The organism is Aminicella lysinilytica (assembly GCF_004362975.1).
Taxonomy (GTDB): domain Bacteria; phylum Bacillota; class Clostridia; order Peptostreptococcales; family Anaerovoracaceae; genus Aminicella; species Aminicella lysinilytica.
Map to the genome: position 1 here is coordinate 1 of NZ_SNXO01000004.1, position 57,671 is coordinate 57,671.

General features: G+C 46.4%; 47 protein-coding genes, 2 tRNA genes and 1 riboswitch (1 of these 50 running past the window's edge). Of the genes, 9 read left to right on the top strand and 40 right to left on the bottom strand.

What is annotated here, in order from left to right; genetic code table 11:
• Positions 1-142: 142 nt before the first annotated feature.
• On the bottom strand, positions 143-1,297 hold the full coding sequence (locus EV211_RS01565) for a hypothetical protein (RefSeq protein ID WP_133527676.1): 1,155 nt from the start codon (positions 1,295-1,297) through the stop codon (positions 143-145).
• 80 nt (positions 1,298-1,377) lie between these two features.
• Entirely contained in the window at positions 1,378-2,256 is an 879-nt protein-coding gene (locus tag EV211_RS01570; protein WP_133527677.1) for a hypothetical protein, read from the bottom strand.
• Between the two features lie 149 nt (positions 2,257-2,405).
• Here EV211_RS01570 and EV211_RS01575 point away from each other — a divergent pair, with 149 nt between their 5' ends.
• Both EV211_RS01575 and EV211_RS01580 read left to right on the top strand, forming a co-directional pair.
• Positions 2,406-3,014 (top strand): lysoplasmalogenase family protein, encoded by a 609-nt coding sequence (locus EV211_RS01575; RefSeq protein WP_166635331.1) that lies wholly within the window; start codon positions 2,406-2,408, stop codon positions 3,012-3,014.
• A gap of 25 nt (positions 3,015-3,039) precedes the next feature.
• Positions 3,040-3,699, top strand: a complete 660-nt coding sequence (locus tag EV211_RS01580; protein ID WP_133527679.1) for a Crp/Fnr family transcriptional regulator — start codon at positions 3,040-3,042, stop codon at positions 3,697-3,699.
• Here EV211_RS01580 and EV211_RS01585 read toward each other — a convergent pair.
• Positions 3,696-6,164 (bottom strand): DsrE/DsrF/DrsH-like family protein, encoded by a 2,469-nt coding sequence (locus EV211_RS01585; RefSeq protein WP_133527680.1) that lies wholly within the window; start codon positions 6,162-6,164, stop codon positions 3,696-3,698. The two genes, EV211_RS01580 and EV211_RS01585, sit on opposite strands and share 4 nt — an antisense overlap.
• Positions 6,165-6,285: 121 nt before the next feature.
• Entirely contained in the window at positions 6,286-6,693 is a 408-nt protein-coding gene (mscL, locus tag EV211_RS01590; protein ID WP_133527681.1) for a large conductance mechanosensitive channel protein MscL, read from the bottom strand.
• A gap of 202 nt (positions 6,694-6,895) precedes the next feature.
• Between mscL and EV211_RS01595 the strand changes: the two genes are divergently transcribed.
• The gene (locus EV211_RS01595) at positions 6,896-8,128 is read left to right on the top strand and encodes an MFS transporter (protein WP_133527682.1); all 1,233 of its coding nucleotides are present in this window, start codon (positions 6,896-6,898) and stop codon (positions 8,126-8,128) included.
• 3 nt (positions 8,129-8,131) lie between these two features.
• On the opposite strand, the gene EV211_RS01600 is transcribed toward EV211_RS01595, so the two are convergent.
• The 8 genes from EV211_RS01600 to thrC all read right to left on the bottom strand — a co-directional run bounded on the left by EV211_RS01600 (position 8,132) and on the right by thrC (position 13,738).
• On the bottom strand, positions 8,132-8,653 hold the full coding sequence (locus EV211_RS01600) for a GNAT family N-acetyltransferase (protein WP_133527683.1): 522 nt from the start codon (positions 8,651-8,653) through the stop codon (positions 8,132-8,134).
• A gap of 17 nt (positions 8,654-8,670) precedes the next feature.
• Positions 8,671-9,369 carry a DNA alkylation repair protein gene (locus EV211_RS01605; protein WP_133527684.1) on the bottom strand — a complete coding sequence of 233 codons (699 nt, stop codon included), beginning with the start codon at positions 9,367-9,369 and terminating at the stop codon, positions 8,671-8,673.
• 19 nt (positions 9,370-9,388) lie between these two features.
• Positions 9,389-10,417, bottom strand: a complete 1,029-nt coding sequence (locus EV211_RS01610) for a hypothetical protein (RefSeq protein WP_133527685.1) — start codon at positions 10,415-10,417, stop codon at positions 9,389-9,391.
• Positions 10,404-10,910 (bottom strand): RNA polymerase sigma factor, encoded by a 507-nt coding sequence (locus EV211_RS01615; RefSeq protein WP_133527686.1) that lies wholly within the window; start codon positions 10,908-10,910, stop codon positions 10,404-10,406. Before EV211_RS01615 ends, EV211_RS01610 begins: the two co-directional genes overlap by 14 nt.
• Positions 10,911-11,006: 96 nt before the next feature.
• A complete protein-coding gene (bcp, locus tag EV211_RS01620) occupies positions 11,007-11,468 on the bottom strand; it encodes a thioredoxin-dependent thiol peroxidase (RefSeq protein ID WP_133527687.1) in 462 nt (153 codons plus the stop codon).
• A gap of 84 nt (positions 11,469-11,552) precedes the next feature.
• Positions 11,553-11,774: a hypothetical protein gene (locus EV211_RS01625; RefSeq protein WP_133527688.1), complete on the bottom strand. Its 222-nt coding sequence runs from the start codon at positions 11,772-11,774 to the stop codon at positions 11,553-11,555.
• Positions 11,775-12,095: 321 nt separating this feature from the next.
• Positions 12,096-12,183, bottom strand: a tRNA-Ser gene (locus EV211_RS01630).
• Between the two features lie 76 nt (positions 12,184-12,259).
• Complete coding sequence (thrC, locus tag EV211_RS01635) at positions 12,260-13,738, bottom strand: threonine synthase (RefSeq protein WP_133527689.1); 1,479 nt, start codon at positions 13,736-13,738, stop codon at positions 12,260-12,262.
• 107 nt (positions 13,739-13,845) lie between these two features.
• On the opposite strand from thrC, the gene EV211_RS01640 reads away from it, so the two are divergent.
• From EV211_RS01640 to EV211_RS01650, 3 genes are all read left to right on the top strand, one after another.
• Positions 13,846-13,920, top strand: a tRNA-Glu gene (locus EV211_RS01640).
• A 536-nt stretch (positions 13,921-14,456) separates the two neighbouring features.
• Positions 14,457-17,174 carry an ABC transporter substrate binding protein gene (locus tag EV211_RS01645; RefSeq protein ID WP_133527690.1) on the top strand — a complete coding sequence of 906 codons (2,718 nt, stop codon included), beginning with the start codon at positions 14,457-14,459 and terminating at the stop codon, positions 17,172-17,174.
• Positions 17,175-17,353: 179 nt separating this feature from the next.
• Complete coding sequence (locus EV211_RS01650; RefSeq protein WP_133527691.1) at positions 17,354-18,694, top strand: Na+/H+ antiporter NhaC family protein; 1,341 nt, start codon at positions 17,354-17,356, stop codon at positions 18,692-18,694.
• 141 nt (positions 18,695-18,835) lie between these two features.
• Here the strand turns inward: EV211_RS01650 and EV211_RS01655 are convergent, their stop codons facing one another.
• Positions 18,836-20,230 carry an alanine/glycine:cation symporter family protein gene (locus EV211_RS01655; protein ID WP_133527692.1) on the bottom strand — a complete coding sequence of 465 codons (1,395 nt, stop codon included), beginning with the start codon at positions 20,228-20,230 and terminating at the stop codon, positions 18,836-18,838.
• 288 nt (positions 20,231-20,518) lie between these two features.
• Between EV211_RS01655 and EV211_RS01660 the strand changes: the two genes are divergently transcribed.
• Positions 20,519-21,892, top strand: coding sequence for an MFS transporter (locus tag EV211_RS01660; protein WP_166635332.1), 1,374 nt, complete (start codon positions 20,519-20,521; stop codon positions 21,890-21,892).
• Between the two features lie 321 nt (positions 21,893-22,213).
• Here EV211_RS01660 and EV211_RS01665 read toward each other — a convergent pair whose 3' ends face one another.
• The 15 genes from EV211_RS01665 to EV211_RS01735 form a co-directional block, all read right to left on the bottom strand.
• Positions 22,214-23,437 carry an MFS transporter gene (locus tag EV211_RS01665; protein ID WP_133527694.1) on the bottom strand — a complete coding sequence of 408 codons (1,224 nt, stop codon included), beginning with the start codon at positions 23,435-23,437 and terminating at the stop codon, positions 22,214-22,216.
• 38 nt (positions 23,438-23,475) lie between these two features.
• Complete coding sequence (gene buk / locus EV211_RS01670) at positions 23,476-24,555, bottom strand: butyrate kinase (protein ID WP_133527695.1); 1,080 nt, start codon at positions 24,553-24,555, stop codon at positions 23,476-23,478.
• Positions 24,556-24,583: 28 nt separating this feature from the next.
• Positions 24,584-25,492 carry a phosphate acyltransferase gene (locus EV211_RS01675; RefSeq protein ID WP_133527696.1) on the bottom strand — a complete coding sequence of 303 codons (909 nt, stop codon included), beginning with the start codon at positions 25,490-25,492 and terminating at the stop codon, positions 24,584-24,586.
• A 17-nt stretch (positions 25,493-25,509) separates the two neighbouring features.
• A complete protein-coding gene (locus tag EV211_RS01680) occupies positions 25,510-26,082 on the bottom strand; it encodes an indolepyruvate oxidoreductase subunit beta (RefSeq protein WP_133527697.1) in 573 nt (190 codons plus the stop codon).
• 17 nt (positions 26,083-26,099) lie between these two features.
• Positions 26,100-27,869 carry a thiamine pyrophosphate-dependent enzyme gene (locus EV211_RS01685; RefSeq protein WP_133527698.1) on the bottom strand — a complete coding sequence of 590 codons (1,770 nt, stop codon included), beginning with the start codon at positions 27,867-27,869 and terminating at the stop codon, positions 26,100-26,102.
• 43 nt (positions 27,870-27,912) lie between these two features.
• Positions 27,913-28,548, bottom strand: a complete 636-nt coding sequence (locus tag EV211_RS01690) for a hypothetical protein (RefSeq protein ID WP_133527699.1) — start codon at positions 28,546-28,548, stop codon at positions 27,913-27,915.
• 142 nt (positions 28,549-28,690) lie between these two features.
• Positions 28,691-29,569 carry a LysR family transcriptional regulator gene (locus EV211_RS01695; RefSeq protein ID WP_133527700.1) on the bottom strand — a complete coding sequence of 293 codons (879 nt, stop codon included), beginning with the start codon at positions 29,567-29,569 and terminating at the stop codon, positions 28,691-28,693.
• Positions 29,570-29,738: 169 nt separating this feature from the next.
• Entirely contained in the window at positions 29,739-31,445 is a 1,707-nt protein-coding gene (locus EV211_RS01700) for a C69 family dipeptidase (protein WP_133527701.1), read from the bottom strand.
• A gap of 490 nt (positions 31,446-31,935) precedes the next feature.
• The gene (locus tag EV211_RS01705; protein ID WP_133527702.1) at positions 31,936-35,379 is read right to left on the bottom strand and encodes a pyruvate carboxylase; all 3,444 of its coding nucleotides are present in this window, start codon (positions 35,377-35,379) and stop codon (positions 31,936-31,938) included.
• Positions 35,380-35,430: 51 nt separating this feature from the next.
• On the bottom strand, positions 35,431-36,234 hold the full coding sequence (locus tag EV211_RS01710; RefSeq protein WP_133527703.1) for a mechanosensitive ion channel family protein: 804 nt from the start codon (positions 36,232-36,234) through the stop codon (positions 35,431-35,433).
• Positions 36,235-36,244: 10 nt separating this feature from the next.
• On the bottom strand, positions 36,245-38,116 hold the full coding sequence (gene typA, locus EV211_RS01715; RefSeq protein WP_133527704.1) for a translational GTPase TypA: 1,872 nt from the start codon (positions 38,114-38,116) through the stop codon (positions 36,245-36,247).
• 78 nt (positions 38,117-38,194) lie between these two features.
• Positions 38,195-38,578, bottom strand: coding sequence for a metallopeptidase family protein (locus tag EV211_RS01720; RefSeq protein ID WP_133527705.1), 384 nt, complete (start codon positions 38,576-38,578; stop codon positions 38,195-38,197).
• A complete protein-coding gene (locus tag EV211_RS01725) occupies positions 38,578-40,479 on the bottom strand; it encodes a DUF2207 domain-containing protein (protein ID WP_133527706.1) in 1,902 nt (633 codons plus the stop codon). Before EV211_RS01725 ends, EV211_RS01720 begins: the two co-directional genes overlap by 1 nt.
• The gene (locus EV211_RS01730; RefSeq protein WP_133527707.1) at positions 40,472-41,032 is read right to left on the bottom strand and encodes a LemA family protein; all 561 of its coding nucleotides are present in this window, start codon (positions 41,030-41,032) and stop codon (positions 40,472-40,474) included. The genes EV211_RS01725 and EV211_RS01730 overlap by 8 nt, the downstream gene beginning before the upstream one ends.
• Positions 41,033-41,037: 5 nt before the next feature.
• Entirely contained in the window at positions 41,038-41,712 is a 675-nt protein-coding gene (locus EV211_RS01735; RefSeq protein WP_133527708.1) for a uracil-DNA glycosylase, read from the bottom strand.
• Positions 41,713-41,896: 184 nt separating this feature from the next.
• Between EV211_RS01735 and EV211_RS01740 the strand changes: the two genes are divergently transcribed.
• Positions 41,897-43,231: an acetyl-CoA hydrolase/transferase family protein gene (locus tag EV211_RS01740; protein ID WP_133527709.1), complete on the top strand. Its 1,335-nt coding sequence runs from the start codon at positions 41,897-41,899 to the stop codon at positions 43,229-43,231.
• 609 nt (positions 43,232-43,840) lie between these two features.
• On the opposite strand, the gene EV211_RS01745 is transcribed toward EV211_RS01740, so the two are convergent.
• The 10 genes from EV211_RS01745 to argH all read right to left on the bottom strand — a co-directional run bounded on the left by EV211_RS01745 (position 43,841) and on the right by argH (position 55,510).
• Positions 43,841-44,860 (bottom strand): aldo/keto reductase, encoded by a 1,020-nt coding sequence (locus tag EV211_RS01745; protein ID WP_133527710.1) that lies wholly within the window; start codon positions 44,858-44,860, stop codon positions 43,841-43,843.
• Between the two features lie 9 nt (positions 44,861-44,869).
• Positions 44,870-46,228: a PFL family protein gene (locus tag EV211_RS01750; RefSeq protein ID WP_133527711.1), complete on the bottom strand. Its 1,359-nt coding sequence runs from the start codon at positions 46,226-46,228 to the stop codon at positions 44,870-44,872.
• 14 nt (positions 46,229-46,242) lie between these two features.
• Positions 46,243-46,518: an ACT domain-containing protein gene (locus EV211_RS01755; protein ID WP_133527712.1), complete on the bottom strand. Its 276-nt coding sequence runs from the start codon at positions 46,516-46,518 to the stop codon at positions 46,243-46,245.
• 4 nt (positions 46,519-46,522) lie between these two features.
• Positions 46,523-47,611, bottom strand: coding sequence for an elongator complex protein 3 (locus tag EV211_RS01760; RefSeq protein ID WP_133527713.1), 1,089 nt, complete (start codon positions 47,609-47,611; stop codon positions 46,523-46,525).
• A complete protein-coding gene (locus EV211_RS01765) occupies positions 47,608-48,264 on the bottom strand; it encodes a DUF6873 family GME fold protein (RefSeq protein WP_166635333.1) in 657 nt (218 codons plus the stop codon). Before EV211_RS01765 ends, EV211_RS01760 begins: the two co-directional genes overlap by 4 nt.
• 84 nt (positions 48,265-48,348) lie before the next feature.
• On the bottom strand, positions 48,349-49,437 hold the full coding sequence (locus EV211_RS01770; protein WP_133527715.1) for a fibronectin type III domain-containing protein: 1,089 nt from the start codon (positions 49,435-49,437) through the stop codon (positions 48,349-48,351).
• A 24-nt stretch (positions 49,438-49,461) separates the two neighbouring features.
• Entirely contained in the window at positions 49,462-51,237 is a 1,776-nt protein-coding gene (locus EV211_RS01775) for an outer membrane protein assembly factor BamB family protein (RefSeq protein WP_133527716.1), read from the bottom strand.
• An 89-nt stretch (positions 51,238-51,326) separates the two neighbouring features.
• Positions 51,327-51,524: riboswitch (cobalamin riboswitch) on the bottom strand.
• A 41-nt stretch (positions 51,525-51,565) separates the two neighbouring features.
• Positions 51,566-52,933, bottom strand: coding sequence for a class II fumarate hydratase (fumC, locus tag EV211_RS01780; RefSeq protein WP_133527717.1), 1,368 nt, complete (start codon positions 52,931-52,933; stop codon positions 51,566-51,568).
• Between the two features lie 25 nt (positions 52,934-52,958).
• On the bottom strand, positions 52,959-54,116 hold the full coding sequence (locus EV211_RS01785; RefSeq protein ID WP_133527718.1) for an NAD(P)-dependent malic enzyme: 1,158 nt from the start codon (positions 54,114-54,116) through the stop codon (positions 52,959-52,961).
• 5 nt (positions 54,117-54,121) lie between these two features.
• On the bottom strand, positions 54,122-55,510 hold the full coding sequence (argH, locus tag EV211_RS01790; protein WP_133527719.1) for an argininosuccinate lyase: 1,389 nt from the start codon (positions 55,508-55,510) through the stop codon (positions 54,122-54,124).
• Positions 55,511-55,662: 152 nt separating this feature from the next.
• Here argH and EV211_RS01795 point away from each other — a divergent pair, with 152 nt between their 5' ends.
• On the top strand, positions 55,663-56,688 hold the full coding sequence (locus EV211_RS01795) for a 1-aminocyclopropane-1-carboxylate deaminase/D-cysteine desulfhydrase (protein WP_133527720.1): 1,026 nt from the start codon (positions 55,663-55,665) through the stop codon (positions 56,686-56,688).
• On the opposite strand, the gene EV211_RS01800 is transcribed toward EV211_RS01795, so the two are convergent.
• Both EV211_RS01800 and EV211_RS01805 read right to left on the bottom strand, forming a co-directional pair.
• The gene (locus EV211_RS01800) at positions 56,685-57,293 is read right to left on the bottom strand and encodes a J domain-containing protein (protein WP_133527721.1); all 609 of its coding nucleotides are present in this window, start codon (positions 57,291-57,293) and stop codon (positions 56,685-56,687) included. The two genes, EV211_RS01795 and EV211_RS01800, sit on opposite strands and share 4 nt — an antisense overlap.
• Positions 57,274-57,671 carry the final stretch of a DUF5685 family protein gene (locus tag EV211_RS01805; protein ID WP_133527722.1) on the bottom strand. It continues 469 nt past the right edge of the window, so 398 of the gene's 867 nt are visible here — the last part of the coding sequence; its start codon lies beyond the right edge, outside the window; its stop codon occupies positions 57,274-57,276. The genes EV211_RS01800 and EV211_RS01805 overlap by 20 nt, the downstream gene beginning before the upstream one ends.

The following is a 57,671-nucleotide window of genomic DNA, read 5'->3' on the forward strand; positions in this document are numbered from 1 at the left end:
ACGATGTGAAACTTGCAAATCGCTTTTGGGGTTCGTCGGCAACTACGCCCCACATGGACTTTCACCACAGATTGACGGCATGCCCGTCATACTAAGAAAACAGCCACCGCGTATAATGTGATGGCTGTTTTTTATGTTCTGTCTAGAATGCTTCGATTCCTGCTGTTCCGCTATAGGTCGAAGATGATCTGGAAAACTTGATATAATATGTACCCTTCTTCAGAGTCCTTTTGGTGTCCTTCCTGGTCACTGTGAAGAGCTTCTTCCCTCCTGATGAGTACATTACTGCTGAATATTTGCCGTTGAATGATCCCGTGGTAGCAAAAGCAAATGATTTTTTCCCTGTTACCTTCAACTTTATCCAGGCAGAAGATTTGCTTCCGATATACATTCCGGCCTTGATATACTGTCCTTCATAATCCTCATCCTCAGTTCCGGTACCCTTCAGCGTGATAGATTTCAGCTTCCTGGCTTTAGAAAAAGAAGTAGCTGAACTGCTCAGACCCGTCACTCTGCCTGGTCCGAAATATGTTGATTCAACAGAAGCGCCGCTTATTACAGGATAATAGATATAGTAAGTCGTATTCTTCTTCAATCCGAAACTACTCATATCTCCATATTTAGTATTGCTTATGACCTTTTTCTTGGAATTCAATACTTTTACATAATCACCATTAAAAGCGTACACTCCTGTGACCTTTGGCACGAACTTCATAGTTGTCGGTACAGCATTTAATGTACCAGCCACTTGAGAATTCTCATCATATGTTCCTGCACCGCTGTAGGTAAAGTTACTGATATTCTTATAGAATTCTATCAATATGGAAGCATTTCCACTGATATTATCATAGTTGTTATTATAAGCCAGATAATAAGTACCCGCTTCCGAAAAATAGTAATTGGCACTCCCTGTATTCTCATCCAGATAGCCCTCTTCAACTTTGACCTGTTCTACCTTCTCTGTACAGGCCTTGTCCTTATACACTGCGATGCTCACATCGAGCCATCTGTTATCGGAATCTTTTGCAGAAGTCACTACCTTGGCCAATCCCGGTTTGTCTATAACTAAATCGCTTATAGTCCTCTTAAGTTTGGATACTGCGAGTCCTTCGTTTCTTACATCATTATCAGTATCGCCATAAAGATCTATCTTATTTACTGTAAGTGCTTTGCCTGAATACTCGTCTCCCGGCCCTGCTCCATAGGAAATGTTATACACACCCAGCATGGATATGCAGACCATAACTGCAAGAGCAACAACAAGCAAAGATGAAATCATTTTACTTCTTTTCAACATAGTACGCCTCCTAACCGAAAATCATTATCTCCCTTGATGATATCAAAAAAGAGGCAGTTCCACTATACCCGTTCGTGTAGTCAGTGCTTATTCTTTTTCTTTTTCTTTTTTTCAGGCACATTATCAAATGTCTTATCATCAGCCATGGCTACCGGAGTAAGATCAGCGACCAGTTTGCTGTTTCTCTGTTGCCTCTTGGTAGCATCACTGCCTTTGTCACGGTTTTTAACATATATGAAGCCGAAAATCGAAAATGTAATGGCTCCGATAAAATTAACGAAGAGATCTGCCATAGTATCGATGAGACCTATATCCAGATACCCATTGACGCCAAGGTCCTTTCCATTGACGGTGGTTTCTGTTATGCCCTTTATCACATAGGGCACATTGCGCCCGTCAGGATTCAAGGTCACAGAGCGTATGACATTTATCACAGTATCTTTCTGCATATCAGTACCGAAGAACATATCCATGGTAAATTCGAAGAATTCCCAGAGGACTCCCACTGTCATGGAAAAACAGAATGCTACGATCGCCATGAACAACGGTGAAAGATTGATATTGCTTTTGCTCCTGTTAAGCAGATACACCAGCGAAAAACCAACAGCAGCGGCAAGGAAACCGTTGAGGGTGTGGAGTATCGTGTCCCACATAGGTATCTTGATGTAGAATTCATTGATTCCACCCAGTATCTCTGCCGAAAATATAAACAGCATGATTATTATTTCCAGTGTCTTAGGCAACTCTACCCTGAACTTCACTTCTACGAAATACGGCACCAGGAGCAATACCAGAGTGACCAGACAAAGGAACACATTCTCATAATCAGCATTGAACGCCTGATTTATCATTACCAGCACGATCAGGACTCTCAGCACAGAAAAGACAACGAAGCTGCTTTTGTTTTCATGAAGCTCAGATTCCATTGACATCTTAAGATTTTTAAACCTGTATCTCATATTTTCAATTTCACCTTACACTTTTACAACAATTTATGATAAGTTTACTATCATAAGACACCTATGTCAAAACAATTTGCAGCACATGAGTATTGCATTTGATCGTCCAAACGATTAGAATTGTTTTAGATGAATAAGCGAGGTGGATGATGGATAGAACCAATAGAATATATATACCTTTTAAAATGGCGGTCAGTTCAGGCTTCATTCTCTGCGCAGTGCTGAATACCCACTGGTGCTGCTGCGGATTCAGGGAGTTGATATTGCTGGCAGGCCTTGTTTTCTGCTGGCTGGGCGATCTGTTTCTGGCCTTGTCTGATGAGATGAACAATGCGCAAAAATCACCTGAGTTCACTCTCGGCGTAGGCAGTTTCGCTGTGGCACACCTGCTCTTCTGCTGGGAAGCCATGGTAATGATGAACTTTGATTTCAGATTTCCTGTTATTCTGGCCCTCATTATGCCGCTGCTGGTGATTCTGTTTATCAGGAAGGGCATCTTTCAATGCGGAAGCAACGCTGTGCCTTCTGTCATATATGCGGTGCTCATAGGCGGCTTCTGCGGTCTGGGTCTTAATTATCTGCTGGTATATGGCGTCAGCGCCCACAGTCTTCTCTTCGGCATCGGCTCCTGTCTGTTCCTGTTTTCCGACTTTACTCTGTCCTTCAGGTGCTTCGCCAGAAACACCCCATCGTGGCTCACTGTACCGGTGCTGGCCACTTACTGGGCAGCGACTTATATGATAGCGTTCTTTATATAGACTTAGCAAATGGGAGGAAACAGTTATGAACTCAGCAGATTTTACCGCACTACTGCCATTCTGGGATAAACTTGATTCTGATGAAAAGCAAGGCATCATAGATAATACCACACTGACTGAATACAGCGCGGGAGACCAGATCCACCGCGGTTCCAATGACTGCATAGGCATACTTCTGGTCAGAAAAGGCAGGCTCCGTACGTCCATGCTTTCTGAAGACGGCCGCGAGATCACCCTCTTTCATATGGAGGAAGGTGATTTTTGTGTACTTTCTGCCTCCTGCATATTGAACGCTGTGACCTTCGATGTGTTTATAGACGCAGAAAAGGATGCCTCTGTCTATCAGATAAGCACCCCTTTCTTTCAGCAGCTGACTGCCGAAAATATATATGTCGAGAACTTTATGTATAAGGTTGCATTGAACCGATTCTCGGATGTTATGTGGGTCATGGAGCAGGTCCTCTTCATGACTATGGACAAAAGGCTCGCCATGTTCCTGCTCAACGAACAGGATGAAAACGGTCAGATCAAGATGACCCATGAGCAGATAGCCCGCAATCTCGGTTCAGCTCGCGAAGTAATAAGCCGCATGCTTAAGTACTTCGTTCAGGAAGGTCTGGTCTCTCTTTCTCGTGGTAGCATAACCATCACTTCAGAAGAAGCCTTATCCAATCTTGCAGATTAGATGAAGAGATTCACATTACTGACCTCGGCATCACCAAGATAGCTGGCGACCCCTGCCAGTTCCACTCCATCTATGAGTTCATCTGCCGTTATCCCCATAATATCCATAGACATGGTGCAGGCTACCAGCTTGACGCCATTTTTCTTTGCCTCTTCTATGAGTTCCTCAAGAGACATAACATTCTTGGCTTTCATGACCTTCTTCATCATTTTGGTTCCCATTCCCATCATGTTCATGTTGGAAAGCTTCAATTTACCGGTGCCCCTTGGCATCATAGCACCGAACATCTTCTCGATCATAGTTTTCTTCACCTTGACCTTCTCCGGCTTTCTCAGCACATTCAATCCCCAGAAGGTGAAGAACATAGTTACCGGTCTGCCCATGGCTGCAGCGCCGTTTGCTATGATAAACGAAGCAAGTACTTTATCCAGGTCCCCATCGAAAACTATCATAGTCTTGCCCTGGGGAAGTTCTGCCGGCTTTTCAGATGAAGGGCAGCATGGACTTCCCACACTGTTGTTACCTTTTCTTATGGTAACAATATTTTCCCTGCCGTTACGCTCTTTGCCTACGAAGGTATTGCCAGTCCTCTGGCACCAGCTTTCAACATCCTTGGCAAATCCCATATCTGTGGCAGACACTCTTACTGTCTCGCCCGGTTTCATGATCTTCAAGGCATCATTGACCTTCATAATAGGGCCCGGACACTGAAGTCCACAACAATCCAATATTTTTATCTCTCCTGATTCATTCATATCTTCAACATTCCCTTCATCTTTCTGGCTGTCGCCTGCACATGGCACATAAGTCATTGATTTGTAGAAGGAAGACCCTCCTGCCAGGATCTGTACATCCTTGAATCCACACTGAGCGAGTACCCTTGCTCCGTTATATGATCTGACTCCGATGGCACAGTAGACTACTATCGTCTTGTTCTTATCCAGTTCATCCAGCCGTTCTCTCAACTGACCAAGGGGGATGTGTACAGAATCATCCATTGCCCAGATCCTGCGCTCCACATCTTCAGTAACATCCAGTACCTGCATTTCCTTCTTTATCTCATCCCACTGGACAAATGACATTTTCCCATCGAGGATGTTCCCTGCAACGAAACCCAGCATGTTCACAGGGTCCTTCGCCGATGAATATGGCGGTGCGTAGGCCAGCTCAAGCTCTGCCAGGCTATGCACATCTCCTCCCAGTCTTATAGTGGTCGCAATAGTATCTATCCTTTTGTCCACTCCATCCTGGCCAATTATCTGTGCGCCTAGTATCTTTCCGGTCATATCAAAGAGCATCTTCAGTGTCATAGGCGTTGCCATAGGGTAATAACCTGCGTGGGATTTTTGTACTATGAGGGCCACCTCATAATCCCTGCCCTTTTCTTTTCCTGCCAGCCTAAGAGTTTTCTCGTTGATTCCCGTAGAAGCCACGGTGTAGTCAAAGACCTGGGCGACAGATGTGCCAAGACTGCCTTTGTATTCTTCAGCCGCTCCCTTTATGTTATTTGCTACTATCCTTCCTTGCTTGTTGGCAGGGCCAGCCAGAGGTATCATGGTTTTTTCTTTTGTTATAAAGTTCTCCACCTCGATGACATCGCCCACTGCCCATATGCCGTCTGCCTGATTATTACCTTCGCCCTCTTCAAAGGCATGCATCCAAGGATCCACTTTGATGCCGCCGCGCTTGTTCAACTGGAGTCCTGCGTCCTTTGCCAGCTGGCTGTTAGGCCTGACGCCGATAGACAATATCACCATGTCAGCTGTGACCTCTGCACCGCTTGCGAGCTTTACAGTCACCATATCATCTCCCCTGATGAACTCGCTTACGCCATCTCCAAGATGCAGGCTCACGCCGTTCATATCCAAATTCTCATGAATAAGCTGAGCCATATCGTAATCCACTGGGGCCATGACCTGATCCTGAGCTTCGATAATAGATACCTTGATTCCCCTCTTATGAAGATTCTCAGCCATCTCAAGACCGATAAATCCTCCGCCTATGACGGCAGCTGTCTTCGGTTTTCTCTCGTCTACAATGGCTCTGATCCTGTCAGTATCAGGAACCGTCCAGAGGCTGTATATACCCTCGTTGTCAATGCCAGGAATAGGCGGTTTAAGCGGCGATGATCCCGTTGCTATGATCAGGTCATCGTATGTCTCCTCATACTCACCCTGCTCCGACCTTACAGTGACAGTTTTCCTGTCTTTATTGATTTTCTCTACTTCATTAGAAGTACGCACATCGATATTATACTTGGCCTTCATAGCCATAGGAGTCTGCAGTAAAAGAGCCTGCCTTTCCTTGATCACATCTCCAATATAATATGGGAGACCGCAATTAGCATAGGAAATATACTCGCCTCTTTCCAGAATGACGATTTCCATGCTTTCATCAAGTCTCCTGAGTCTGGCTGCCGCCGTTGCTCCGCCGGCAACCCCGCCAATTATTACAGTTTTACTCATTAAAATACCTCCCCGTTAGTTCTCAGCTGATTTTCATTGATTATATCAAATCATCACTAAGATTTAAGTGACTAAGTCACACTACTCATGAGGAGGTATTACTTTCTATATTGTCACCTTTCTATTCCAACTCTGAAGTGCAGTGAGGACATCTTACTGCATCGACAGAGATCTCGCTCTTGCAATAGGGGCATATCTTAGTTGTTGGAGCCGCAACTTCTTCGTCCTTCTTTCTGATGTCGCCCAGCTTGTTGATGCTGCGTATTATCAGGAACAGCACCAGGGCAATAAGCAGGAAATTGATCACAGCCATAATAAAATTGCCATACATAAATGTAGCTCCGCCGACTGTGGCTTTCAGATCGGCGAAATTCACCTTGACTATGAGACCTAGTAACGGTGATATTATATCACTCACCAGGGATGTTACTATAGCCGTAAAAGCAGCTCCTATGATTATGCCCACGGCCATATCCATGACGTTGCCTTTGAGGGCGAATTCCTTAAATTCTTCCATAAATTTCTTCATTTTTCTTTCCTCTTTTATCTTATTTCGTGTGAGTCATATCACCTTGGTTATGTGACTCATTACATGTCTATAATACTATATTTTTCAACGAATGTACACCCTCAATTATTCTGCGGTTTTGCATATTTTTCTATGGCATTTCCCGTGTAATCAGGTATAATTATATAGTACGCGATAAATAAACAACGGAGTAAATATAAATATGACAGAAACAACTAATAACGACATGCTCGTACCACAGCCAAAATTGAAAAAAGGCGGTATGATAATCATCATTGCAGTAAGCAATATGGTAGCATCACTTTCAACTGATATGTATCTTCCGGCTCTTCCGACTATGTCCGGATATTTTCATACCAGCGCAAAGATAATGAACCTGACTCTGGTAGGATTCTTCTTTTTCTTTGCAATAGGCATGCTCCTCTTCGGACCTGTTTCAGATAAACTGGGACGTAAGAAAATCCTCCTTACGGGTGTAGCCATCTACGGTATTGCCAGTGTGGGGTGTGCCCTTGCTACCAGTGTGGAATTTCTCATATTCGCTAGAGTCATCGAAGCCCTTGGCGGCGGCTGTATGGTCGCAGTTACCACAGCCCTGGTCAAAGACCAGTTTTCCGGCAATTCACAGGGAACGATACTTGCAGTAGCCCAAGTGCTTGGCGTGGTTTCACCCGTACTTGCCCCAATAATCGGGGCTCAACTTTTCAGGTTTTTCGGCTGGCAGTCAGCCTTCGTAGTCTTGGCAGCCATATCCCTGATGATATTTATCTTGTGTTCTCTTATGGCTGAGACTCTTCCTGTGGAACGGCGTCTGACGGACAAACTGATAAAATCATTCACCCGACTTGGCGTAGTAATGAAGAACAAAAAATTCACCATATTTCTTATCTCGATGATCACGCCACAGATAGGAATGATGGCGTACATCTCAACAAGCTCATATATTTATGAAACCAGCTTCGGCCTGAGCACGACAGCCTACAGTTTTTTCTTTGCGGCCACAGCCCTGGCGTCTGTATTAGGCCCGATAATATATGTATTCCTGCGCAAAAAGAACGTCTTCACCTTGTCCTACTGGATGTTTGGCTTTTCCATAGCCTGCGGACTTGTGATTCTGGTTTTCGGCCACAGATCCCCATACGTTTTCGCTATAGCCTTCGCCCCGTTCATGATGATGGCCGCCGCGTCGAGGCCATTCTCCACTACTATACTTCTGAACCAGCAGAAGGAAGACTCAGGCTCAGCGTCATCACTGATAAACTTTGCCAACAGTCTTACCGGCACAGTAGGCATGGCCATAATAACCATGATCTGGACAGACTACATAAAAGGCATAGGGATCCTAATAGTCGCTTTGGCTATCTTTGGGTTCATCCTATGCCTTATACTGATGAAATCTTACGGCCGAGATTCTCTCACACCGAAAATCTACTGATTCCTAATACAGTTTTTCGTAATCTTCGCGAAGCATTGACATGATATTGGTATCATAGTACTTGCCCATTTTCTTACAGGCGCCTCTTGCCAAACCCTCATGCTGGAATCCCATGGATTCATAGAGGAATTGAGCCGGGTTTCCTGTGTAATAGTCAAAATATACTCTGTGGAAGGTGTCATTATGGAAAGCCCTGTCCAGCACCCACTTGAGAGCCTGCCTGCCGTAGCCTTTGTTGCGCTCGGCTGGATCACCGATGTATAATCTGTAGACCTCTAGGGAGTCGAGCCTTCTGCTGATACCTGCAAGATATATGCGGCCCAGCATATTGCCCTCTTCATCTGTGATAGTATATTGCTCCTTCTCAGGATCCTCGTCGATGAGAATGAAATCCTTCACTACCTGATCGTATGTCTGGCCATCGGCAATACTGAAAAACTCAGTTACATCTCTAGTGCTTTCCCACTCATAAAACTGCTGACAGTCTGCCAGAACTGATGGTCTGACTTTGATATTATCGCTCATTTCTTCCTCCTGATTATCTAACGTTTCATTGTACTGATCATCTCTTTGGTTTCCTTATCAACTCTCAGGGAATCTCTGATTTTCTGTAATGCCATATTATATGTTTCATCATCCAGATCGTTTGATTTCAGATACTTCATAGTCTCTTCCGGGGACTTGATAAAGCAGGTCGATACAGCCCAGGCTACGGCCATTTTTACATAATGATCGTCATTGTTTATATGGTCGAACCTGTAAAAGAGATCTTCAATATGCTCTTTATCAATATAATAATCCAAATACATGACGACTGCAACCCTGATCTCGAAAGGTTTCTCTGACTGCCAGTAACTCTCGAGGAAAGACCAGACACGAGCCTTGTTTTTCTTTGTTATCTTAAGCCCTGCGCAGAAACTGTCGCACAGAGACCAGTTGGTGACCTTGGGGATATGCTTTGCGACCTGCGCCAGCACAACTTCAACATCACCCTTCAGTTCGCCTATAATAAGCCCCTTCAGCATGGTCTCTTCGAAGTACTTCTCCTCTGCATTCTCCAGATATTCTATAGGATCGATTCCCATTCTGTGAACAGCTATGTCTTTAGCCACGCCACGTATGATTGGTATCCGGACCCCCAGCATATCGCCGCAGCCAGGGACCAGAGCTGATGAAAAGTCCCGGTATTCAGGCTCCGCCAGGCTTATGAGTTTATTTCTTATTTCGATTTCTGCATTCATCTCTTTCTCCATTGCATATCTACAAAGTCGATAATTGTACATTGATCACGTTTATCATATTGATGTCGTTATCGTACTTTTCGATATATTCAAGGATAGCTTCTTTGGTTCCTCTTACACAGTAATTCTTGCATTTGATAACGCCAGACTTCTCTGCCGCCTTAATGTTATTATTTAGATCGTATTCCCCGCCAACGAATTGCTTGTTTCCGGAAAAAAGGCCCAGATCAGCCCATAGTTCCTTATTATCCCTTAAAGTCTTGAGATTACGTATGTATGCCTTATTCAGTTCAGCAGAAGTCATCTTATCCCGTTCCTTTCCACTGTACCACTTTACTTTTGAAGCAGCTATGCCTCCCTGAAAATCACAGCTCGGCTGATAGACCTGATACCACTCTAAAGACAGGTCATTTGTTTCAGTTCTTTTCAAACTGCTTGTATCACGCGGTTTTACTCCTGAAACTACCAGATCCACATAGGCAGATTCAGGAAGTTTCTTTATCTCATTTATGATATTTGCCTGTTCAGTTTTCGAGGCCATCCACGACATTCCCTTAGTGTAAAACATACCACCCTTGTTTGTCAGCAAATTATTAGTATCTTTGTCAATTGACACCTTACTTCGTTTAATCTTCAGTATAACATTATACTCATCACCTGCGATTATTTTCTCACTAGTATTAAAAACATGTAACTTGATAGTGTAGTTTCCAAATCCCTCCTCAGCAACAGTAACTTTCTCATCCAGTTCTCTGAGAGGATAATTAGTCTCCAGCCAAGCATCATATACTTTTACCAATGTGCTGGATTTATTAGTGCCTCCGTCCTTGTTCAATTTGGCTGGATTTGTATTCATCAGGTTCATGACCGGACTTATGCATAAGAAAATCAGTAACAGAATAGCTACTACTATGATGACCGTTTTCAAGGCGATTTTCCTGATTCTCCTGTTGATTTTCTTTTCTATGAGTTTATCCAGGTCCACATCTGTTTCCAGTTTCAGATCGTCCAGCGCCAGATCGATCTCATCCTTCTTATGATCTTTCATCTTCACCCTCCATCATCTTAATAAGCATTTTCTTCCCACGTGACCGTATCTGCCTGACATTAGCCGGGCTCATGCCCCGATCTTTTGCTATGGTCTCGTCACTGGTTCCTATATATGTGCTTTCTATCATTATATCTCTGTACTTCTCCGGCAACATAGCTATCATCTCGGCCAGACGATTTTTTTCTTCATTGTGTATATAATCGTCCAGTAAATCCTCACCGGACTCAATATGATGATCCTCTATGGGGTCATCTGCTATCTTGCTTTGCTTTTTCCTCTGATTGTAGAAGTCATTGCGCATCACTCTGTTGGCCCAGTAAAGAAAACTTCCATTCTCCTCATATGATAACAGTGCCTTCAGAAAAGTACTTTGCACGAGATCCATAGCGTCATCCCGATTCCGCGTATATGAGCAGGCGATGATCATAAGGGAATCAAAATATCGCTCATAAAACTGCTCTATGACCTTGCCGTCAGGTTCTCTTTTCAAATCGTCGCCCCCTCTCTATATACTAAACAATCTCGCCACAAATTTGTGACAAGATTGTTAGACTTTTCCGCAATATTATTATAACCGGCCAGACATTTACATGCCTTCGATCTCACCTAACATTTTCTCAGGATCATCGGCAGCCTTGACCTTATCGTTGGCCTTGATGATAACTCCAGCTTCGTCGATGAGATATGTAGTGCGGACAACGCCCATGGATACTTTTCCATAGTTTTTCTTTTCCTTCCACACATCATACGTTTCTATGACCTTGCGTTCCGGATCCGCCAAAAGAGTGAAAACCAAGCCATATTTATCTGCAAATTTTTTATGAGATGCTACAGAATCCTTACTTACTCCCAGGATCACTGCTCCATTTTCCATGAACTGTGGATACCTGTCTGAAAAGCCGCAGGCCTGCTTGGTGCAACCCGGCGTATTGTCCTTGGGATAGAAATACAATATCACCTTCTTACCCCTGTAATCCTCCAGTTTATGTAGTTTCCCGTCTTGATCCGGTAATTCGAATGCCGGTGCTTTAGTGCCTATTTCCAACATAATGTTGACCTCCTCAGCTAGTTGTGATTTACTCCTTTTTACTGCACAAATTATACATCTACACCATTAGGGCCTTTAACAATATTAATGGTTACGCATCCAAATATATACACTACCGGCAATCACTACTATTACAAGCGCCCAAACACATATCTTCATTACCGTTTTCTGATCATGTTTCACTTCTTCTTTTGAAACGTGATTTGGGGTAACTTCGCCTCGTTCCAACTTTCTCTTGTATGCTGCTGCATCATCAGCTGCATAGTGCTTGAATGAAGCTTTCCATTTACCATCGTATCTGTCCATTCTGATTTCCTCCTTATTATTACTTTCTCTTAGTTACTTATGCTTTTCCTGTATTCCTTGACAATAAGTGTAGCAATTATCGACTCGCAGACCAGATCAAGTGCTACCAGCATGCCGATCCTGATTTTCGTATTCTTATCCATCACAATTCTCCATTCTGCAGTTGCAACTAACTGCTACATAAATAGAATACTATAACTTAAATATACAACTCTTCAGCATAATGGTCAACACTTTCTCACCCACGTCGTGGCTTCGACTCCCTTCCGTTGTCCTCCGCCAATACGCAAAAAGACAGGTAAAACCTGTCTTTTTGCGTATTGGCGGAGGACATGGGACTCGAACCCACGAGGCTGTTACACCCTACTCGCTTTCCAGGCGAGCTCCTTAGCCACTCGGTCAATCCTCCATGCGCCTTAACTAATTTACCATAATGGGAAGGGTTTTGCAAGGACTTTCCTTGCAAAACCCTCGATTTTCTTATACTACTTAACTGAGTTTTCTACCGTTTCCTCCATTTGAGGTATCTCGATGACTCCATTGTGACGAATCTCCTTCTTGTCCAGATCCTTCAGACCACGTGGAACACGCACACCTGTCTCTTTTGATACGGCATCTATATAACGGAAGCCGTCCGGTTCATCGTCGAGACCTATGGATTTGGCTACACTTTCAGCAAACTTGTAAGCGCTGGCCGTTGAAGCAATCAGCGTCGGCGTCTCGTCGCCGGTCTTTGCCCTGTAATCCTCATAGACCTTGTAAGCCACAGCCGTATGCGTGTCCATAAGATAACCGTTGTCCTTATACATGTCGCCAATGGCTTTGTTGGTCATTTCTACATCAGCAAAACCTCCGCAGAAATTCTTCATGCCAGCCCTGATTTTGTCACTGACATGATATTTTTTGTCAGATTCCAGTTTGCCCATTAGATCCTTTATCTCGGCTCCATCGTCACCGCTGAGATGGAACAATAGTCTTTCCAGATTGCTGGAAATGAGAATGTCCATGGATGGCGAATTGGTCAGATAAAAGTCACGGTTTATATCATAAACGCCCGTCTCGATGAAATCCGTCAGGACGCGGTTTTTGTTGGATGCGCAGATCAGCTTGGCAACAGGTATACCCATCTGCTTAGCGTAATAAGCGGCCAGAATATTCCCGAAGTTGCCTGTCGGAACGACGATGTTGATTTTGTCGCCGTCTGCGATCACGCCTCTCTCGATGAGCTTGATGTAGCCGTAAACGTAGTAAGCCACCTGTGGCACAAGCCTGCCAATATTGATGGAATTAGCCGATGAGAGCTTGCAGCCCATACCAGCCAGTTTGTCGCGGAATGCTGCATCGTTGAATATCTTCTTGACACCAGTCTGGGCATCGTCGAAATTGCCTTCGATAGCGAATACATGAGTGTTCTCGCCTTCCTGAGTCACCATCTGGCGCTCCTGGACCTGGCTAACGCCCTGGTTAGGGAAGAACACGATTATCTCCGTGCCTGCCACATCGGCAAAGCCTTCAAGGGCTGCCTTCCCTGTGTCGCCGGAGGTTGCCGTCAGTATGCAGATCTTTTTGTCCTCATGTTCTTTCTTGGTGGCCGTCGTCAAAAGGTATGGCAGTATGGACAAAGCCATGTCTTTAAATGCCGCGGTCTTGCCGTGATAAAGTTCCAGGAAGAATGCGTCGCCGGCTTTAGTCACAGGCACGATCTCCTTCTCTTCGAACTTGGCATCGTAGGCGCCGTCTATGCAGTGATGCATTTCCTCTTCGCTGTAGTCATCGAAAAATGTCCCGATGATTTTATATGCGATTTCCTGATATGTCTTTCCCGTCATTTCCCCCGGCGCAAAAGGCAACTCAGGAACTTCCTTCGGAACATACAGTCCTTTATTTGGCGCGATTCCCTGTATGATTGCCTGAGCTCCTGTAAGCTCTTCTTTTCCGCCTCGCGTGCTGATATATTTCATCATTTAAAAAAATTCTCCTATCTTTTTAAAATTTGTACTGGACAATAACTACTGAACAGTATATAATAAGTTGCGTGAGTTTTCAAGAACCAGATACAAATAAATAATGTGTCGCCTTGGTCAAGTGGTCAAGACGTAGCCCTCTCACGGCTGAGTCAAGGGTTCGACTCCCTTAGGCGATACCAATAATAATAGCGCAGTGCAAAAGCACTGCGCTATTATTATCGGTATCGCATATAGACAAGGGAGTCGAACCCGAAAGGGCTGGGCTGTAAAGCGAGACAGCATTGCATGCTGTCGAGTAAGCCCAGGTCCAAGCCACCTGTACAAGGTGGCGCAGGGCGGCAGATTGCAACGCAATCTGTGTAACTTCCGCAGGCGATGCATGAAATCAAGTGAGTCGCAGACCGTCTTTGTTTCCATTATTTAATTGATCTTGATGCATATAGACGTAGAACTAATAGCAAAGCAATTAAAAAAAATTGTACTATCCCATCATGGCTAAATGAAGAAGCCACTGCCAGGGGAATCAATTTCTCCGCTGTCCTTCAGACCGCATTAAAAAAAGAACTTGGTATTTAAACCTATTTACCATCATATCCATCTGTATTATACTAAGCGTACAAAAAAAAGCAAAACATTAATTCAAATGTAACCAGCCTCGACGCTGCGTTTCTTTAATGATGTCAGACTGTATCTACTATCAAAAGGGGAATGCAATATGAAAATGCGCAAGTTTGCCAGCATAATATTAATATCTATGACTATACTTCTGTGTAGTTCGCCTTGTTTTGCGGCCAATGACACAGATGTATCAAACAATCCACATGTCCTGTTCTTAAGTTCATACAGCTATGAATGGGACAGCATTCCCAAACAGCTTTCAGGTATTACCGACACACTCAGCGGCAAAGCTAATATTGACTATGCCTTCATGGACACTAAACGTATTCCTTACAATGTCGCTAAACAGGACGTATACAAGCATATATCCTATATGAATGAACACGAACAGTTTGATTATGTCATAGCCGACGATGATGCTGCCCTGGAATTTGTTCTGGAATACCGCAATAAATTATTTAAAGATGTCCCAATAGTTTTCGAAGGAATCAACAGTGAGAGCCTTGCCAAGAAAGCTACTCAAGATTCACTTATTACCGGCATAGTTGAATCCTTCCCATTAAAACAAACCATAGATATAGCCACCGAACTCCAGCCTGAGGCTACCAATATTGTAGCCATAAGTGATGATACCATTTCCGGTAATGGTTCAACTGCCCAATTCATGGATTGTAAAAGCAACTTCAAGGCTCTTAATTTCTCGACTATTAACTGTTCTACGATGACAAGTAATGAACTGAAGAAAAAGGTAGCTTCATATGGAGACGACACTATTCTGTTATTCCTGATGTTAACTAGTGATGCCGACGGTAACAATTACACTACAACTGAGGGCATCAAATTCATTACATCCAATGCCAATGTGCCTGTATATAAGGCTGATGAACTGGGGATCGGTGAAGGCATACTTGGAGGTAATGTAATATCATACCATGACATGGCGGCCAGTGCAGCCAAAATCGTACTGAAGCTAAGTCGTGGTGGAAATATTGCTGGCTATCCTGTTCAAAGGGTCAGCAACTACTACTGCTTCGACAAAAAAGTCATGGACAAATATAACATCACTAAAAATGACATTGTAAACGCCTATTCAGGCAATGTGAAATATGTAAATGATACTAAATCAATTTTCCAGACTCATAAGAGCGTGATATTGCCTATGGGCATTATCATACTCCTGCTCTTTGCTCTGGTACTATTTGGGTTGATTTATCTGAACGCCAAGAAAAAATATGTAGAACAGCTCTCAGAAAAAGATACTATGCTGAACAATGTATTAGACAATATGCCAGGCGGCATTATGATTTTCAGAGCCAGTGGCAACCCAAGAGAATATGTGAAAACCATATACTTCAGTCAGGGCATACCTAAACTTGCCGGTTATACATACGAAGAATATAGTGATCTCATTAAGAGAAGCATCTTCGATTGCGGACTTGACGCCGAGGACATTGCAGAATTCAAGAGAACAATAGCCACCGATGTTACCAAAAACGGTCCCGTCCACATGAGGTTCCATCAGAAACATAAGAACGGTTCACTTTTATGGATATCCATGTCTGCTGAATGGGCCTATGACGAGAGCAACGACAGTAGCATCTACTATGCCGTTTTCCTTGATATAACACAGCAGGAAAAGGCCATTGAGGCTGAGAATGCGGCCCTTGAAGCGCGCACATCCAGCGAAGCGAAGCGCGATTTTCTTTCGCGTATGAGCCATGACATCAGAACGCCCCTTAACGCTGTTCTCGGCTTTACTTCGCTTGCTCTCAATGAGTCTGACATTCCCCCTGGTGTTGCAGATTATCTGAATAAAATAGACAGTTCAGGCAAATACCTCATAGAACTGATAAATGATGTTCTGGATATGGCAAAAATTGAGAGCGGCAAACTTCAGATCAATGAAGAAAGCACAGACGTACTGGCTCTCCTGAACACTTTAGCAGACGCTTTCACTATTCAGGCTGCAGAAAAAGGTGTGACCCTTAAGACTGATTTCTCCAAAGCTACAACCAGATGGATCATGCTGGATCCTCTGCGTACCAAACAGATATATGCGAACCTTCTGTCTAACGCAATCAAGTTCTCCGAAAGCGATACCCAGATCGATCTTATAGTTGCAAATGAGCAAAACGATGATGGCAGCATTCATGTTACTACAACCGTGAAAGACCAGGGCTGTGGCATGAGTCAGGACTTTATGGATAGGATGTTCATGCCTTTTGAACAAAACGCACCTTCAGACGCAGGCACGGGAACCGGTCTGGGCTTGTCTATCGTCCACAGTCTGGTAGATATGATGAATGGTGAGATTCATGTAGAAAGTGCTCCCGGCGAAGGCTCCACCTTCATACTGGAATTCGATCGCAGGTTAAGCAAGCCTCCAGTGAACACGCAAGCTGCCGATCACAATCCTGTGGATCTTAAAGGAGTTCATGTACTTCTTTGTGAGGACAATGATATCAATGCCCTGATCACAGAAAAAATTCTTGAAATGATCGACTGTACTATCGATAGGGCCGAAAATGGCCAGGTAGGCCTTGAAATGTTCAATAAAGCCTCTTACGGAATGTACGATGCCATAATCATGGATATCAATATGCCTGTCATGAATGGGATCACAGCCGCTAAGGCTATCCGCGCTTTAGATCGTCCTGATGCCAAGTCCATTCCTATTATCGCCATGAGCGCCAATGCCTTCGACGATGACATAGAGAAAAGCTTAGCTGCCGGAATGAACGCCCATATATCCAAACCTATAGACAAGCAAATTCTTTTCGATATACTTTCGAAACTCGTTGATTCGAAAAACTAAGCGTGATATCATTCAACACCAGCAATCTCTGGCTTCGTCTTACCCAATTGTGCCCGCGCCCAGTTTCTCCCCGGATTTCTTTGTTTTCCTTGACAAATCTTGGTTTTTTCATTAATATTAAAGGACTGCAGCCTGCTCACAGGCTCAAATTATCAAGTTATTATCGGGAGGATCTAAGAATGGAAAAACCAACACCTAAAGCTAAAGCCCTGCTTCCTATTATAGTATTTCTGATACTATATCTGGGCAACGGAATTTATTTCGAATATATCAATCCTACGGAGGGCCAGATGGGCTTCTATGTAATGAGCGTAGTTGTAGCCTTTGTTATAGCCCTCATAGTCGCATTCCTGCAAAACCCCAAGTTGTCTTTTGATAAAAAGATACACGCATGCGCCCAGGGCATCGGCGATGACAACATTACCATAATGCTGTTCATCTTCCTTATGGCCGGCGCCTTCAGCGGTATTGCCAGCGCCTCCGGCGGAGCCGAAAGCACAGCAAACCTTTTGTTAGATATAATCCCTGCAAACTTTGCAATACCGGGGCTCTTCATTATCGCCTGCCTCATATCCATGGCCATGGGAACATCTGTAGGAACCATCACTGTACTCGTACCTATCGCGGCGTCAGTGTCAGCATCAGCCGGCCTGAATCTGCCAATGTGCGTTGCAACAGTAGTAGGCGGCGCCATGTTCGGCGACAACCTCTCATTTATTTCAGATACAACTATTGCGGCCACTAAAACTCAGGGCGTAGAGATGAAGGACAAATTCAGAGTCAATTTCAAGATCGCTCTTCCGGCAGCAATTATTACTCTGGTCATACTTATAGTACTGGCTATGCGCGGGGACACTGCTCAGCTCGGCCACTTCGACTATAATATATGGCAGGCCATACCGTACTTTGCCGTCCTGATTGCCTCTCTCTGCGGAATTAACGTGTTCATTGTCCTCGGATGTGGAACCATCCTTTCCGGCGTCGTAGGCATCGGCACAGGCTCTCTCACGGTGGCCTCCGCTTTCAGCTCCATGGGTACCGGCACGTCAGGCATGTTCGAGACTATGATCGTGACTATTCTAGTTGCATCCATAGGCGCACTCATGAAGGCCTACGGAGGATTCGAGTTCATACTTCAGTTGATCAAAAATAACTTCAAAGGGAAGAAAGGCGGCATGTTCGGCATCGGTTTCCTGACTTCGCTCATGGATATCGCAACTGCCAACAACACGGTTGCTATCGTTATGGCCGGCCCTATAGCAAAAGACATCAGCCAGGAGTTCGGCATCGATCCTAAGAAGACTGCATCTCTACTGGATACATTCTCCTGCGTATGGCAGGGAATCATCCCTTATGGCGCACAGCTTCTGGTAGCAGCCAGTCTGGCAAAGATAACAAGCGTTTCGATCATACCTTTCCTGTTCTATCCGTTCTTACTGTTTATATGTGTCGTAGCATCCATACTCCTGGACAAAACTCCAGCATCTGCGGCCGCTTCTGACTCAGAAGAAATAGTATAACAGTAAACTGACTATACCAAACCACTGCAAACAAAGACCCGGACGGCTATTGCCATCCGGGTCCTTATTATTCTTATTCGTTTATGCTCTGTTAATTACCCATCAGAGCATTTTGTGTTGTTTAACTGGTTTTCAATTCAATTAGTCTGCTTTAGAATTGAAGTTTACCTTAGGTACCGGTGTTGGGTCTACCTTATCGATGTCGTTTACATATGTATGAACATCCGCCATCAACTTGTTGCTCAATAGCCAGATACCTATTACATTAGGTATTACCATCAGTCCGTTAAGGATATCTGCTATAGTCCATACTGTTGACAGAGCAGCAACTGCTCCAACGAAGGACATGATAACAAATGCGCACTTGTACGGCATGATGATCTTAGGTCCGCACAGGTACTCTGCACATCTCTCGCCGTAATATGACCATCCAAGGATAGTTGAGAATGCGAACAGTGCAAGTGCCAATGTGATGATTGCCTTACCAATTACAGGTATATATCCGAATACTTCGAATGTAAGTACTGTATTATTAGTAACGACTTCTGCAAGCTCATCTGGGTGAGCGCAAACTGTGCTGACAAGAGTGATTCCTGTCAAAGCGCAGATAACAACTGTATCCCAGAAAGTACCGGTCATTGATACCAGTGACTGTCTTACAGGATTTCTTGTCTTAGCTGAAGCAGCTACGATAGGAGCTGATCCCATACCAGACTCATTGGAGAACAGACCTCTGGCACATCCGTAACGGATAGCCATAGCTACTGCTGATCCTGCGAATCCAGCGGTTCCAGCCTGAACTGAAAATGCGGACTTACAAATAAGTACGATTCCTGTTCCAACATAGTGACCGTCCATGATGAGTACGATTATGCATCCTACTACATAGAACAATGCCATGAATGGAACTAATCTTTCAGTAACGCGTGTTATTGATTTAACTCCGCCGATGATAACGACTGCAGTAAATACTGCGATAAGGATTCCGCCGATCCATGTAGGAACGTTGAAGTTCTGGCTAAGTGCTGTAGAAATGGAATTGGCCTGTGTCATGCAGCCGATTCCGAAAGCAGCGATGGCTCCCAGCAATGCGAAGATGACGCCCAGCCATTTAGCGTTAAGTCCTCTTTCCAGAGCGATCATAGCGCCTCCAAGCATTCTTCCGTCTTCTGTCTGCTCTCTGTATTTAACAGACATTGCGGTCTCCATATACTTAGTAGCTATACCGAATACTCCTGTGAACCACATCCAGAGAACAGCACCAGGTCCGCCTGCGGCAAGTGCCGTAGCAACACCTATGATGTTTCCTGTTCCGATTGTAGCAGCAAGAGCTGTTGTAAGTGCTCCGAACTGTGAAACTTCTCCTTCACCATCCGAGTCAGGTGTGACTGATAATTTGATACCCTTAAAGGTATACCTTTGGATGAATCCTGTTCTGACTGTACAGAACACATGTGTACCGAGTAATACTATTATAAGCGGTAAGCCCCATAGCCACGCGTCAATAGCATTAACAGCATCTACAAATCCTGACATAATTACGCCTCCCTTGTAAATATAGAAATTACTATAACGAATAAAAATTACAATTTAATTATATCACATCATCTACACAAAGCAAACATTGTTTCTGAATAAACACAATATTAAAACATTGAAATTGTTGACATTGACAAATAATAAACTATCGATTTACACTGATAAAGCAATGTCTCAAAGCACGCCCAATTCTGAAATATGCATATTCTATCAGTATTAAAGGAAAAAATAAAAGTCTGTTGCATAAACCTGTATGAATATGATAGTATGGATTTGGAGGGAATAATGAATAAACTTACTTTTGCAGAAAAACTGGGATACGGCTCCGGATCTATCGGAGATGCGATTTCCTACTCATTTATCGGAACATTTCTCATGTTCTTTCTTACAACTGTAGCAGGACTGCCACCGGCCCACGCAGGTGCTATAACCGCACTGGGAGCCGTATGGAACGCCCTGTTCAACCCTATGATAGGATACTTTTCAGACAAGTTTCAGTCGCGCCACGGGAAAAGGCGGCCTCTGATACTTTTCTTTTCAATACCTCTGGCTCTGACGATCATGCTTTTGTTTACCAACGTAGGCCTGCCAGCCGGAGTAAAAACTCTTTACTACGCCATTATGGTCATGCTCTTCTGGACCAGTTACACGGGATTTTTTGTGCCATACCTGGCCCTAGGCGTAGAATACACCTCAGACTATGACGACCGCACCGTGCTCAGACTTTTTGCGTCTGTTTTCAACATGATCGGCTCTATAATATGCATGGTATGCCCGACTTTGCTGGTGGAAGCGTTTACAGGCCGCGGCCTTACACTTAGCCTGGCTTGGACAGTCACGGCCGCTATCATGGGCATAATTGCAGCCGCCTCCATTATCGTAACGGTATTGGTCTCAGGGCACAAAGACGAACGCAGCCCTGCTGACGCGCCCCGCGAGCGCATTCATTTCAGTCTGGCGGACATTTTCCGCGAGTATATTTCCGTGGCAAAACTCAAGCCTGTGAAATATCTCATAATCGCCAGCATTGCGTCACTTATCACCTTTGAAATGGTCATCTCGGACATGGTCTACTTCCTTACGTATAACATGGGCTACACTTCAACGCAGATATCCATGGTACTTCTCATGCGTTCTGTATTCGGCATGGTGCTCATACCTATTGTCGGGAAAACAGCTCTGGCTATCGATAAACGCGGCACGCTTATTCTGTTTTTCTCCATAGGCACCGCAGGTATGGTCCTCCTGAGGATCCTCGGCGTCCATTCTATTGTAACAGTGCTCTTGTATATGATACTGGTCAGCGTGTGCACCTGCGTGTACTGGGCCCTGATGCCGTCCATATATTACGACATCTGCGAATATGACCAGCTGAAAAGCGGCGTCAATCGACAGGGAACTATTGTCTCATTCCAGGGCCTTGTTGAAGCAGTCGCTCTCGGCCTCGGGACCCTATTTCTCGGACTTATATTGCAATGTGCCGGCTTTGACGGAAGCGCAGCTACGCAAACAAAAACCGCCCTCGAATGGATATTCAACTCGACGACGGTCGTTCCTGTTATTTTTCTAGTCGTGGCATCCTTTGCAATCTATAAATATCCTATCACCAAGGAAATCCACGCTGACATCCAGCGCCAGCTGAAAGACCGCAATCAATAGTACAATCCACTCAACTAAAACAAAGGATTCTTTCAACCCGGCCTAGCCGCCACTTCCGCCCGGCGATTCCGCAGGAGCAGGAGCAGCCATAGTCGCAGGCGAGCAAGAAGAATAGAAAAATATGACCGCGCTGTTTAAAGACGAAAAAATGGTGACATAGAAAGAACAATGTGCTTGCACAATTGTTCCGACAATGTCACCATTAGAAATTCTCCTTGAGAATTTCTGAAGTTTCGTCAAGTTCGCGGCATATTCTATTCTTCGCGAGTGAGACTATTATGGTTGCCTGCGCACGAGGACCAGCATGGGCAGAAGTGGCAGTTAGGCCTCTTTCTTGCAGGCGGCATTAAGCACGACCCAAAGGATCAGCGCCACTACTCCACAGCCTACCATAGCCATGAAAGTCGTTATATAGGAGCCATTAGCCGCAGTGATCAGACTGCTGGCCACCATAGGCCCCACGATCGCTGCAGGAATCAGAGAGAAATTCGCGATGCTGAAATTCACCGGGAAATTCTCAGGTCCGTACTGTTTACTAATGAAAGCCGACGTTATGGTAGGATTTCCGCCATAAGTCAACCCGGTGCACACGAGACCGATTATTACGATTGCCACAGCTGCTGTTTTGGCACCCAGTACCAGAACGATGCCCGCTGCCAGCAATATAATCACGTTGATGAGCATGGTCATCTTTCTTCCTATTTTGTCGAATATAGCTCCGATTATCACACGGCCTGCACCGTTGCAGACCGACACTACCATCCCTACTATGGCAGGGGCTCCGAAAAGCACTGCGATAGATGCTGCATTTCCGATCACCATCAGTCCTGCGGCATTAGCCACAACGCACCAGATGAAAAATATCCAGAAAGAAAAGCTCTTAAGCATTTCTCCTGTAGTCATACTCGGCACTGCAGGCGCTTCAGTTTTCTCTGAAGCCGCGGTCTCTGTCACTTCCGGATTCTTAATAAAAAATGAACCTATCATCAAAACTACGAAAATCATTATGCCCAGGATCATGAATGTAGTCAGTATGCCCTTTGCCGCTATCAGCGATGTAGCTATACTGCCGAGGATCAACGCCCCAAGGCCGAAGCCCATCATCATTATTCCCGAGGCGAGGCCCTGCTTATCAGGGAACCATTTGTTCATGGAAGATATGACGCCATTATAGCTGAAGCCTACGCCGGTTCCGGCGAACACTCCATAGAAAACGTACAACATCGGCAAACTCATAGATGAATTGGCAGGATCCATCCTTGACACGCCTACAAAGCCCACCAGAAGCAATACTGCCGACATCATTATTATCTTGTTTGGTTTGATCTTAGCGCTCATTTTGCCTGCGACGAAACCGCCCAGACAAAAGAATATCATGGAAATAGTAAACGTCATGGAAAGCTGTGAAAGACTCCACTCAGTATATATTTCCCCAAAGGGCGCTTTAAAGAGGGACCATCCGTAAATGAGCCCGCAGAATATCAGCAATACCGTACCGACAGCCAGATACAGCCATCTTTTACCGCTATAGTTATTATTTGCCATGTTGTAACATTCTCCTATTCTCTAAATCAACTAGCCAGTTATTTCTCGCAGACGCCCTCAAGCCTGTCTGCTTCTTCTTTTCCGTTCAGAACTCTCAGAATTCCGAAAGCCAGAGAATCCATTTCCTTCTCACCCGGCATTAGTTTTACCGGAGCGATCCAGCCTACGCGTTCTTCGATGGCCTTAGTCAGCCTGTCGGAGAAAGCCATTCCGCCTGTGAGCAAAATATAGTCTATTTTGCCGTTGACATCTACGGTAAGCTTTGCGATGTTTTTGGCTATGTTCAATGCCATAGCATCAAAGATCAGCTCGGCATGTTCGTCGCCGTTGTCTATCATTTTCTCCACGTCTCTCAGGTCTGTAGTTCCAAGGTGTGCCATGAAACCACCCTCATTCTTCAGGTGATCCATCATGGCTTTCTTATTTGGATATTCATCATAGCAGAGATCTATTACTCTGAATGCAGGTAGCCCTCCGGATCTCTCCGGCGAGAAAGGCCCCTCGTCATCGGATATCATATCAATTATTTTACCTTTTGACAACAGTCCAACGGAAATCCCTCCGCCCATATGTACTGACATGATGTTTTTGTCTTTCATATCAAGGTTGTTCTGCTCGCAGAAATTAATAACTGCGGCCCTCATATTCAGGTTGTGGCCTCTTCCGTATCTCTCTATCTCCTTAAGACCTGTTATCCTGTATATTCCTTCCATTTCATCAACTGCTACGGCATCATAGGTGTAGGCTTTGCAACCTGCCAGCTCGGCAACATGTTCAGCAATGGCAGCAGCCATATTAGACGCATGTACGTTTTGCGGATGGTAATGCATCATATCTATCATGTACTGGTTGACTTCATAGGCTCCTGCGTGTACAGGAGGCATCAGACCGCCTCTTGCAACTACAGCATCGAAATCAGCAACTTTGTCTCCATGCTTCTCATAACACTCTGTTACCATCTCTGTTCTCATGTCAAGCTGGTCATAAACATCCTTGAAAGGCTTCAGATCTTCTGGTGAATGAGTGATGCTTTCCACCCACTGCTGTTCTTTATCAACATATACAGCTACCTTTGTCGAAGTCGAGCCTGGATTTATCACTAACAATTTATAGAACATAAAGTGTTCTCCTCTCCATTCAGGCATATTATTCCGATATAAGTGATGCCATCGCCATTGAAACAAATTTTTCTTCGGTTGAAGCTCCGCGAGATGTAAGTACTACAGGAACCTTGGCTCCTACTACTACTCCAGCCATCTTGGTCCCGCCGCAGATTATCATAGCCTTGTGCATCAGATTTCCTGCTGCCATTGTCGGTACGATAGCGCAGTCGAAGCTTCCGGAATAAGGACAATCATATCCCTTCCTTTCAGCTATTTCCTTACTCATCATTATGTCGAAGGATATTGGTCCGACTACATCGCAGCCGGGTATCTCGCCGCTCTTGTTCATCTCCACCAGGGCAGCGGCATCTGTAGTCTCCACCATCTTAGGATTCACCTTTTCAACAGCTGCCAGAACAGCCACTGAAGGTCTTTCAACTCCAAGCTTATGCAATGATTCCACACAGTTGAGGATGATGTCCTTTTTCTGTTCCAATGTTGGATATGGAATCATTCCTCCGTCTGCAACGACCATGAGCTTGTCCATCTGTGGTACTTCATTATAGGCAAATACGCACATTGCTCTGCCTGTGTGAAGTCCGTTCTCTTTCTTTACAAGGGGTTTCAACACATATTTTGTATCTATTATACCCTTCATAATGAAATCGGCTTTGCCTTCTTTAACCAGTCTGACTGCCTCTTCACCGCAGGCCTCTTTACTGTCAACATTAATTATTGTTGATTTAGCGGGATCAGCTCCCATTTCTTTAAGAGCATTCTCTACATAAGCCTGTCTTCCTATGAGATAAGGTTTGCTAACTATGCCTGCCGCTTCAGCCTCTACCAATGCCTTTAGGACATGATCGTCAGCTGCTCCGGCCACTGCAACAGTCTTCTTTTCCGGATTACTTTTACAAGCCTCAACTATTTCATCAAAATTCCTGTATGCCATATTCCGTTCCTTTCTGATTATGCCATTTCTCTTCCAGCATCATATGCCTTAAGATTGACGTCGACTACCTTTGCAGGAACTGTATCCTTAATTATAGCCTTCCAGTCAACTCCGTCAAGTCCCAGTTTCTTTATCAAAGCTCCCAGCAGACAGATGTTCTGGCATTTAACATTGCCAAGTTCCTCAGCCTTCTCAGCAGCTTTGACTACGATAACGTCGCCAACGGTCTGCTTAAGATCTTTCAGACAATCCTCAGGATATTCTTCTTCTCCTGTAAGTACAGGCATTGGAAGAATCTCTCTTACATCTGTTATTATTGCTCCGCCCTTCTTAAGATAAGGAAGTGCTCTGAGAGCCTCCATCTTCTCGAAGGCTACGACGAGGTCAGCCTCATGTTCGCCGATATTAGGAGCATATACTTTCTCTCCATATCTGAGCTGAGTCGTAACTGTACCGCCACGCTGTGACATACCGTGGATCTCGCTCATCTTAACGTCATAGCCAAGTTCTACAAGGCCCTTTGACAGTACTTTTGTAGTAAGGATAGTTCCCTGTCCACCTACGCCTACTAAAATTATATTCTTAGTCATTATTGTTTCCACCTTTCCTACTCGACAATTGTCATAGCTCCAACTTTACAGTTCTGTGAGCATAAGCCACATCCTGTACAGTTAGCAACATCTGCAACATAAGCTTTTCCGTCTTTGAATGCCAGCGATGGGCATGCGACCTTCATACACATTTTGCATCCTACGCACTTGTCAGGGTTGACCTCCAGGTGCTTGTTGCCTCTCTCCTTTATGACATACTTAAGCAAAGCGCACGGATACCTTGTAACGATTACCTGAAGTCCGTCGTTTTCAATTGATGTCTTGATTGCTGCGTCCATTTCCTTCTGGTCAATAGGATTTACAACATGAACTCTGTCAGCATCGATTCCTGTAGCCATTACCATATCAAGGCAATCGACTCTCTTTACTGGTTTGCCCATTAGGTTGACCTCTGTGCCGGCGTTCTGCTGGTGTCCGGTCATACCTGTGATGGAGTTGTCCAGTAAACAAAGGATAACGTTTGCATTAGTGTGAACTGCGTCGATGAGACTAGTAAGCCCACTGTGGAAGAATGTTGAATCGCCAAGGAATCCAAGAGGTTTTCTAGGATCGTTCTGAGCCTTCAGGGCTTCTGCCATACCTATTGTAGTTGAGAATCCGCCGCCCATGCATACGCACATTTCTTCGCCGAAGAATGGTGTCTGTACGCCAAGTCCATAGCAGCCGATATCTCCCAGAGCTACGACTTTGTCTCTGAACTTTGTGAATGAGTAGAAGAATCCTCTGTGAGGGCATCCTGCGCAGAGTACAGGAGGTCTGTCTGCAGGTTTAACGTCTACTGTATATCCTTCTTCCAGTGGTTTGTCGGTCAGTGAAGTCTGAACGATAGCTGCAGTCAGCTCGCCCTGGATAGTGATCTTATCTTTTCCTGTGCACTCATGTCCACGGACCTTGACAGCTGTCTCGATGAACGGCTCTCCTTCTTCGATGACGTGGATAGTGTCGCATTTCTCGCAGAACTCATCGATAAGTTTACCTGGCATTGGATTGGTAAGTCCCAGCTTCAGATATGATACTGTATCTCCGAATACTTCCTTAGCATGCTGGTATGAAATACCACTTGTGATGATACCTACCTTAGTGTCGTTGTACTCAGTAGTATTGATAGGACAGTTGTTAGCGTATTCTTCAACCTTCTTCAGCTGTTCCTCGACAACGATGTGCCTCTTGATAGCCATAGCAGGAAGCATAGCGCGCTTCTCAACGTTAGTTACATATTTCTTGCAAGGTGTTGGGATAGGATCCTCAAGAGTTACGATGCTCTTGGAATGACATACTCTCGTAGTAACTCTCATTAGAACTACCAGGTCGTATTTCTCAGAAAGTTCGTAAGCGAGCTTGGTGAAGTCCTTGCACTCCTGTGAATCTGAAGGCTCAAGCATGATCAGTTTGCCCAGCTTGGAATAATATCTGTTATCCTGTTCATTCTGTGATGAATGCATTCCCGGATCATCTGCCGATACGATAAGCATTCCTCCGTTTGAACCGATGTATGCGATAGTCATTACAGGGTCTGCAGCTACGTTAAGTCCTACGTGCTTCATGCAGCTCAGAGTTCTGAGTCCGCCAGCCTGAGCTCCGCAAGCCATCTCGACTGCTACCTTCTCGTTGTTGGCCCATCTGGAATCGATAGTTGGATACTTGGCTACATTCTCAAGGATCTCTGTACTTGGAGTTCCTGGGTATGCAGATGCAAATCCTACGCCGGCTTCATAAGCACCGCGAGCGATGGCTTCGTTGCCGCTCATTATCACTTTTTCTTTCATCTTACTTTTTCCTTTCTTTACTATACTTTACCTTTATCATTATTTACAAATTTTTATATTTTGCGTTTACGCCCTTGCCTTCTATAAGAAAGCTGAAATACGGGCAGATCTTACGATCTGTTACTACTCTGTAAAGAGAATACAATTGAGGGAGAAATACTTCCCAATTGCCTACCTCTTCAGCGGCGTGCTGCGCCCATATGAGACCGCTGTCTTCATATTGGTCTCCTGCCGGATGGATAGGTATCGCCGAGGACATTCCCACAACCCCATCTTCCGACGATTGCCATTGATGGACTCTGTAGGCTTCCTTTCTGGTTTTTTCAGGATCCCAGGTTTCTTCCCTGCCGTCCAGATCGTATCCTATGGCCACGACTGCATGATCGTACTTGATGACTTCCCTGACATGGTCAGGTACCTTTTGTACATCAGCCAGCAATATATATGGCTTGATGAACCTGCCATCATTCCACTTCTGTGGCGCCCGATGAATGGAGCCGATGACTCCCACATCCCGTGGATCCTTGAACCAGCTCAATCCCATGTGCTGATTTGGATGCCAGAGGCTGTCGCATTTCTCGAGATTCCCCCAGAACCAGTTGATCATCTTAGGCGTAACGCCGTCAAGTTCCCATTCCAGATGGGTCCCAAGCTCGTCCTGCCTGGTCGATCTAAGCATCACTTCACCTCCTCGTAATAGGTCATTGCTTTATATGTTAATTATACTTTCAGTACCCGCAAATGTTAAATTCCAAAAAAAGAGGGCTACTTATTCAGATTCTGAATAAATAGCTCTCATTGATTCATTTTTGTATTATTACCTATATTTCGTCTCCGTCGAAAAGATCCAGTATCTTTCTGATTGCAGGGTTCTCGTTATCCTTACGGCACACCAGGAAGACTCCGCCCTTCTCTTTCATAGGAAGCGCCCTGATAGGGCCGTCTTTATCATATGCATCCAGGTCCTCGTTGATAGTGACGCCGCTGCCTCCGCGGACATTGGCATACACGCTCTGCAGGTTCGGCAGATGCCTGATCACAGGAGTAAAGTGGTACTTGCCGCACCAGTTCCTGATCTTCTGCTCCACGTTGTTATCCTCATCATCAGGGACCGCATAGAAAATATCGTCTTTGAAATCCTCCACCTTCAGATCCGGTTTATTGGCCAGAGGATGTGCTGCCGAATAAAGTATGACTTTGTTCGACTGATAGATGACCTTGGATATGAACTTCCTCTCTCTGACCTTGGTATTACCTACAGACATGGCCATATCGACCTCTCCGGATTCAAGTTTATCAAGAAGCTCGTTGATTCCATAGCAGAGTATTTCCAGAGACATTTCCGGGTAAACCGACTCTATCTTATCGTAGAACTTGGCAAAGAAACTCCTGGTATACCAGTCCTCTATTATGCCGATCCTCACCTTGGATACGCTCTCTTTATCAGCGGCGCCAAGCTTATACTTCAGATTGTCCAGTTCCATGCTCCACCGAAGGAACATCTCCTGGTATTGCCTGCCCTCGTCCGTCAGCTCTACCTTCTTAGTCGTTCTGTTGAACAAAACACAGCCCAGTTCTTTTTCCAAGGCCATAATATATCTACTTAAAGTAGGCTGAGAAAGAAACAATCTCTCAGCCGCCTTGGAATAATTCCGTTCCTCTACAATTGTAAGAAAGCACATGACCTGTGTCTGGTTCATTGATACCACCTCTCGGAGTTATAATGTAACTACTTACATTTTAATCTATTGTGGAATTTAATTCAATATCAAAATGGTTATGAAGGGCCCCGTGGAAAAGTTATGGGGCCGTTGCTTCCTGCAGCGGCCCCAAATGAGTGGTTCAATATTTAAGGAATCCTTTAACTTATTATTCGCTAAGCGCATCAGCAAAGTCAGCCGGTGCCCAAAGTGTTCCGTTTGATTCATAGATAGGATATGTCATGTCGTTTACATATGAACCCTTAGCGTTATAAACGCTTGTTGAATTCTTAGTAAGAGTATACTTGACTCCATCCTTGGCAACGATGTACTTGCTGCCTTTAACAGTAACTGTGTATCCAGCTTTCTTAGCATTCTTAAGGAATGTGATCGGCTTTACGAACGTTACCTTTCTTGCGTTATTGACTCTGTCGTTGTTGTTATATGTTGATGTGTATACTAATGCCTTATGCAGTGTTTCTGAATTGTTCAACTGTACCTTTACTGCAGACTTGCCTATAGCTGTAACATAAGCTCTGCCCTTAGTCTTGCTTGAACTGTAAGCCGCCTTTACCTTAGGAAGCTGAGCCTGGATCTTTGCATATTCTTCTTTCTCGCGTGTAGCCCAGAATGCCTTGGTTCCTGCGCTGAGGAATGCTCTGTCTGATTCTGCTATAGTGCAGTTCTTCTTGAATATCCAGTAAGCGCTGTCTGATTTGTAAGCTGATCCATCAACTGTGTATGCTGAAGCAGTAGATGTGATTCCGCTGAATGTCGGTACGAATACTGAATGCTCAGCATTGCCCATGCAGAGCCACTGGAGGCAGCATGTATCCTTAGGAAGACTGCTATAGATCTGTGTCACATGGACATCGGAAGATCTGGTCGTTCCTATAGGGCGTCTGCTCGCATTAGCCGTATTAGACATATCATAATCAGTTCCTTCATATCTGTCTCTGTAAAGGTTCATGATAGTCAAAGGTGATACTTTGCTGTCAGGTTTATAGCAAAGAGGATAATATGTATCGTTTTCATATGCTCCTACTGTTGAAGGTGCCAGTACTCTGTGGCCTTCCCAGGTTCTCATATTTGAATACTCTTCTCTGGATCCGACGATGGACTGAACCAGATTATAATGTCCGTTGGTTTTAACTGCTCCAACCTTATCGATAGTGCTGAAGAGATTCTTGGAGAATACATAGTCGGTAGTATTGTTTTCATCAACTTCTCCGATCATGCACTGATTTCCGAATACTGCTACAGTGTCAGATGGCATCCTGTATGCGCAATATGTGGTTCCGCCGTAGATTTCAAATATCCAGGCTTCATTCTGGTCAGCGATGAACAAAGTGTTCCATTCTGCTGATCCGTATGTGTCGACTAATTTGGCCAGTACTTCTACGCCCTGCTTGGCTGTCTTGCACTGTCCGGCAACCAGTCCCGGAAGAATGGCCTCTCTCAGACCCTTTTCATACTCTGTACAAGGATCAGCCGCTTCATAAGCCTTGCTAACTTCTGTCGATACAGTTCCTATTACAGATACTCCGTACTCATTATCGCATGAAGCCGGATACATACCATCGCCTGCGTCTGTTGAATCAGGCACATAAGTGTACTTGTACGTAGTCTTAGGTAATTTTACCTTGAAGCCTGTGCCGGTGTCAGTAAAATAACGTCCTGCCTTGGTAACTCTCTTCTGTACCTTAAACATTTTGTTATATGCTCCGGAACCCTGATCTTCACTTCTTGCAACGATAGTAGTACCATCAGTACTTGCATCTTTACCTACATACATTCCTGTGCAGGCAAAAGCTCCTGCCGTCGTAGCCACCATAGTCAGCGCTACAACGCACACAATCAATTTAAGTCTTCTCATTTCTGATTCTCCTCTCAATAACTTATCAAACCACGTTAATATTTTAACTCATAGATTACATGTAATAAAGCGAAAATTGCGATTTAACTGAAAGGTAACCGTCAGATAACAAATTAGAGAATCATTATTTATCCCACCCAACAAAAAGAAAAACGAGCCACCTGTAATCAGATAAAACTACATAAAAGACAAGTCCACTTTCAACTAAGACAACGGCCCTTCCGCAATGGTGTTTCCGCAGGAGCAGTTGCAACCATAGTCGCAGACGAGCAGGAAGAACAGACAAATGTGCCGCGCTGTTTGACGGCGAAACAAAAGGTGACATAGAAGGAATAACGTACTTGTACGTTTATTCCGACAACGTCACCTTTTAAAGTCTTCGTAGAAGACTTAGATGTTTCGCCTAGTTCGCGGCATATTCTGTTCTTCGCGAGTGAGACTATATGGTTGCACGCGCACGAGGACTAGCCATGTGGAATGGACCGTTGACCTATTTCAGCAATGCGATCATCTCACCTGACTTCACCTGCTGTCCCTGCTTGACGAAGATCTTCTCGACCTCACCGGCAGTCCTTGCTATAATATTAGTTTCCATCTTCATAGCTTCTATAACAGCTACAGGCTGCTGATCCTCAACAGTATCGCCTTCCCTTACGAGGATCTTAACGATGTTGCCCGGGATATTAGCTCCGATCTCCAAGGCATTCTCCTCATCAGCATAACGTACCGATGATTCAGAAACAGCTGCTTCCATTTCATTATCTTTGATCCTGACGATCCTCTGATAACCATTGACCTCGAACACTACATCCCTGTAGCCTTCTTTGTCCACATCTCTTACTTCGTAGAGTTTGATTACCATAACCTGACCTTCTGCCAGCTTGACCTCGCAGGTCTCGCCTACAGCCAGGCCGTGGAAGAATATATCAGAACCCATAAGTCTGAAATTACCGTCCTTCTTAAGGCTCTTCTGATAATCCTCGAATACCTTCGGGTACATAGCGTAACTTATGACCTCACGCGGTGTTCCCTCCAGGTCGAAGTATTCATTCAGGCCCTTCTTGATGTAATCGAAATCTTCCGGTGGGAGCAATTCTCCCGGTCTGCATGTTATCGGCTTCTTATCCTTGAGAACCAGTTTCTGCAGTTCAGGATCGAATCCGCCTTCCGGCTGTCCCATCATACCTTCGAAGAAAGATACTATGGAATCAGGGAAGTCCATGGATTTGCCCTTCTCCAGAATATTTTCCGGAGTCAGATCGTTCTGTACCATGAATATAGCCATGTCTCCAACAGCCTTAGATGACGGAGTTACCTTGACGATATCACCAAGCATCTGATTAACTGCCTTATACATATCCTTGACTTCCTGGAATTTATGTCCCAGTCCGAAACTCTCTACCTGAGGTTTCAGGTTGGAGTACTGTCCGCCAGGCAATTCATACTTGTATATTTCAGCAGATGCCGTCTTCAGATCTGATTCGAAATTCTTATATACAGGTCTTACATCTCCCCAGTAATCAGAAATCACCTGGATGTCGTCAATGCTTATACCTGTATCTCTGCTACTGTGTTCAAGAGCAGCTACAACTGAGTTCAAAGCCGGCTGTGAAGTCAGACCTGACATACTGTTGAACGCTGCGTCAACTACATCGACTCCGGCCTGAGCTGCCATAAGTATAGTAGCTACGCCATTGCCGCTGGTGTCATGAGTATGCAGATGTACCGGTATGCTGATTTCATTCTTCAGGGCCGTTATAAGCTTTCTGGCAGCCATCGGCTTGAGAAGTCCCGCCATATCTTTGATACCAAGTATGTGTGTTCCTCTCTTCTCCAGTTCTTTAGCCATATTTACATAATAGTCAAGAGTGTATTTGTCCCTTGTCTCATCCAGAATATCACCTGTGTAGCACATGCATGCTTCGGCGATCTTTCCCTGGTTCAGAGTCTCATCTAAAGCGACTTCCATTCCCTGTACCCAGTTCAATGAATCGAATATACGGAAAATGTCGATGCCGCCTTCAGCTGACTGCTTGACGAACTCTCTGATGACATTGTCCGGATAGTTCTTATATCCAACTGCATTCGCTCCTCTTATGAGCATCTGGAATAAAACATTAGGAATCTTCTCACGAAGTGTATCCAGTCTCTCCCAAGGTGACTCCTTCAGGAATCTGTAGGATGTATCGAAAGTCGCGCCGCCCCACATTTCCAGAGAGAACAGGTCTTTTCCGTACAGAGCTACTGCCGGAGCGATTTTCTCCATGTCCACAGTTCTGACTCTCGTAGCCATAAGTGATTGCTGCGCGTCTCTCATGGTAGTATCTGTTATCAGAAGTTTCTTCTGATCGAGCACCCACTTGGACAAAGCCTCAGGTCCCTCTTTATCAAAGAGTTGCTTGGTTCCCTCCAGCTTGTTTATCTTTCTCTTAGGTACCTTCGGGAAGGCAGGCACGTTGAACTCAGGCTTTCTGCCCTTGGTTTCGTTTACTATCTTGTTTCCTATGTAATTCAGGACTTTCAGTTCTCTGTCAACTCTGGTGCCTACGTCAAGCAGGTCCGGGTTGGCAGCGATGAATCCTGTGTCGCACTTTCCGGCGATGAACAAAGGGTGATTCAGCACGTTCAAAAGGAAGCCTATGTTGGTCTTGACGCCCTTGATCTGTGTCTCCTTCAAGGCACGGATGGCTTTTCTTCTGGTGTCTTCAAAACTCATGGCCCATGCCGTTATCTTAACCAGCAGGCTATCGTAATACGGAGTAACCACAGAACCTGTGAAGCCGTTGCCTCCATCAAGTCTGATGCCGTATCCGGAAGCACTTCTGTAAAGTTCTATAGTACCAGTGTCTGGAGCAAATCCGTTTGCCGGATCCTCAGTTGTTATTCTGCACTGAATGGCAAATCCGCGCTGAGTAATATCCTTCTGGCTCTTAATGCCGATCTCATCTGAATCAAGAGTGTAACCGGATGCTATCTTTAACTGTGCCTGAACGATATCTATACCAGTTACCATCTCAGTTACAGTATGCTCTACCTGGATCCTCGGGTTCATCTCGATGAAATAATGATTTCCCTTTTTGTCCATAAGGAATTCCATGGTGCCGGCACTTCTGTAGTTGACGTGTTTGGCAAGTTTCAGAGCATCATTGCAGATGTCCTCCCTCTGCTTATCTGTCAGACACAGGGCTGGAGTGAACTCGATTACCTTCTGATGTCTTCTCTGTATAGAGCAGTCTCTCTCGTAAAGGTGAACGATATTTCCTTCCTTATCGCCGAGTACCTGGATCTCTATATGCTTAGGGTTCTCCAGATATTTCTCGATGAAGATATCGTCGATGCCGAAGGCCTTGGCAGCTTCGCTCTTGGCGCTTCTGTATTCATTTACGATGTCCCTTTTGTCCCTGACGATTCTCATGCCTCGACCGCCACCGCCGGCAGCAGCCTTTAACATTACCGGGTAACCGCATTCGTCAGCAAAGGCAATAGCCTCTTCCTCTGACTGGATCGCAGCGTCTACGCCAGGAATAGTAGGCACGCCTACCTCTTCAGCAACGAGTTTTGACTGGATCTTGTCACCCAGCATACTCATCATCTCAGATGTAGGTCCTATAAATTCAATGCCTGCTTCTTCGCAAGCCTTGGCAAACTCAACATTTTCCGACAGAAAACCATAGCCCGGATGAATGGCGTCTACGCCCTTGGCCTTAGCTACATCTATGATTTCATCGATGCCCAGATAAGCGGCTACAGGAGATTTTCCCTTGCCTATCTGATACGCTTCATCGGCTTTCGTCCTGAATAAAGATTTCTTGTCCTCTTCTGAGTAAACCGCTACAGTTCTTATTCCCAACTCGCTGCAGGCTCTGAAGATCCTTATAGCGATCTCACCTCTGTTAGCGACCAGGACTCTCTTGAACTTTTTAATTTTTCCCATTTTTGTTTCTCCAATTCTCTAAAAACTTAAAATTAAAATTTACTAAGCAAACTACTTTTTCCCATCTCTGTCCAATAGATTTACATCTATCTTCGGATACGGAATGCTGATTCCCTCTGCCTCAAATCTGCGTTTAACAGTTTCCTCTAAATATACTTTAACTTCGAAACGATTTTCGGTTGCGCACCAGACCTTCAGATCAAGTTTAAGGGCGCTATCGCCCAGATCGTCAAGGCCTATCCACGGCTCCGGTTCGTTCAGAAGTAAAGGTCCATCTCTGACGACAGCCCGCAGGATATCCTTCGCTTTTTCCACATCGGCGTCATATCCGATATGAAATGTGCAATCGACTCTCCTGATATCTCTCTTAGTAGAGTTGATCACTACCGATGTGGTAATTGTACCGTTCGGTATTATTATCTCGCGGTTGTCGTAGGTATGCATAGTAGTTGTCAACAGATCTATGTGGTCGACTACTCCCACTATGCCGTTCATTTCGATTTCATCACCCTGCACAAAGGGCTTGGTGAATAGTAGTATTATACCACCGGCTACATTTCCCAAACTGTCTTTCAATGCCAGGGCTATTGCCGCGCCTCCTGTTGCAAGTACTGCCACAAAAGGTGCCATCTTTATATGCAGCGTGGACATTATAGTCAGGATAAGAAGTATCCAAAGTGTTATCCTCACAACTCTGATCAGAATCACATAAACCGACGGATCCAGCGTTGATTTTTTCAACACCTTCCTGGTTATGTGGACGATTATCGTTATGAGCAGCCACCCGATCAGAAATATGATCAGAGCCAGCCCCAATGTCTCCAATGTGCTCTCTTTGATAAAAGGTATGTTCATCGATTACCTCCTACCTGCCGTATCTTCTACGCTCCAACTCATGGAGGAGCTTCTTCCTCAGCCTGATATCGTCAGGCGTGACTTCTACCAGCTCGTCTTCAGCTATGAATTCCAGAGCTTCCTCCAGGCTGAATACCCTTGGAGGCGACAGCTTGATAGTATCGTCTGAACCTGCGGCTCTCATATTGCTGACCTTCTTGGCTTTGCACGGATTTACTTCCATGTCTTCGCCTCTGGAGTTCATGCCTACGATCATTCCCTCGTAAACGTGGGTGCCCGGCTCTACGAACATCTGAACGCGCTCGCCTATATTGAACAAAGCGTATGGCGTGCAGGTGCCTTCTTCTATGGCTATGGCGACGCCGTTGCTTCTGCCCGGTATGTCGCCCTTGTATGGCTCAAAATCAAAGAAGCGTCGTTCCATATTTCCTTCGCCTCTGGTGTCATTGATGAATTCGGAGCGGTATCCCAGCAGGCCTCTGGTAGGAACATGATACTCAAGTCTTGAGTAACCGTTCTCTCCGGACATCTGCATCATAGTGCCCTTTCTCTGATTCAACTTGGATATTACCGAACCGGAATATTCATCCGGTACGGATATCACGACTTCCTCTATAGGCTCCATCTTCTTGCCATGTTCATCCTTATGGAAGATGACTTCCGGCTTGGATACAGCCAGTTCGTAGCCTTCTCTTCTCATGTTCTCTATAAGTATGGACAGATGCAGCTCGCCTCTGCCGGATACCTTGAAGCAATCCGTAGCATCGGTGTCTTCAACCAGAAGACCTACATTGACTTCCAGTTCCTTGTTCAATCTGTCTCTTATATGCCTCGAAGTTACATACTTTCCTACCTTCCCTGCGAAAGGAGATGAGTTTACCATGAAATTCATGGACAGAGTAGGCTCTTCTATGTGTATCATTTCCATAGGCTGCGGATCATCAGGATCGCAGATAGTCTCTCCTATGGATATATCAGGTATTCCGGATACTACTACGATGTCTCCGCATTCTGCCTGAGCTACAGGCATCCTCTTAAGTCCTCTGTATACGAATATCTGATTTATCTTGCATGTCTCTATGACTCCTGCTTCTCTGGCAACAGCCACTACCTGGTTCTCTTTGATAACGCCCTTGGTGACTCTTCCTATTCCAAGTCTTCCAATGTATTCGTCATAGGCCAGTGTCGATACCTGCATCTGTAGAGGTTCTTCTCTCAGATCCGGATAAGGATCACAATGCTCGACAATAGTATCGAAGAGTGGAGTGATATCCAGATCGTTCAGGCCTCCCGGCGTATGCTTGAGTTTCTTATTGCCTTCGCCAACGGAAAGTCCTTCGACTTCCTTAGGATCCCTTACTGCTATGCCCTGTCTTGCAATACCATAGAGTATAGGGAAGTCCAGCTGTTCATCGTTAGCGTTCAGATCCATGAATAACTCATAGACCTCATCTACAACTTCCTCGATCCTGGAATCCTTCTTGTCTATTTTATTGATCAGAAGGATCGGGTTAAGTCCCTGTTCCAAAGACTTGGAAAGGACGAACCTTGTCTGCGGCATAGGTCCCTCGCTGGAGTCTACCAGAAGGATGACTGTATCTACAGTCTTCATGATACGTTCTACTTCCGATGAAAAGTCCGCATGTCCCGGCGTATCGACTATATTTATCTTTACACCGTTATGCATTATAGAACAATTCTTGGAGTAGATCGTAATACCACGTTCCCTCTCTATGTCATCACTGTCCATTACACAGTCGACTACATCTTCGTTTTCCCTGAATACTCCGCTTTGATTTAAAAAAGCGTCTACCAGAGTAGACTTTCCCGCATCGACGTGGGCAATAACAGCTATATTGATTATCTTTTGTTTCTCTGCCATAAATTTTTTCCTCTTTATCGTGTTTAGTTAACAACTTATAATATCACAAATACTCATTATGTTCAATACCTTAAATCATCATTTTCCATGAGTATCCAGATAATTGCGCAAAAATATATCATCCTCAACTTCCAGATCACGCAACCCTGACAGGCCTTCCAGATGATGGCGGAATTCGTGGCGCAGGACTTCCCGCACCTTGACCGTCATCTGTTCCTCGTCGTAATAAGGAAACATACGGGCAAATGACCCGTAATAGAGGACGATGCCCCGTCCGCTGCTGGATGACCTGTGATACTCGCCGAGTATGTACAGATCATCTGCCAGCCGCTGTGGATGGGGTTTGGCGTAATCCTGCACGATCACGCCATTATTAAGTTCATTGAAAAATATCTCAGGAAGTTCGTCCATCATATCAGCCGTGATCTCACGAAACTTCTCTAATGTAATACTGCTTTCCATTACCAGGCGCCTCCGCCGCCGCCTCCGAAGCCTCCGCCGGAGAATCCGCCGCCACCGAAGCCTCCTCCGATGCCGCCGCCGAGACCGCCGCCTATATCACCTGCCGGCGCTATGCCGTTGGCAAATCCTGAGCTGAAATCTCTGCTGCAGGAGTTGATCATACTGCTATACCAGAGAGCTGTGAATACGAAGCTGCCCGAGTCATATGAACTGTACCAGCCCGGCTGAGCGATATTGATATTCTCGAATTTCTTAGCCCATCTGGTCTCCATGCCCATAACGTAAGCATACGGCATAACATTATAGAAGTACTCAGGATCTTCATCAGATAAAGCCTTCAGCTTGTCATACTCCGCATCTCTGATGAAATCTCTGAAGCCCAGAATCTTGCCCTGCCACTCGGCGCTCTTTTCCGTGCGTGCTTTCATGATCAGAACGAAGAAATACGTTATTGCCATAGATATGAATACTGCCACGCCAGGTATCCAGCTTGAAGCCATCATGCCCGTACCCATGGACGCAAGTACAGTGCCTGCTATGACAGGAATGAACCCGCCTATGAACAGAGCTGTGTTCTTGCCTCTGGTTCTGGCATCGTGTTTGTCAAAGGCGGACATTACAATGAGCATTCCTATGAGCAGCAATATGACTGTAGGTACTATCAAAAGCAGACCTGCAAATGAATACACCTGCAGAGCCGTCAGCGCCAGTCCTGCAATGGCAGGCAGAAGCATGAGTAACTGACCGATCACTCTGCATACGCTCGACGCAGTACTGAAAAGTTTCCTGGTCTTGGCGTCATATTGTCCTCTCAGCTGTTCCTTGGCAGCGCTCAGAGTCATCCCGAACTCAGCCGGCATATCTGAGAGGTCTACCTTCTCACCATCGAAAAACAGTCCTTCAAACATAGTCTTTGCAAAGGTCTTCTCCGACGGATCCATTTCTTTCAGTTTTGTGACCTGGAAGGAGCCTCTGTTGACCTCTCTGATCTCTATATACCCCTTCTCGGCGAAATACATGAGCATGGAAGACATATCCCTGTCGTCGACTTTTCCGTCTATTATATATCCTATCTCTGCCGGCGTCATGCCCTCCGGCGGATCGAATTCTACGGTCCTGATGATCTTCGGATCTCTGCCGAACAGGAACCACAGTAACAATGTAAGGAGAGGCACGCCAATGAGAAGGATCCACATTATGTATCCCATGAAATCCCTGTTGGCCGGATCTACCCAGTAGCCTTCCTTCAGATTCGAATTGACTGTGACACCATATTCCTCAGGCACATTTTTGCCCGTGATAGTCAGCTTGTTACCGCTGACCGACTTGGTAAAATACGGCGACAGGCTGCCCTTTGTTCCATAAGACCCGGCGTAAAACTTCGCCTGGCTCCAGTCCATGGTCTTCGGCATCGTAAGCGTAAGGCTTGCGTGATCTATAGCCGTGTCCCAGCCGTTGGGCAAAAGGTCCAAAGACAGGTAGTCTTCGGTGGAAGACTCGTCTCGGTAGCAAACCAGATCGTACGTTATCGTATAAGTGTGAACGCCCGTCAGGTATTCATCTTCCGATCCGATCCTGATGTATTTGTAACTGTAGCCGTAGCCCGCCTCGTAGCCCGTGGTGCTTTCATAGCCCGGCACTTCTATGTTCCGGATCGCGTAATACTTATCGGAAGTGGGAATGTACCTGGTTATGCCGTGATGCTCACCGGTGAAATCAACGGTGATTTTCTCTGTCATATGAATCACGTGGTTCTCTGTAACTACGGCGTTGACATTGAAATTACTGGTCGTGTAATCCGAAGCGGCCGAAACTGCCGACGTAGAGATCGCCATGGCCATGATTATGGCTATTAACAAAACAAAGGCCGCTGTTAACGGCCTGATAGTAGTCTTACGCATTGAAATCCACCTTTACGTTCTGGCGTTCTTCCTCGCTCTCCACCTCGAACATCTGCTTAGGTGAATAGTGGAACATGCCTGCAACTATATTGCTTGGAAACATCTGACACTTATTGTTGAACATTTTAACCACAGCATTGTAGTATTTCCTTGCGTTGGCAATGTCCTGCTCAACCTGCTGAAGCTGCTTCTGCAGATCCATGAAATTCTGATTGGCTTTCAGATCAGGATAGGCTTCTGCCACGGCAAATAGGCTCTTCAGAGCTCCTGTCAGCATGTTCTCTCCCTGGACCTTGCCCTCTATGCTGTCTGCGCCCTGAGCCATATTCCTCGCTTCGGTGACCTTGGCAAAGGTTTCTGACTCGTGTTTGGCGTATCCCTTGACGGTCTCAACCAGATTAGGTATCAGATCATACCTTTTCTTCATATAAACGTCCATAGTGGCGAAGCTTTCTTCAACGTTGTTGTTCGCCTTTACAAATCCGTTGTAAGCAACTATGAACCATATTACGATTATAGCGACTATTACTGCTATTACTATTCCTGCTATCATATGGATTACCTCCTGCCCCAATTGACCGGTCCCTGGCCGGTACTAACTAAAAACTCGTTGGCCCTGGAAAAGTATCTGCCTCCAAAGAAACCATTGTAGGCTGATAACGGGCTCGGATGGGCCCCCGTAAGTACCAGATGCTGCGGGTTCGTGATGAACTCCCGCTTAGCCTTGGCATTGGCTCCCCAGAGTATGAAAACTATTGGTTTCTCTCTGTCGTTGAGCTTTTCGATTATGTGATCCGTAAGGATCTCCCATCCTTTGCCTTTGTGGGAATTTGCCTGATGAGCCCTGACTGTAAGCACGGCGTTCATCAGAAGCACGCCTTCCTGCGCCCAGCCCATAAGATAGCCGTCGTCCTTAGGCGGCGGTTCTATACCGAGATCCTCCTGCAACTCCTTGAATATGTTCACAAGAGATGGCGGCTGCTGTACGCCCTTCATTACAGAAAAAGCCATGCCGTGAGCCTGTCCCGGCTCGTGGTATGGATCCTGTCCCAGTATGACTACCTTCACATCACTGTAAGGCACAGCCTTCAGCGCGTTGAAAATATCGTACATATCCGGGTAGACAGTCTTCGTCCTGTACTCGCCTATGAGAAACTGTCTCAGCTTCTGATAGTATTCCTTATCAAATTCTCCATTCAGGACTTCGTCCCAATCATTTCCAATGTTGACCATGGCAATATTATACTCTATCGCCGTGGCTAATTCAAGGGCAGAGGCCCATTAATCTGCGGAGCCAAGGCCTCGTAAGAATCACTTTTATCAGAGTTTTTTCCTGAGATTTATTGACTATAGCCACCCTTTGTTATAATCTAAAGACAAATATTGACGGATTACATGTAATCTTAAAAGGAGAGTTATGGATTTTAAAGATGAATATAAGCAAAAGCTGCGCACTCCCGAGGAAGCAGTAAAACTGATAAATGACGGTGATTGGGTGGACTACACCTCCGCCCTGGGTTTTCCGAAGCTTCTTGACACGGCACTGGCAGCCCGCAAAGACGAGCTCCACGATGTTAACATCCGCGGCAACCTGATCGTCGGCCCTGTCAAAGTAGCCGAGTGCGATTCAACCCATGAACACTTCACCTATAACACCTGGCATTGCTCAGCCTATGAGAGGAAACTTTGTGATCGCGGCGAAGCCTTCTTCATACCCATGGTCTTCCGCAACAACTCCGCCTACTACAAACACTTTTTGAAGTTGAATGTGGCTATGATGAGCGTGCCGCCTATGGACAAGCACGGGTTCTTCAACATGTCTGTCACGACCGGCGTGGCCGCGGAGATCCTCCGCGAGGCCGACATCGTGATCCTGGAGGTCAACGAGCACCTGCCTTGGATCTACGGCGGTTTCGATGAGACCATACATATTACTGATGTGGATGTGATCGTTGAAGGCGAGCACGCGCCATTTCCCCCTGTGCCAAAAGGGACGCCAACGGATGTTGACATAGCTATAGCAAAAAATATCTTCCCGTATTTTCGCAATGGTGACACGGTGCAGCTGGGCATCGGCAATATGCCAGACCTCCTTGGTGATCTGCTGGCTGACAGCGATATCAGAGATCTTGGCATGCATACGGAGCTCTGTTCTGATGCATATATGAATCTGGCTCTGCGGGGAAAGCTCACGAACAAATATAAGAATCTCATGCCGGGCAAAGGTGTGACTGGCATGGTCATCGGTTCTCCTGAGCTGTATGAGTGGATAGACCATAATCCTATGATCGCCGCCTGCCCTCTTTCCTATGTGAATGATCCGCGTATCATTGGCGAGATAGATAATATGATATCTATAAACAGTTGTATTTCCATAGATCTTTATGGTCAGGTAAATGCGGAGAGTGCCGGTATGCGCCAGATCAGCGGCACCGGCGGTCAGCTGGACTTCCTGGAGGGGGCTTCTTTCGCCCGCGGCGGCAAGTCGTTCATCTGCCTGTCTTCGACTTTTCATGACAAGGATGGCAATGTCCACTCCAATATTCTCCCTCGTTTCTGCGGTGAAATAATCACTACTCCCCGCAGTGAGGTGTATTATGTTGCTACGGAATATGGCGTTTTCAATATGGAGGGCATGTCCACATGGCAGCGTGCCGAGGGTCTGATCAATATCGCTGATCCGATTTTCCGTGAGGATCTGATTCGCGACGCGGAGAAGCAGAAGATATGGCGGCGTTCCAATAAGAGATAGCGCATTCTTCCGAAACCTTCGTTTGTCCTCGTCGCCGACAGCCATATAGTCTCACTCGTCAAGAACAGAATGTGCGGCAAACTCGTTGAAACCCACTAAAGGAGACTGGTATTAATCGATGCCAGTCTCCTTTCAAGTGTGCTCGCATTGTCATATCATACGAGTATGATATGTCTGCTGCTCGCACCCTTGGGTTTCAACTCAGACAGTGCCACACATTTGTCTGTTCTTGTCACTCGTTTGCGACTATGGCTGTACTTGTCACTGCGGAATCGTTCAAGCCTTTGGTAATGTGCCTGTCCATTGAGTGTAAATCCAAAATCAGGGATTCTTTCAACCAGGCCGCCAGCACTGACATGTAAGCGTTTCCGCAGGAGCAGGAGGAACCACCTGTGAAATGAAACGACAAGAATAGCAAACGCCACGCACTGTCTGAAGTTGAAGCAAAGGGTGAATGCGATGAGGAAACCATACTAGTATGATCTCCTCATCGCATTCACCCTTTAAAGCCTCGCAGAGGCTTCCACGCTTCAACGAGTTTGCGTGGTGTTCTATTCTTGGTTTCATAAACAGCTTGTGGTCTCCCTGCGCACGAGGACTAGCTAAGTGTCAGTGGTGGGCGGCCAGTTGCTGTTCGTAATCTTTCAGGTTCTTCTCCAGCAGTGCCGGCGTATCCAGTCCATATGGACAACGGCCATTGCACTGATCACAGTGGATACATTCTTTGACCTGCTGCATCTGCGCCTGGTAATCATCGTTCATATACAACTCTATAGGAGCACGGCGGATCAGAAGCGACATTCTGGCACAGTCCGGGATATTGATTCCCTGCGGGCAAGGCAGACAGTAGCCGCAGCCACGGCAGAAATCTCCCGCCAGCTGCTCACGCTCCTTCGCAACGAAAGCCTCCATCGCCCCATCATAAACCGGCGGATTTTTTGCGCAGGCCAGGAAATCATCCAGCTCAGACATTTTTTGTACGCCCCAGATAGGCAGCACGTAGTCATATTTATCGCAGAAAGCGTAGGCTACGTCAGCGCGCGTGATCAGACCGCCGCTGAGAGCCTTCATTGCAATGAATCCCATGTCGTGGTCGCGGCACTTCTCAGCCAGGGCCAGATCCTCAGGACTTGCCAGATAGGAAAACGGGAACTGCATAGTCTCGTAAAGGCCTGATTCGACAGCTTCATCAGCAATGGCCAGACGATGATTGGTGATTCCGATGTGCAGGATCTTGCCCTGCTTCTTTGCCTCAAGCATAGCCTCATACAGGCCGGAGCCGTCGCCGGGCTTCGGGCAGAAATCAGGGTTGTGGAACTGATACAGATCTATATAGTCCGTGTCCAGATCCGTCAGCGACTGATCAAGTTGTGCCCAGAATTCTTCCGTTGTGGTGCACATGGTTTTGGTGGCAATAGTCACGTCATGACGCTTGCCTTTCAGGGCCCGGCCGAGTTTCTGCTCGCTATCGGTGTAGAATCTGGCAGTATCGAAATATGTAATGCCGGCATCGTAGGCCTTCAGGATCAGCTTTTCTGCCTCATCAAAAGATATACGCTGGATCGGCAAAGCGCCGAATCCATTTTTATCCGATACTATTTCCGTTTTTCCAAGTCTTACTTCAGACATTTTTTCTCCTTAGTTTTTCAAACTCTGCAGCGGAGCAGGTATCCTGCCGCCGCGGTTGATCATCTTCGCCGGCGATTTGGTGCGTACCTTCATGACAGGGCCGCTGCCCAGAAGTCCGCCGAAGTCCAGTTCCTCGCCTTCTGCAAGGCCGATGGCCGGGATCACTCTGACAGCCGTCGTCTTGGAATTTACCATTCCGATTGCTGCTTCGTCAGCGATTATTGCCGATATTACTTCTGCCGTCGTATCTCCAGGGATAACGATCATATCGAGGCCGACAGAGCAAACGGCCGTCATAGCCTCTAGTTTTTCTATTGAAAGGGTGCCCGCTCTTGCCGCGTCTATCATGCCTGCATCCTCAGTTACCGGAATGAATGCGCCCGACAGACCGCCGACGCTGGATGACGCCATAAGGCCACCCTTCTTGACTGCATCGTTAAGCATTGCCAGAGCCGCCGTAGTTCCGTGAGCTCCGCACTGTTCAAGTCCGATTTCTTCCAGTATATGAGCTACCGAATCTCCAACTGCCGGAGTCGGCGCCAGAGACAGATCTATGATACCGAACTTGACGCCCAGCATTTCAGCCGCCTCAGTTCCTGCAAGCTGCCCTACGCGAGTGATTTTGAACGCAGTCTTTTTGATGACTTCTGCGATTTCATTCATGGTAGCATCTTCAGGCATCTTCGACAAAACCGAGCGTACAACTCCCGGCCCGGAAACGCCTACGCTGAGAACGCAGTCTGCCTCGCTGACGCCGTGAAAAGCGCCGGCCATGAACGGATTGTCTTCCACCGCGTTACAAAATACAACCAGCTTCGCGTCGCCGATGCACTGCCTGTCTTTTGTTAATTCCGCTGTCTCGCGAACTTTCTGGCCCATGATCTTCACTGCATCCATGTTGATGCCGGCCTTAGTCGAGCCGACGTTGACCGATGAACAAACCAATTCAGTTTCCGACAGAGCGCGAGGTATAGACTCGATGAGCTCCATATCGCCTGCGCTGAAGCCCTTCTGGACCAGTGTCGAATAACCGCCGATGAAATTGATGCCGATGTCGTGGGCGACCTTGTCCAAGGTCTTGGCGTACTTCACCGGATCTCCGCCGCTGACGCCGCAAAGCAGGGCAATAGGCGTAACAGAGACTCTTTTGTTGACGATAGGAATGCCATATTTCTTCTCGATAAATTCGCCGGTCTTGACCAGATCCTTAGCGTGAGAATAAATTTTATCATAAACTTTCTGGCATGACTTGTCGATATCTGTATCAGCACAATCGATCAGAGATATTCCCATCGTTATTGTACGTATGTCCAGATTTTCGTCCTGGATCATAGTGATAGTTTCCATAATGTCGCTGGTATTAAGCATAATCTGAAACCCCCTTAGATCCTGTGCATCGCGTCGAAAATATTTTCATGCATTACGTGCACCACCATGTCAGGCACCCTGCCGCCGATGATTTCTCTGAGTTCTTCGATGGTCTTATCCGATTTGGTGATGTCCAGAATCATGATCAGGCAAAAATACCCGTCCAGGATGGACTGTGTCATTTCCAGCACGTTGGCGTTGGCATCTGCCACTGCCGCAGATACTTTGGACAAAATTCCAACCATGTCCTTGCCGATAACTGTAACTACTGCTTTCTGCGTTTCGTTCATTGTGTTAGTCTCCATTCTTTATTATTACGGCGTACTCGCCGTCTTTCAATCCGTTATCCACTCTATATAATATGTCATACTGCCGGTAGTTTTCAAGGAAATATTCCTTGTTTCGTCCGGAATTTCCTATCATGTTGGAAAAGTTGCGCGAATTACTAAAAAAGTCGACTTTTTCTCTTTCCTCCTGCACAAAAGGTGACCTGGCAGTTCCGGCCCGTCCGGTAAGTTCCGCCCTCCGGGCAACGCCGGCTTCCGCCTGCAGCTGACTCTCAAGTTTTTCCCTGGCGATGGCACCTTCGACCAGCTGACGAAATGCCGGATGAAATGTGCCTCCGTCTATGTCCCCGTTTTCATTGATAATGTCGCTGCTCTTGAGGCCTACGCGGATTATGTTGATGCCTGCCTTCTGCAGGATCTTGTACATTTCTTTAGTGCGTTCCACAGCCTCATCCTGAGACAATGGTTTGTATTCGCCACGTTTGTATTGTTCGAATAATTCCGTATCTTCTATGACTATTGTCGGATAAAGTCGGGCCAGCTCCGGTCCGATTTTCACTGTCTCTTTTGCCGAATAAATACATGTTTCCATGGAATCCCCCGGCAGGCCTATCATCAGTTGTATGCCCAGCTCAAATCCGTAATCCTGGATCATTTTAGAACTTTTATATACGATAGCAGAATCATGTCCGCGGCCGGAAAGTTTCAGCACCCTGTCATCAAATGACTGGACGCCCAGCTCGATAGTGTCGACGCCGTAGGCGCGAAGATTGTCAAGTATCTCTTTGTTTATGGCGTCGGGCCGGGTAGACAGATGTATCTTGTTCACCTTGCCGGCATCCTTGTATCTCTTGGCTATCTTCAGGTATGCTGTCTGATCTTCCATTGGGATCGCCGTGAAACTGCCGCCGTAAAAAGCTATTTCCACTGTCTTCACATGGCTTAATGTCGTAAGCCATGTCTCGATCGTCTCGACCACATCATCTGCCGTTACCGGCGCAATGTGGGCTGTTATCTTCTTCTGATTGCAGAAAATGCAGTTATGCGGACAACCTTTATGTGGAATGAATATGGGTATTATTGCGTGTGTTTTCATATTATACTTCCTATGTCTGTAAGTGGGTAATCGCTGAACCAACGGCATGTAAGACCTCGGCTCTTGATGAATTCGATTATGTTTTCATGGTCAGGGTGAGCTGTCAGATCGCCGTTGAATATGATCTCGCCGCCGCATCGGCCGCTTGCTCCGCCGATGAAGCCTGTGTCGTATCCTCTGAGTTTCACATGGCCCGGCGATACCAGAAGCACCGACATTCCCGCCGCCTGACAAGGTGCGGCGATAGCTTTATCGTATGTGATTATGGATTCTTCATCAACTATTACAGTGCTGCATTTGCAGTAGCCCTGGCGCACGTCGATGAGCTCCATGTCGGCCGCCTTTGCTGCGGCAAGCAACCTGGGCGAAGTGATGTCTGTTTTGTGTATGAAATATCTGCCTGTGCAGGCAGCGTTGAAAGCCGCTTCTTCCGGATAGCCGGGCGCAAGTTCAGTCGGCTCCGCCGCAAGGACTTCCGCTTCATCCCGGCAGCCAAGACGACAATAAAAAACGTCGGCATGGTCCGATATGCCGCTGCTTACTATATCCTGTGAATCCACAAATCTGAAATCGTAGTCCTTCAGGTATTCAATTAACTGCGGGCTGGCGTTGCCCGATAGATACTTTTTCAACATGTTGCTATTATACAACATGTCAGGCACCATGACAATTGCAGTTCGGCGAATTATTCGTTCAAAGAAAAAAGGCACGCCGCGGCGTGCCTTTATAAGATTCAACTATTTAACAACTACTTTCGAGAAAGCGCTGATATGTGAACCATTTACTGCTATTACCTTGTAGTAGTAATGCTGGCCCTTCTTCAGACCTTTGTTTGTCAATGAAAGTTTAGTCGTTGTCTTGACGCACTTGTAAGTGCCGGTCTTCTTAGTAGCTCTGTAAACTTTGTACTTGGAAGCCCCTGTGATCTTCTTCCATGAAATCCTGACGCTGGACTTAGTCTTAGCGGAAGCCTTGGCAGACGGTGTGCTCAGACCAACTTTGACTTTAGCCATAGGAGCCATGATGCTTGCTGTAGTCTTTCCTGCCCAGCCTGTATAAGTTACAGTGCCTTTAGCTGAAATGTAATATGTACCAGGTTTGCTGAATTTGACGCTTGCGATTCCCTTGGTATTCGTCTTATAGCTTGTTGCCTTCAAAGAGCCTGTAGTAGCATTTACAGTCTGAATAACACTCTTGTTTGGCGTAACCGCTGTCTGAACATAAGTCATAGGATCTGAACCTGCTGCAGTTATCTTAACGCTGAATGCCTTGCCTGCTTTAGCAGAATAAGTTTCCTTATTGAAGTAACTCATAAGAGCCGAATAGCCCGAATCCGAATCAGCATATGAGCAGACTTTAATGTTCTGTCCGTTCTCTACTGTTGTTGATGACACGCCCGTAGCTGGCATCTTATTATTGATAGTATAGATTCCGACCACCTTATGACCGAACTGCTTAGTCATGGATGTACCATAAGTGCTGTCGATGATACCCATAAAAACTTCCGGATCTGTCTTGAATGCTTCTTCTCCATATTTGGCAATATGTGCTGCTACCAGCACATCCAGCATTGAAACCTGCCCTGAAACTTCGTTCTTGGCAATTGCAGGGAAATATGTCTCTGCAAGATTGCTTGTTGCTGTAATAGTCTTGTTGATCATATCGAATCCTGTCGGAGTCGAAGCTGTGAAAGTCACCTTGACTGTAGCCGTAGTAGTTGCGTCTGTCGTTGTAGTCGTGTCATCAGCGAAAGCCATAGTCGGCATGAATGCCATAACCAGGGTCAGCGCCATAGTCACGATCAATACTTTAGAAAACTTTTTCATTGATTGATATCCTCCTCATAATAATTATTTAACTTTTTTATAGCTTATATTTGACCAGCCTCCGAAGACTTTCTTGCCGCTTACCGTTCTGTAAGCTTTGACTTTATAATAGTAAGTCCTGCCCTTCTTCAGCTTGGTGTTAACGAATCTGGTGCCGGTCATTGTCTTGACCTTTTTATATGACCCGCTCTTGGATGTGGCCCTGTAAACGCAGTAGCCGCCCGCTCCCGTTACCTTGCCCCATCTGACCGTTATCTTCCCGGATCCTGCCGTCGTTGATACTTTGGCGGACGCCGGTACCGGCCGGACTTTGGAAGCTGTAGCCGCCGCGGTCGTGCTGCCGTCCAGCAGCGTGGCCGTGACTTTATAGTAGTAGGCCTTGTTTGTAGTCAGGCCTTTTTCGTTGTAAAATGTCGTATTGTATCCGAAGTCGTAATTGACCTTGCTCACGTCTATGGTACTGACTTTAACAAAAGTCTTGCCGTCGGTGCTTCTGTAGACTGTGTAGGCAGTGGCGTTGGCTTTATTATTCCAAAGGACTTTCACTGATTGATATCCCGTGGATGTTGCCTTGGCTGACACTGCCGACGAGTCCGAGACGCCGTTGACAGCCATTATATAGCCAGAGTCGTTTTTGTAATAGAGTGTGCCGTCGTCGCCAGCCGTAACAGGCGATATGCAGTACTGTCTGTGCTGAGGAACAAAAGTCATGCCCTCAGTCAGTTTGCTGCCATTTGCATCGGCCTGTACGCAGTAGATGCCGCCTACGCCGTTATTGCCCGTGCTGTAGATGCTGACCTTGCCGGCCGTACCGGTGGATACGAGGATGTCGCCTTTGATCTCACCGCCGTTGGTCGTCGTCGTCCATTTCTGATTCAGATCAGTATCGAAAGCGGAAAGTTTGCCCTTATTGCCTCCAACGTATATCCTGTCACCGCTGATGACCGGGCTGCATGATGACGAGCCGAAGTCGTAGTCAGTTACTTTCTCAGGCGTTCCGTCACTGGCCAGAGACACCTTATATAATTTCCCCTCTGTGGCAGAACTGCTCATAACTGTAGCGCTGGTCGTCGTGAAATATGCGTAATTACCACTTACAGCAGGCACACATCTGACATTATATTTCAATGTCAGAGATTTGATGCTGCTGGTGTTCTTGGCATCCGCCGCAACAGAATACAATGTCTTATTATCGCTGCCGAAGATTATTCTGTCGCCGAGCTTAGCTGCGCCGGCCCAGTAGTAACCCTCAGAGTCAAATTTCTTCCATATGGTTTTCCCTGTGGATCCATCGATGCAGAAAAATGTTCCGCCGTCATTGTCATCTCCCCAGGTTCCGCTGTAAACTCTGCCGTCTATGTATTCGACCGGGCACACGTTCTGACCGTCGAAGGTCTCCGTACTCTTCCATACAATAGACAGATCAGAAGCCTTCAGTTTAACTATCTGGCATTTGACAGTGGACACATAGATATAGCCATTGCCGTCGCTTATGACAGGCATCATGGCATAGCCGACTGTTCCGCCTATGGATTTGCTGACTGCCTCCTGCTTGCCCGTATCCTTGTTCATTTTGTAAACCTTATCACCGGCACCCACATATATGGATCCGCCAATAAGCGCAGGTGGCGTAGGCGCGCTTGACCAGCCTGTTCCAAGGCTCTTCTGCCATTTGATGCCCGTTGTACCGATAGCATCAGGAGTAGCCGCCGCCGTAGTCCCCGCAAAGACTCCCGCAGGCACCAGCATGGTCACAGCAACTATGGCCGCAAGCATTACTATGCGCAATTTGTTTCTCATACTTTCCTCCCAAGATAAAACAATGGACTGTGACAAATGTCACAGCCCGTATTTACTGTCTTATAAATCCTGTACCGAATTACCCGTTCGCAAAAGGACACTTTCATGCAGGTCTCCTGGCTCATGGATCATTGCTTCATCCCTCCTTCCCAACGAATGTCAGTGGATGGCCCCAAGGCCCGGAATGAAACTACCAACTACAGTGGCGGTACCGCGCAGGATTCTGACCTGCTTCCCTCTCAGCCCCGCATCCTGAGATACGGAGAACACGAAATCAATATTTAACTCAGTTAATCATAATCTATTTCACAGTTAAAGTCAATGGTCATCAAACCATATTTCCCGGCACTACCCAGGCATCGAAGTCCTCCGCCGTTACCAGCTCAAGTTTCACGGCGGCCTGCTTCAGAGTGATATTCTCCTTGTGAGCCAGTTTGGCTATCTTAGCAGAATTCTCATAGCCGATATGCGGATTCAGAGCCGTAACCAGCATGAGAGATTTCTCCATGTTTTTTTCGATTTTCTCACGGTTCGGTTCTATGCCCGATGCGCAGTTTTTCCTGAAGGAGTCCATGGCGTCGGCCAGTAAATTCGCTGATTCAAGAAAATCATATATCATAACAGGCATGAACACGTTCAGCTGGAAATTCCCCTGAGACGCAGCGATGCCAACTGTCACGTCGTTACCCATGACCTGGACGCAGACCATAGTCAGAGCCTCGCACTGGGTAGGATTCACTTTGCCCGGCATGATAGAACTGCCCGGCTCGTTTTCCGGTATGGCGATTTCGCCAATGCCGCACCGCGGTCCCGAAGCCAGCCATCTGACATCGTTGGCGATCTTCAAAAGATCTGCCGCCAGAGCTTTCATGGCGCCGTGAACGTAGACGAGGCCGTCTTTGCTGGTGAGGCTGTGGAATTTATTCTCCGCTGTAACAAAAGGTTTGCCGGTGATCTTGCTTATCTCGGCGGCGGACTCTCTGCCGAAGTCTTTGTGGGCGTTGAGGCCGGTGCCTACGGCCGTACCGCCAAGGGCCAGCTCGTGTAGGCTGCTGATAGATTTCTCTATCATTTCATAGTCGTGATCAAGCATGGATCTCCAACCGCTTATTTCCTGTCCGAGAGTCAGAGGCGTAGCATCCTGTAAATGAGTGCGGCCGGTCTTGACGATATCCATATAGGAATCCTCCAGACCTTTGAAAGTGTCTCGCAGCTGATTAATGGCAGGCAGAAGTCTGTCCTCTACTGCAACGACTGCCGCAATATGCATGGCTGTCGGAAAAGTATCGTTGGAGCTCTGTGATTTATTGACGTGGTCGTTGGAATGGAGCAGTTTCCTGCCGGCTATCTCGTTGCCTCTGTTGGCAACGACCTCGTTCATATTCATATTTGACTGAGTGCCGCTTCCCGTCTGATAAATTACCAGCGGAAAATTTCCGTCAAGTTTGCCGGAAATCACCTCGTCGCAGACACTGCTTATGAGCTCAGCCCTTTCAGCGTCTATGGTCCCGAGTTTTTCATTGGCCAGTGCCGCAGCCTTTTTCAATACGCCAAAGGCACGGATTATCTCACCCGGCATCCTGTGATCCCCGATCTTGAAATTCTCGAAACTTCTCTCCGTCTGGGCTCCCCAGTATTTATCTGCAGGTACCTTTACCTCTCCCATAGTATCATGTTCTATTCTGTAATCAGCCATGACTCCTCTTTTCTGTAAACTTTTACTATTTCTTTTTAGCGGCTTCCATTACGGCTTCAGCTACGCTCTTAACTACCAGCGGATTGAATCCGTCAGGCAGAACATAGTCAGGTCTCAACTCGTCATCAGGGATTACTCCCGCTATGGCACGAGCCGCAGCCTCTTTCATTTCCTCAGTTATTCTCGGGGCTCTGCAGTCCAGGGCTCCTCTGAATATTCCAGGGAATGCGATTACATTGTTCACCTGATTAGGGAAATCCGAACGTCCGGTTCCTACAACTGCCGCTCCTGCTTCCTTTGCCAGATCAGGCATGATCTCTGGAACAGGATTTGACATGACGAACACTATCGGATCCTTGGCCATGCCGCGGATCATGTCCTGGGTGACGATGCCCGGCTTGGACACGCCGATGAGAACATCAGCCCCCTTCATAGCGTCAGCCAGAGTCCCTACAAGCTTATTTTTGTTAGTGATCTTGGCCATCTTCTGCTGCTCCGGATTGTTGTACGGAGCGCCGTCGTATATGGTGCCGTGGCTGCCGACCAGAATGATCTCTCCGAAGCCCAGCCTCATGAACATCTTAGCGATGGATATGCCGGCCGAACCTGCGCCGCTGATAGCTATCTTCAGTTCACCGGCCTTCTTGCCCGTTACCTTCAGAGCGTTGATAATAGCTGCGCTGGTGATGATTGCCGTGCCGTGCTGGTCATCGTGGAAGACAGGTATGTCGCACATTTCTATGAGTCTCTGCTCGATTTCGAAGCACCTCGGAGCGCTGATGTCCTCCAGGTTGATGCCGCCGAAGCTCTTGGAAATGTTATATACCGTCTGAATTATGACCTCAGGATCCTTGCTGTTGATACAGATAGGAATGGCGTCGATACCTGCGAATACCTTAAACAGAGCACATTTGCCCTCCATTACAGGCATGCCTGCCGAAGGTCCGATGTCGCCCAGGCCCAGGACCGCCGTTCCGTCAGTGATTACAGCTACAGTGTTGCCTTTGCCCGTGTAAGTGTAAGCAAGTTCTTCGTTCTTTTCGATCTCGAGACAGGGTGCCGCTACGCCGGGAGTGTAGGCGATGGCCATTTCCTCCTTGTTGGTAATAGGTGCCTTGCTCTCGATGGAAAGTTTGCCCTTCCATTCTGCGTGCAATTTGATCGCTAGTTCATTTTTGTCCATGTTGATTATTCCTTTCTGATTCCCTTAAGCCACTCTGTGCCTACTCGGATCTGCCGTCTTACCTCTGACGGAGCTGTGCCGCCGAAGGACTTTCTCGCGTCGACGCAGGCCTTGATGCTGATATCTCCCAGCATTTCCTTTGTCACACGATTATCTATAGATGTAAGGTCTGAATCTGTCAGACCGTCAAAATCGCACCCTTTGTTTTCGCAGGCTTTGACCATCTGTCCAACGATGGAATGTGCCTCACGGAATGGTATGCCCTGCTTGGCGAAATGCTCCGCAATGTCTGTGGCGTTGAGGAATCCCTTGCCCAGCTGTTTTTCTATCATATCCATGCGGAATTCTGTCTTTTCAAGCATCCTGGCGAAAATCTGCACGCAGGCCTTCCATGTGTCGATGGCGTCGAAAAGGCCTTCCTTGTCTTCCTGGAAATCCTTGTTGTATGCCAGTGGCGTGCCTTTCATAACGGTCAGGAGCTGCATCAGGTCGCCGTAGACTCTGCCGGTTTTTCCTCTCAGGAGCTCGGCCATGTCCGGGTTTTTCTTCTGGGGCATTATGCTGCTGCCTGTACAAAAACTATCGTCTATGGCTATGAATGAGAATTCCGAGGTGTTCCACCATGCGAACTCTTCTGCCCATCTGGACATGTGCATCATGGAAATCGATGCGTCGCTGAGGAATTCCAGGGCGTAGTCTCTGTCGCTTACGCTGTCCATGGCGTTCTCTGTAGGCCCGTCAAAATCAAGCAATTCGGCCGTTCTCTGTCTGTTGATAGGCATAGTCGTGCCGGCCAGTGCGCAGGCGCCAAGGGGTGAAAGATTCATTCTCTCCAATGTGTCCTGCAGGCGCTGTATGTCCCTCTTGAACATCTGAAAATATGCCATGAATACAAAACCAAGTGTAATAGGCTGTGCATGTTGGATGTGTGTGTATCCAACGGTTATAGAGTCCGCATACTTTTCTGCCTTGGCCAGGATGACCTCTTCAAAATAGCTTAGTTCTCCGATTATTTCTTTGATTTCCCTGCGCAGGTAGATTCTCCCGTCTACCTGGCACTGATCGTTGCGGCTCCTGGATGTGTGGAGCTTCTTGCCTACTTCGCCGACTTCTTTGATCAGTCTGCTCTCGATGCCCATATGGATATCTTCATCATCTACGTTGAAGACGATCTCTCCGCTGGCTATCTCTTTCCTGATCTTCTCAAGACCTCTGATTATTTCATCGGCTTCCGCCTTCGTTACGATGCCCTGCTCTCCCAGCATGGTCACGTGAGCGATGCTGCCGTCTATATCTTCATTATACATACGCTGGTCAAATCCGATAGACGCATTGAACTCCTTGACTATCTGGTCCATGTCCTTCTCGAATCTGCCGCCCCAAAGTGATGCCATTATATTACCTCCTGTAATCAATGGTAACATTATACATTAGCGTCTATCATAATGCAAATACAGAATCAGCAGATAATCAGGGTTGTAATGGCGCCACTACGGCTATATAATTTAACTATCATATCTATCTACACAAATGGAGGTAACAACATATGACTTTAGGAAAAGAAAAAATCAGTTTCATCAATGTACCGACTCCCATCGAGAAGCTGAACACAGTTTCCGGTGAGCTGGGCATCAATCTTTATATGAAGCGTGACGACCTGACCAACTACGGAACAGGCGGAAACAAACTGCGTAAGCTGGAGTACTTTATTAAGGACGCCCGGGATAAGGGCGCTACCATGCTCCTGACAGTAGGCGGAGCTCAGACTAACCACGGCAGGCTCACAGCTGCCGTTGCAGCCAAATTCGGCATGAAGGCCGCAATTGTCGCAGTGGACGAATATCCCGGAGAGATCTCAGCCAACCTTTTGTTGGATGGCATCATGGGCTGCCCCGTTTACCTTGTCAGAAACGACGAGACACGGTCTGAAGGCCAGCTTCTCAAGAAAGCAGTTGCAAAAGTAACAGACGAATGGACAGCAAAGGGCGAGAAGGTCTACTTCATTCCTTTGGGCGGTTCAAACGAACTGGGCGCTCTAGGCTATTACGATTGCGCTCTGGAAATGGCAGATCAGGTAAAGGAAATGAAACTGGACAATGTCCACATTATCACCACCGTAGGCAGTATGGGCACATACATTGGCCTTGCCGCAGCCATTGCCAACGAACCTCTCGATATGAAAGTCACAGGTATCGGCATCAGCCCTAAGGATGACATCCACCAATTCGCCGCAGATTATTATGACAGACTAAAAAAAGCCTACGGTCTCAAGGTCGACTTGAAAGCGCAGGACTTCGATCTTAATTCTGATTTCGATTACGGCGGCTACAATAATCCAGTAGATGATGTTCGCCAGGCCATATATTATATGGGCCGCAAAGAAGGCATCATCCTGGATCCGTGCTACACAGGCAAAACCTTCAATGCTATCATGAAACTTGCCAAAGACGGTAAATTAAACAAGAATGAGAACTACATCATGATCCACACAGGCGGCGTTCCTGGGATTTACACCAAACACCACCGCAGTCTTATGGAAGAAGAACTCATGAGCTATATGCACATAATCTAGCAAGGCGTGCAGCAGCACAGAGGCATCATAGAACATGCCAGCATGTCAGCCGCTGACTGCCCCTTCTGATCGTAACCCTGAGCGTTGGAGCTGTTCCTGAAGATACTTCCCGAATTGTTCATCTGCTGATAGATGGACTGATATTCCGGGTTGGTCGGGTCCATATCCAGCGCTTGTTTTACGTTTGCTATGCCATCGGCAATGAATCCTTTCTTAAAGGAAAGAACGCCGCTGAGGAAAAACCACTCCGCATCGTGATCAGCCTCGTTTATGAGAGTCTGCTCCGCTGTATAGAAATCATTTCTGTCTAAAGCCGCCCTGACGGCGTTGTAAGTCTTGGCCTTTGCTCCGTAGTCACGCTGGCTGGCGTAACCTCCGCCGGCACTGCCGTAAGCCGGGCCTGAGTAATTAGCCGCGCTTCCCTTTGTCAGCATATCGTAGGCCTCATTGACCTCCTGCAGCTTTTCCTCCGCCAGATCCGCCAGAGGATTCCCCTGATATTTGTCAGGATGATATTTCTTCACCAGCTCCCTGTAAGCGGACTTGATCTCCGCCTCAGAGGCGCCGTGTTTAACTCCTAATATTTCATATGGATCGTTTACCATTTTCCTTCGTTCCTTTCCCGCTGAGTACCTCGTCGGTCTTGCGCCGAAGCCCCAGATATATCACGTTATCTATTATTCCTTTATTCTTCTTTATATCAAGCAGATCGTATGCTTTGGTCAGTTCACCGAGATAGTAATACAGAACTGCCTCTACGCCTGACGCCACCATTTCCCGAGGCCTTGAGTCATCCTCGTGATTCAGCGGATTGTATCTGTGCTTAGCCGCGTCCTCCACGTAATCGTCCATGGCGTCCGTTACATATATCCACCGTCCCAGATAGTCGCCGAAATCCTCCAGCACGCGCTTCTGCCCCGCCGCAGGTGCATAATCTCCAAACACCCGGGCCATGACCTGACCAAAATAATCAGCCTTCGTCT

What these genes read in the sequence shown, in the direction of transcription:
- EV211_RS01735 (WP_133527708.1), bottom strand. Translation starts at nt 41,712, where the DNA reads ATGGTCAACATTGGAAATGATTGGGACGAAGTCCTGAATGGAGAATTT.
- EV211_RS01720 (WP_133527705.1), bottom strand. Translation starts at nt 38,578, where the DNA reads ATGGAAAGCAGTATTACATTAGAGAAGTTTCGTGAGATCACGGCTGAT.
- EV211_RS01775 (WP_133527716.1), bottom strand. Translation starts at nt 51,237, where the DNA reads ATGAGAAACAAATTGCGCATAGTAATGCTTGCGGCCATAGTTGCTGTG.
- EV211_RS01705 (WP_133527702.1), bottom strand. Translation starts at nt 35,379, where the DNA reads ATGGGAAAAATTAAAAAGTTCAAGAGAGTCCTGGTCGCTAACAGAGGT.
- EV211_RS01765 (WP_166635333.1), bottom strand. Translation starts at nt 48,264, where the DNA reads ATGTTGTATAATAGCAACATGTTGAAAAAGTATCTATCGGGCAACGCC.
- EV211_RS01700 (WP_133527701.1), bottom strand. Translation starts at nt 31,445, where the DNA reads ATGAGAAGACTTAAATTGATTGTGTGCGTTGTAGCGCTGACTATGGTG.
- EV211_RS01600 (WP_133527683.1), bottom strand. Translation starts at nt 8,653, where the DNA reads ATGAGCGATAATATCAAAGTCAGACCATCAGTTCTGGCAGACTGTCAG.
- EV211_RS01745 (WP_133527710.1), bottom strand. Translation starts at nt 44,860, where the DNA reads ATGTCTGAAGTAAGACTTGGAAAAACGGAAATAGTATCGGATAAAAAT.
- bcp (WP_133527687.1), bottom strand. Translation starts at nt 11,468, where the DNA reads ATGTTGGAAATAGGCACTAAAGCACCGGCATTCGAATTACCGGATCAA.
- argH (WP_133527719.1), bottom strand. Translation starts at nt 55,510, where the DNA reads ATGGCATCACTTTGGGGCGGCAGATTCGAGAAGGACATGGACCAGATA.
- buk (WP_133527695.1), bottom strand. Translation starts at nt 24,555, where the DNA reads ATGTTCTATAAATTGTTAGTGATAAATCCAGGCTCGACTTCGACAAAG.
- EV211_RS01610 (WP_133527685.1), bottom strand. Translation starts at nt 10,417, where the DNA reads ATGAAAGATCATAAGAAGGATGAGATCGATCTGGCGCTGGACGATCTG.
- EV211_RS01650 (WP_133527691.1), top strand. Translation starts at nt 17,354, where the DNA reads ATGGAAAAACCAACACCTAAAGCTAAAGCCCTGCTTCCTATTATAGTA.
- EV211_RS01685 (WP_133527698.1), bottom strand. Translation starts at nt 27,869, where the DNA reads ATGAAAGAAAAAGTGATAATGAGCGGCAACGAAGCCATCGCTCGCGGT.
- EV211_RS01575 (WP_166635331.1), top strand. Translation starts at nt 2,406, where the DNA reads ATGGATAGAACCAATAGAATATATATACCTTTTAAAATGGCGGTCAGT.
- EV211_RS01655 (WP_133527692.1), bottom strand. Translation starts at nt 20,230, where the DNA reads ATGTCAGGATTTGTAGATGCTGTTAATGCTATTGACGCGTGGCTATGG.
- EV211_RS01680 (WP_133527697.1), bottom strand. Translation starts at nt 26,082, where the DNA reads ATGACTAAGAATATAATTTTAGTAGGCGTAGGTGGACAGGGAACTATC.
- EV211_RS01585 (WP_133527680.1), bottom strand. Translation starts at nt 6,164, where the DNA reads ATGAGTAAAACTGTAATAATTGGCGGGGTTGCCGGCGGAGCAACGGCG.
- EV211_RS01755 (WP_133527712.1), bottom strand. Translation starts at nt 46,518, where the DNA reads ATGAACGAAACGCAGAAAGCAGTAGTTACAGTTATCGGCAAGGACATG.
- EV211_RS01605 (WP_133527684.1), bottom strand. Translation starts at nt 9,369, where the DNA reads ATGAATGCAGAAATCGAAATAAGAAATAAACTCATAAGCCTGGCGGAG.
- EV211_RS01760 (WP_133527713.1), bottom strand. Translation starts at nt 47,611, where the DNA reads ATGAAAACACACGCAATAATACCCATATTCATTCCACATAAAGGTTGT.
- EV211_RS01785 (WP_133527718.1), bottom strand. Translation starts at nt 54,116, where the DNA reads ATGGACAAAAATGAACTAGCGATCAAATTGCACGCAGAATGGAAGGGC.
- EV211_RS01795 (WP_133527720.1), top strand. Translation starts at nt 55,663, where the DNA reads ATGACTTTAGGAAAAGAAAAAATCAGTTTCATCAATGTACCGACTCCC.
- EV211_RS01800 (WP_133527721.1), bottom strand. Translation starts at nt 57,293, where the DNA reads ATGGTAAACGATCCATATGAAATATTAGGAGTTAAACACGGCGCCTCT.
- EV211_RS01580 (WP_133527679.1), top strand. Translation starts at nt 3,040, where the DNA reads ATGAACTCAGCAGATTTTACCGCACTACTGCCATTCTGGGATAAACTT.
- EV211_RS01725 (WP_133527706.1), bottom strand. Translation starts at nt 40,479, where the DNA reads ATGCGTAAGACTACTATCAGGCCGTTAACAGCGGCCTTTGTTTTGTTA.
- EV211_RS01690 (WP_133527699.1), bottom strand. Translation starts at nt 28,548, where the DNA reads ATGCTTAGATCGACCAGGCAGGACGAGCTTGGGACCCATCTGGAATGG.
- mscL (WP_133527681.1), bottom strand. Translation starts at nt 6,693, where the DNA reads ATGAAGAAATTTATGGAAGAATTTAAGGAATTCGCCCTCAAAGGCAAC.
- EV211_RS01625 (WP_133527688.1), bottom strand. Translation starts at nt 11,774, where the DNA reads ATGGACAGATACGATGGTAAATGGAAAGCTTCATTCAAGCACTATGCA.
- EV211_RS01645 (WP_133527690.1), top strand. Translation starts at nt 14,457, where the DNA reads ATGAAAATGCGCAAGTTTGCCAGCATAATATTAATATCTATGACTATA.
- EV211_RS01595 (WP_133527682.1), top strand. Translation starts at nt 6,896, where the DNA reads ATGACAGAAACAACTAATAACGACATGCTCGTACCACAGCCAAAATTG.
- EV211_RS01750 (WP_133527711.1), bottom strand. Translation starts at nt 46,228, where the DNA reads ATGCTTAATACCAGCGACATTATGGAAACTATCACTATGATCCAGGAC.
- EV211_RS01695 (WP_133527700.1), bottom strand. Translation starts at nt 29,569, where the DNA reads ATGAACCAGACACAGGTCATGTGCTTTCTTACAATTGTAGAGGAACGG.
- EV211_RS01675 (WP_133527696.1), bottom strand. Translation starts at nt 25,492, where the DNA reads ATGGCATACAGGAATTTTGATGAAATAGTTGAGGCTTGTAAAAGTAAT.
- typA (WP_133527704.1), bottom strand. Translation starts at nt 38,116, where the DNA reads ATGGCAGAGAAACAAAAGATAATCAATATAGCTGTTATTGCCCACGTC.
- fumC (WP_133527717.1), bottom strand. Translation starts at nt 52,933, where the DNA reads ATGGCTGATTACAGAATAGAACATGATACTATGGGAGAGGTAAAGGTA.
- EV211_RS01660 (WP_166635332.1), top strand. Translation starts at nt 20,519, where the DNA reads ATGAATAAACTTACTTTTGCAGAAAAACTGGGATACGGCTCCGGATCT.
- EV211_RS01565 (WP_133527676.1), bottom strand. Translation starts at nt 1,297, where the DNA reads ATGTTGAAAAGAAGTAAAATGATTTCATCTTTGCTTGTTGTTGCTCTT.
- EV211_RS01770 (WP_133527715.1), bottom strand. Translation starts at nt 49,437, where the DNA reads ATGAAAAAGTTTTCTAAAGTATTGATCGTGACTATGGCGCTGACCCTG.
- EV211_RS01665 (WP_133527694.1), bottom strand. Translation starts at nt 23,437, where the DNA reads ATGGCAAATAATAACTATAGCGGTAAAAGATGGCTGTATCTGGCTGTC.
- EV211_RS01740 (WP_133527709.1), top strand. Translation starts at nt 41,897, where the DNA reads ATGGATTTTAAAGATGAATATAAGCAAAAGCTGCGCACTCCCGAGGAA.
- thrC (WP_133527689.1), bottom strand. Translation starts at nt 13,738, where the DNA reads ATGATGAAATATATCAGCACGCGAGGCGGAAAAGAAGAGCTTACAGGA.
- EV211_RS01710 (WP_133527703.1), bottom strand. Translation starts at nt 36,234, where the DNA reads ATGAACATACCTTTTATCAAAGAGAGCACATTGGAGACATTGGGGCTG.
- EV211_RS01570 (WP_133527677.1), bottom strand. Translation starts at nt 2,256, where the DNA reads ATGAGATACAGGTTTAAAAATCTTAAGATGTCAATGGAATCTGAGCTT.
- EV211_RS01730 (WP_133527707.1), bottom strand. Translation starts at nt 41,032, where the DNA reads ATGATAGCAGGAATAGTAATAGCAGTAATAGTCGCTATAATCGTAATA.